This window comes from Enterobacter sp. 01-M-03-SI-ECC (assembly GCF_047530215.1).
Lineage (GTDB): Bacteria > Pseudomonadota > Gammaproteobacteria > Enterobacterales > Enterobacteriaceae > Enterobacter > Enterobacter chengduensis.
This window is the reverse complement of sequence record NZ_JBLKDA010000005.1, coordinates 167,880-225,550: the sequence shown is the minus strand read 5'-3', so window position 1 is coordinate 225,550 and position 57,671 is coordinate 167,880. Positions and strand designations below refer to the sequence as shown.

Here is a 57,671-nt window from a genome sequence, read left to right as displayed (position 1 = left end):
GCATGTTCTGGGGCGCTGGCGTTACGCTGCGCTTCCTGCTGGTGCTGTGGGTGCCGGTGGCGCTGGGTATTACCGACAACGCGACGCCAACCTATCTTAATGCGATGGTTGCCATCGGCATTGTGGTGGGGGCAGGTGCGGCGGCGAAGCTGGTGACGCTTGAGACGGTGGCGCGCTGCATGCCTGCGGGGATCCTGATTGGCGTCGTGGTGCTTCTTTTCTCGCTGCAGCATGGGTTATTGCCCGCTTACGGTCTGCTGATCCTGATTGGTATTCTGGGCGGGTTCTTCGTGGTACCGCTCAACGCGTTGCTTCAGGAGCGCGGCAAGCAGACGGTTGGCGCGGGGAACGCTATTGCGGTACAAAATCTCGGTGAAAACCTGGCGATGCTGTTAATGCTCGGGCTCTACTCGCTGGCGGTGAAAGTGGGCGTGCCGGTGGTGGGAATTGGCGTCGGGTTTGGCGGGCTGTTTGCGATTGCGATTGCGGGCTTGTGGATGTGGCAGCGTCGCCGTTGAGCGCTTTGCCCGGTGGCGGCTTCGCCTTACCGGGCCTACAAAATCAGCAAACATCACCAAAACGTAGGCCGCGTCAGGCGAAGCCGCCACCCGGCAAAAACGTCCAGCCTGTAGGCCCGGTAAGCGAAGCGCCACCGGGCAAAAGCATCAGGCTACGGTGCTGGATAAGTGTATACCTGATGCACCGCTTCAATCTCCGCTAACACCTCTTCACTCAGGTTCAGTTGGAAACTCTCAATATTGGTTTTCAACTGGTCCATCGTGGTTGCGCCCAGCAGGGTGCTGGCGACAAACGGCTGACGGCGCACGAAGGCCAGCGCCATCTGCGCGGGGTCAAGGCCATGGCGCTTTGCGATATCCACATAGGCTGCAACGGCTTTCTGCGTCTGCTCGCCGCTGTAGCGGGTAAAGCGGCTAAAGAGGGTGTTACGCGCCCCGGCCGGTTTTGCGCCGTTCAGGTATTTCCCCGTTAGCGTGCCAAAGCCGAGACAGGAGTAGGCGAGCAGTTCCACCTCTTCATACTGGGTGACTTCGGCCAGACCCACCTCATAGCTGCGGTTAAGCAGGCTGTACGGGTTCTGAATAGTCACGATACGCGGCAGATCGTGTTTATCTGCCAGGTGCAGATAGCGCATGACCCCAAACGCCGTTTCGTTAGAGACGCCAATGTAGCGGATTTTTCCCGCACGCTGGCATTCGGTCAGCGCTTCCAGGGTTTCCAGCAGCGTGACGGCGGGGGCGCTCTCATTCCAGCTGTAGCCGAGCTTACCAAAGCAGTTGGTTGGCCGCTGCGGCCAGTGCACCTGATACAGGTCGAGATAGTCGGTTTGCAGGCGCTTCAGGCTGGCGTCCAGCGCGGCGCGGATATTCTTGCGATCGAGGATCTGATTCGGGCGGATCCCGGCATCGCTGTTGCGCGCGGGGCCGCTGACCTTCGAGGCAACAACCAGCTTTTCACGGTTGCCGCGTTTCGCCAGCCAGTTACCGACGTAGGTTTCGGTCAGCCCCTGCGTTTCAGGGCGCGGTGGCACGGGGTACATCTCCGCGACATCAATCAGGTTAATGCCCTGGCTGACGGCGTAATCGAGTTGTGCATGGGCATCGGCTTCGCTGTTTTGTTCACCAAATGTCATCGTGCCCAACCCCAGTTGGCTTACTTCCAGAGCGCTGTGGGGGATACGGTGATAATGCATAGCCGGCTTCCTCAGTAGACTTATAGACCGCGTCAGGGCGTACCCGACAAAGGAATATAAACATGGCAGAGGGGAAGCAAAAGGGGAAGAAAAAAATCAAAAAGGCCAGCAAGCTACTGACCTCTCTCTGTTTATCGCTCGATAATTTGCGACACTTCGTCGCGATTGATCTGCATTTTATTGCCTTGCTGATCGCGATAGCTGACCAGACCGGTATCATCGTCGACTTCGGGTTTACCGTCGGTCAGGATCATTCGCCCATCTTTTGTCGCCATAACGTAATCGCTGCTACATCCGGATACGGCAAACGCTAAACCGACTGCTGACACTAACACTGCCCATTTTTTCATCGTTATCGTCCTCATCTGTCGCGTATCAAATCATCACCTAGTATTAACCCGATATGGCGACTTGAGGAAGCGGTAAAATCTTAAAAAGCAGTCGATTATGTTTGAGAGCTCGCAAAATAAGTAAAAAACTATGTTTTTAACAGGAAATGACGGGCCAGAAGTGCGCCGGTGAAATTCTTTTTGAGATAAAACCCGCGCGGCAACGTCAGTATGGGCTCACCCCGCGCGCCGATTGCCTCGGTTAGCGCTTTACTGTTGGCCGCTTTTGGTCGCAGCTGTAACACTTCCCCGTGACGGGCGGTGATGCGCTCTACCTGCCCAAGCACAATCATGTCCATCAGCTCCTCCCAGTCCAGGCGCAGCTGATGCTCCTCATCCTCGTTTGGGCTCCAGAGCAGCGGCGCGCCAACGCGACGGTCTGCCAGGGGGATCTGTCGCTCGCCTTCAACCGGCACCCACAGTACGCGCTTGAGCTTATGGCGAACGTGGCTGGTTTCCCACGTCACGCCGGTATTGCCGGTCAATGGCGCGACGCAGACGAAGGTGGTCTCCAGGGGCTTGCCAAGGCTGTCTATGGGAATGGTTTTTAACTCCACGCCCAGTGCGGCAAAATCCTGCTCTGGTTTGCTCCCTGCGCTGGCACCCAGCCACAGCTCCAGCAGCATGCCGATCCAGCCTTTATCCCGTTTCAGATCCTTCGGGATCTGAAGTCCGGCCATTGCCGCCAGCTCGCCAAGCGAAAAGCCTGCCAGACGCTGTGCCTGCTGTAGCAGCTGGCCCTCGCTGGACGGCGGTGAGAGCAAGGGTGTAAGCGGATGCATGAAGGTAACCTTTTGATTAAAAAATAAACGAAGAAATTGTCCCCTGTGGATAGAGTTTAACTATTTCTGTACCAATATTCCATGTCTATGATTTATATGTTTTTTTATTGGTTTGAAATCGTTTCGCCAGCGTCATAAAACCGGTTGTTCAAATCTGGTCACTGACAATGAACAGGATCTTACACCATGTTATCCACAGAAAAATGGGATAACTGGGCATAACCCTGACTACTGTTTCAATTTACAGCCTTGACGTGCGATGAAAATCGAATTTTCAGACAATTTGTGACTAACTTATTGGCACAATCTGTGGATAAAACCGACGCTGTTCGATCTTTCATCAGCACGACGATCCCTGGTGTGACGATCGTCACGCTATTCTGTTTTATGTTCATTGAAATGCATTTAACTCTATGAAAATAATCTAATTATAGAATTAAGGTAGAAGAGGGGCCACGACAGTGTATGAGGTTGTTCATCGGTAATCAGACACTTCTTCACAACTATATCCACAGAAAAGGTGAATAAAATTCTCCTCAGTGGCGCTCATCTGTTTATAACTCAGCCCTTATTTGTGAGTTATTCAAATGTTATTAGGTTGCAGCCCTGTAAGAGAGTGGTTTACCGCCTCCCTGTAGTGTGAAACAATCATTCATATATAAGGTTTAGTTTGGGGTAGTCCGGTGATTGATGACGATGGCTACCGCCCGAACGTAGGAATAGTAATTTGTAATCGTCAGGGCCAGGTAATGTGGGCCCGGCGATATGGTCAGCACTCCTGGCAGTTCCCGCAAGGCGGGATCAATCCGGGAGAGTCCCCAGAACAAGCGATGTACCGGGAGCTTTTTGAAGAGGTCGGTTTAAGCCGAAAAGATGTTCGCATCCTGGCTTCGACCCGCAACTGGTTGCGTTACAAGTTACCGAAACGTTTGGTGCGTTGGGACACAAAGCCGGTTTGTATCGGCCAGAAACAGAAGTGGTTTCTGTTGCAGTTGGTGGGCAACGATTCAGACATCAATATGCAAACCAGCAGTACGCCGGAGTTCGATGGCTGGCGTTGGGTGAGCTATTGGTATCCTGTTCGTCAGGTCGTGTCATTTAAGCGCGATGTTTACCGTAGGGTGATGAAAGAGTTTGCAAGTGTGGTCATGCAGCTTCAGGAGATCCCGCCTAAGCCGCAGAGCGCACCTGCCTGGCGACGTAAAAGAGGTTAAGCTACGCAAATCATGCTCACCCGCTTGCGAGAAATAGTCGAGAAGGTGGCCAGCGCGCCGCGTCTGAACGAGGCGCTGAATATTCTGGTCACCGACATCTGTCTTGCGATGGAGACCGAGGTCTGTTCGGTGTATCTGGCCGACCACGATCGGCGCTGCTATTACCTGATGGCAACCCGTGGTTTGAAAAAACCGCGTGGACGCACCGTAACGCTCGCATTTGATGAAGGTATCGTGGGTCTGGTCGGGCGGCTGGCTGAGCCCATCAACCTGGCCGACGCGCAAAAACACCCCAGCTTCAAATACATCCCTTCCGTAAAAGAAGAGCGCTTCCGCGCATTTCTTGGCGTACCGATTATCCAGCGTCGCCAGCTGCTCGGCGTGCTGGTCGTCCAGCAGCGTGAGCTGCGTCAGTACGATGAAAGCGAAGAGTCATTCCTCGTTACGCTGGCCACGCAGATGGCGGCTATCCTCTCCCAGTCTCAGCTTGCCGCGCTCTTTGGTCAGTATCGCCATACGCGCATCCGTGCCCTTCCGGCCTCGCCAGGCGTGGCGATAGCGGAAGGCTGGATGGACGCCACCCTGCCGTTAATGGAGCAGGTTTACGAAGCCTCTACGCTTGATGAAGCGCTTGAGCGCGAGCGTCTCACCGCCGCGCTGGAAGAGGCGGCAAATGAGTTTCGCCGCTACAGCAAGCGCTTTGCCGCAGGTGCGCAAAAAGAGACGGCGGCCATCTTCGACCTCTATTCGCACCTGCTCTCCGATGCGCGCCTGCGCCGCGAGCTTTTTGCGGAAGTGGATAAAGGCTCGGTCGCGGAGTGGGCGGTTAAGAAGGTTATCGAAAAATTTGCCGATCAATTTGCGGCATTGACCGACGGTTACCTGAAAGAGCGGGCAGGCGATCTCCGCGCCCTGGGACAGCGCCTGCTGTTCCATCTTGATGACACCATCCAGGGGCCGAATGCCTGGCCAAAACGGTTTGTTCTGGTCGCCGATGAACTCTCGGCAACGACGCTGGCCGAACTGCCTCAGGACAGGCTGGCCGGTGTGGTGGTGCGCGATGGTGCCGCCAACTCACACGCGGCCATCATGGTGCGCGCGCTGGGTATTCCAACCGTTATGGGCGCGGACATCCAGCCGTCGGTGCTGCACCGACGCACGCTGGTGGTCGACGGCTATCGCGGTGAGCTGCTGGTCGATCCTGAGCCGGTTCTGCTCCAGGAATACCAGCGCCTTATCAGCGAAGAGAATGAATTAAGCAAGCTGGCGGAAGATGACGTTAACCTGCCCGCACAGCTCAAGAGCGGCGAGCGGATCAAAGTCATGCTCAACGCCGGCTTAAGCCCCGAGCACGAAGAAAAGCTCGGCAGCCGAATCGACGGTATTGGCTTATACCGCACTGAAATCCCGTTCATGCTGCAGAGCGGTTTCCCCTCCGAAGAGGAGCAGGTGGCGCAGTATCAGGGCATGCTGCAGATGTTCAACGACAAGCCTGTGACTCTGCGAACCCTGGACGTCGGGGCGGATAAACAGCTGCCGTATATGCCGATCAGCGAAGAAAACCCGTGCCTGGGCTGGCGCGGGATCCGCATTACGCTCGATCAGCCGGAGATCTTCCTGATACAGGTGCGCGCCATGCTGCGCGCCAACGCGGCGACGGGCAATCTCAGCATCCTGCTGCCGATGGTCACCAGCATTGATGAGATCGACGAGTCGCGGCGGCTGATCGAACGAGCTGGTCGTGAAGTGGAAGAGATGATCGGCTATGCGATCCCGAAGCCGCGTATCGGGGTGATGCTTGAAGTGCCGTCGATGGTCTTCATGCTGCCGCACCTGGCGAACCGCGTTGATTTTATTTCTGTCGGCACGAACGACCTGACGCAATATATTCTGGCCGTCGATCGTAACAACACCCGCGTCGCCAGTATCTACGACAGCCTGCATCCGGCGATCATTCGCGCGTTGGCGATGATTGCTCGTGAGGCGGAGCAGTACGGGATTGATTTACGCCTGTGCGGTGAAATGGCCGGGGATTCCATGTGCGTTGCGATCCTGATTGGACTGGGATACCGCCATCTGTCGATGAACGGTCGCGCCGTTGCCCGCGTGAAATACCTGTTGCGGCATATCGACATCGAGGATGCCCGCGAGCTGGCTGAACGCAGCCTTGAGGCGCAGCTGGCCACTGAGGTTCGTCATCAGGTTGCGGCGTTTATGGAACGACGCGGTATGGGCGGTTTGATCCGCGGCGGCCGCTAAAACCTTTCTCCCCTCTCCCTGTAGAGAGGGGCACCAGCGCGCATAAAACCCTATACACATCTTTTACATCTCTGGCGCATCCTCCGCGCCCGCCTTATGCTATGATTCGCAACTTTGGAGCCTCTGCTTACAGCAGAATCGCATTTCTACCGCTGTCCACTTTCAGCGGAATAACAACATCTTGTGGTGACAGATGAACAGTGGTTATCTGCATTTTCCGGAATTTGATCCGGTCATTTTCTCAGTAGGACCTGTTTCGCTTCACTGGTACGGTCTGATGTACCTGGTGGGCTTTATTTTTGCCATGTGGCTCGCTGGCCGTCGCGCCAGCCGTCCAGGCAGCGGCTGGACCAAAAACGAAGTGGAAAACCTGCTGTATGCGGGCTTCCTCGGCGTGTTCCTCGGTGGCCGTATCGGGTATGTGCTGTTCTATAACTTCCCGGTATTCCTGAACGACCCTCTCTATCTGTTCCGCGTGTGGGACGGCGGCATGTCCTTCCACGGCGGCCTGATTGGGGTGATCCTGGTGATGGTGATTTTTGCCAAACGCACCAAACGCAACTTCTTCCAGGTGTCAGATTTTATCGCACCGCTGATCCCGTTTGGTCTCGGCGCAGGCCGTCTGGGCAACTTCATCAACGGTGAACTGTGGGGCCGCGTTGACCCAAGCGTGCCGTATACGATGCTCTTCCCGGGCTCGCGCGCGGAAGATATCGCGCTGCTGCCGTCGCATCCTGAGTGGCAATCCATTTTCGATACCTACGGCGTGCTGCCGCGCCATATGTCTCAGCTGTACGAGCTGGCGCTGGAAGGCGTAGTGCTGTTTATCATCCTCAACCTGTTTATCCGCAAACCGCGCCCGATGGGGGCTGTTTCTGGCCTGTTCCTGATTGGCTACGGCGCATTCCGTATTATCGTCGAGTTCTTCCGCCAGCCGGACGCACAGTTTACCGGCGAGTGGGTGCAGTACATCAGCATGGGGCAGATCCTCTCCATTCCGATGATCGTCGCGGGTGCCATTATGATGATTTGGGCGTATCGTCGTCGTCCACAGCAACAACTTTCCTGAGGAACCATGAAACAGTATCTTGAATTGATGAAAAAAGTGCTCGATGAGGGCACGCCGAAAAACGACCGCACCGGCACCGGTACGCTCTCCATTTTTGGCCACCAGATGCGCTTCAATCTCCAGGAAGGCTTCCCGCTGGTGACGACAAAGCGCTGCCACCTGCGCTCGATCATTCATGAACTGCTCTGGTTCCTGCAAGGCGATACCAACGTTGCGTATCTGCACGAAAATAACGTCTCAATCTGGGACGAATGGGCAGACGAGAACGGCAACCTGGGCCCGGTTTACGGCAAGCAGTGGCGCGCATGGCCAACGCCCGATGGCCGCCATATCGACCAGATCACCACCGTGATGAACCAGCTGAAAAATGACCCGGACTCGCGCCGCATCATCGTTTCCGCCTGGAACGTCGGCGAGCTGGATAAAATGGCGCTGGCACCGTGTCACGCGTTCTTCCAGTTCTATGTGGCGGATGGAAAGCTCTCCTGCCAGCTCTATCAGCGCTCCTGTGACGTGTTCCTCGGCCTGCCGTTTAACATTGCCAGCTATGCGCTGTTAGTCCACATGATGGCGCAGCAGTGCGACCTGGAAGTAGGCGATTTTGTCTGGACCGGTGGCGATACTCACCTTTACAGCAACCATATGGAACAGACGCATCTCCAGCTGACCCGCGAACCGCGCGCGCTGCCGAAGCTGATTATCAAACGTAAACCGGCATCAATCTTCGACTACCGCTTTGATGATTTCGAGATTGAGGGCTACGACCCGCACCCCGGCATCAAAGCGCCCGTCGCTATCTGATGCGATAAAGCGTGACACAACCGGTGCTGTTTAGCGCCGGTTTTTTTTCGCCTTTATTTCGTTTTCCGAAGCGCTATCCACAAAGCGTGCAACGCGCTGCAACTCTTCTAATTCTCCGGATAACGCCTCGTAAAACGAAGATTCGACGCTCGTCATGTACACGCCGCTTCGCCACACTCCAGATATGAAAAAAGAGAACGGTTTTACGCTTATCGAAACGCTGGTCGCGATTTCGCTTGTCGTTATCCTGAGCGCCTCAGGCCTGTACGGCTGGGACAGCTGGCAACGACAGCAGCGGCTGTGGCAAACCGCCAGCCAGGTGCGAGATTACCTGCTGTTTCTGCGCAACCATGCCAACCGCCACAATCGCGACCATCAAATTACCCGTCAGCGGATGGGTGACAGGGACTGTCTGGCGAGCTCTGCCGTACAAAGCTGTGAGAAGGGCAGCCCCTTTGTACTGATCCCACTCTGGCCCGAGGTCGCGATCGGCGAGGTCACGCCGTCACTCGGGTTTTATGGATTACGGGATACGGCATGGGCGGGGCGGATACGCGTTCAAAGCCGTGCGGGAGAGTGGCTGATTATTGTCTCAAATGGGGGACGCATCAGGATGTGTCAGGTCTATGAGGGAGGAGCATGTTAATGAGGCAGCGCGGTTTCTCACTGACTGAAGTTCTGATTGCCATGGCGATGAGCAGTCTTTTGCTGATGAGCGCATCGCGTTTTTTACCCGGATTGCAGCGGGCGGTCTTACTGCAGTCCGGCCAGAGAGAGCTGGAGGCAGAGGTCTGGCAACAGCTGTTTGCCGTTGGCAAACAGCTTCAGCGTGCGGGGTACTGTGCGGGAAACTGTCAGGGACAGGCGCTGTCGATCGGCAGGAAAGGAAGTTGCGTCATTGTGCGGTGGGATGCCAACAGTAACGGCAACTGGGACAACACGGCATCAGAAAATGACAGCACCGGTTTTCGTCTGGAATCGGGCGCGCTGGAAACCCAGCGAGGGGCAACGTCGTGTGAAGGGAAAGGGTGGGAAAAGCTTACCGACCCGGACAGGCTTGCGATCGCGCATTTTGTCGTGCGGAAAGTGGAACATGCCGGTTTTGCGCCAGAGCTGAATATCGAGCTGGCCGCGGTGCGCAAAGGCGCGCGGGGGAAACCCTGGCAGGCATTGTATACGGTCAAGGGGTACAACCTGTGAATCGTCAACGCGGCATGTCTTCGCTGGCGCTGGTTCTGCTTTTACTGGTGCTCGGTACGCTGATCCTCACAGGGCTCAATCAGCAGCTCACCACGTTTAGCGCGCTCGTTGGCGACGAGAGCCGCTCGCTTCAGCAGCAGGCGACGGTACAAGCCGCGCTTGAGTGGGGACGGATGCAGAGCTGGTCGTCAGAGCCACAGGTTCAGTGCAAAAAGACATCGGCGTGGCGGGCGTGTTTGCGCCACCTGAGTGAGGCGCGCGTGTTGCTGATTGCCGGAGACCGCGACCTGCTGCTCTGGCGCGCAGGAGAGATTGTCGATGGGAAAGTTCGCTTTTCGCCTCACGGCTGGAGCGATTTTTGCCCCCTTAAGGAGAGCAGGCTATGTCAGATGCCGTGAGCAGAGAAAAGGGGTTTAGCATGGTTGAGGTCCTGCTGGCGATGATGCTGCTGACGATCGTCGTGATGGCGCTGTCGGGCTATCACCGGGCGCTGGCGGCGCGGTTTACCGAGCTCAATCAGTATCGACAGCTTTGGCACCATGCCTGGAACCAGTCTCAGCTCTCAACAAATGTTCTCCCCGCAGGCTGGCAGGCCAGTCGGGGGCAGACAACGCACGCAGGATGTGTCAGCATCACGGTTACACTTATTTCTCCTCTGGGGCGGCGCGGTGAGATAACGCGCCTGCATTGCCCGGTTAGCCAGTAGTCGGGAGCGTCTATGTTAAGGGTCTACCACTCAAATCGTCTGGATGTGCTGGAAGCGCTGATGAAATTTATCGTTGAGCGCGAGCGGCTTGACGATCCTTTTGAGCCCGAAATGGTGCTGGTGCAGAGCACCGGTATGGCACAGTGGCTGCAAATGTCGCTTTCCCGCAAGTTTGGCATAGCCGCGAACATCGACTTCCCGCTGCCCGCGAGCTTTATCTGGGACATGTTCGTGCGCGTGTTGCCGGATATTCCGGAGCAGAGCGCATTCAACAAGCAGGCCATGAGCTGGAAGCTGATGGCCCTACTGCCCGAAATGCTGCAGCGCGATGAATTTGCCATGCTGCGCCACTACCTCAATGATGACACCGATAAGCGCAAGCTGTTTCAGCTGGCGTCGCGCACCGCCGATCTTTATGACCAATACCTGGTATACCGTTCTGACTGGTTAATCCGTTGGGAAGCGGGTGAGCTGGTTGACGGGCTGCCGGAGGCGCAAATATGGCAGGCACCGCTGTGGAAAGCGCTGGTGGATCATACGGAGAAACTGGGCCAGCCTAAGTGGCACCGCGCCAATCTTTACGACCGGTTTATCTCGATACTTGAAAATGCGTCGGAGCGCCCGGCACGGCTGCCGTCACGCGTCTTTATCTGCGGCATATCCGCATTACCCCCTGTCTATCTGAAGGCGTTGCATGCGCTCGGTAAGCATATTGATATCCATATTTTGTTTACCAACCCCTGCCGACAGTATTGGGGAGATATCCTCGACGAACGCTGGCTCGCCCGGCTGGTAAGCCGCCAGAGAAAGCGCCTTTTTGAAGAGCGATCTGTTCCTCTGTTTAAAGACGTTTCGACTGCCGGTCAGCTTTTCGATGAAGAGGGTATCCAGAACCTGCCCAATCCGCTGCTTGCCTCATGGGGTAAGCTCGGACGTGACTACATTCACATGCTTTCAGACATCACTTCCTCAGGTGAAGGTGACGTGGATGCCTTTGTGGAGATCGCCCCGGACAGCCTGTTGCATAATATTCAGTTAGACATTCTGGACCTGGAAAACCGCGTCGTGATGGGCGTGACGGCGAACGAGTTCGAGCGCAGCGACAATAAGCGAAAACTGGATCCCGACGATCGCAGCGTCACGTTCCACGTCTGCCACAGCCCGCAGCGCGAGGTCGAAGTGCTTCACGACCAGCTGCTGGCGATGCTGCAGGAGGACCCCGACCTGACGCCGCGCGATATCGTGGTGATGGTGGCGGATATCGACAGCTACAGCCCCTTTATTCAGGCCGTCTTTGGCAGCGCGACGGGGGAGCGATACCTGCCTTACGCTATCTCTGACCGTCGTGCCCGCCAGTCGCATCCGGTATTGCAGGCGTTTATCACTCTGCTGTCACTGTCGGATAGCCGGTTCATCTCCGAAGATGTGCTGGCTTTACTGGATGTTCCCGTGCTGGCCGCACGCTTCAACATCAATGAAGAGGGGCTGCGCTACCTTCGCCAGTGGGTGAATGAGTCCGGGGTCCGCTGGGGGATCGATGACGATAACGTGCAGGAGTTTGAACTTCCTCCAACCGGGCAGCACACGTGGCGATTTGGCCTGACGCGTATGCTGCTGGGCTACGCCATGGAGAGCAGCCAGGGCGAGTGGAACGAGGTGCTGCCTTACGATGAGTCCAGCGGGTTGATTGCTGAACTGGTGGGGCATTTAGCGTCGCTGCTGATGCAGCTTAACCGCTGGCGACACGAGCTGCTCCAGCCGCGTCCGCTTGAAGCGTGGCTTCCGGTATGCAGGGCGTTGCTCAATGATTTCTTCCTGCCGGACAGCGACACCGAAGCGGCAATGGCGCTCATTGAAACACAGTGGCAGGCTATCATCGACGAAGGCGTGAATTCCCACTATCAGGAAGCCATCCCGTTGTCGCTGTTGAGGGATGAGTTGACGCAGCGGCTTGACCAGGAGCGAATCAGCCAGCGTTTCCTGGCGGGTCCCATCAATATCTGCACTCTGATGCCCATGCGTTCTATCCCGTTTAAAGTGGTCTGCCTGCTCGGCATGAACGACGGCGTGTATCCCCGCGCGCTGGCACCGCTGGGGTTCGATTTGATGAGCGCGAATCCAAAACGGGGCGACCGTAGCCGCCGTGATGATGACCGCTACCTCTTCCTTGAGGCGCTGATTTCCGCCCAGAGCAAGCTCTATATCAGCTATATCGGTCGTTCCATTCAGGACAACAGCGAGCGTTTCCCCTCCGTTCTGGTGCAGGAGCTGGTGGACTATATCGGCCAGAGTCACTATCTGCCGGGGGATGAAGATCGCAACTGTGATGAAAGCGAGCAGAGGGTGAAAGCCCATATCACCTGTTTCCACAGCCGCATGCCGTTTGACCCTGTGAATTACGTTGCCAGCGAGCGCCAGAGCTATGCTCAGGAGTGGCTACCCGCGGCGAAAAATGAGGGGAGTGCACATACCGATTTCATTCAGGAACTTGACCCGCTTCCTGTCGGCACCCTGACCTTTGAACAGCTTCAGCGGTTTTGGGCGCATCCGGTGCGCGCCTTCTTCCAGCAGCGACTGCAGGTCAACTTCCGTTCTGAAGAGAGTGAAATTCCTGATGCAGAGCCCTTTACGCTGGAAGGGCTGGAGCGCTACCAGTTAAACCTGCAGCTGCTGAACGCGCTGGTTGAAGAGGAAGATGCCGACAAGCTTTACCGCCGCTACCGTGCCGCAGGTCAACTGCCCTATGGCGCGTTTGGGGAGATCGTCTGGGAGGCGCAGTGTCAGGAGATGACCGAGCTGGCAGAGCGCGTACGAGCGTGCCGACAGCCAGGCAAAAGTATTGAAATCGATCTCAACTGCAACGGGGTAGAGCTCACAGGCTGGTTAACCCAGGTTCAGCCGGACGGGCTGCTGCGCTGGCGGCCCGCTATGCTTAGCGTTTCCCAGGGATTGCAACTCTGGCTGGAACATCTTGTCTACAGTGCGTTGGGTCATCAAGGTGAAAGCCGGATCTTCGTACGCAAAGAGGGCGAGTGGCGCTTCCCGCCGATGGAGTCTGAACAGGCGTTACGGTATCTATCTTTGTATATTGAGGGCTACCGCCAGGGAATGAACAAACCGCTTCTGTTACTGCCGGAAAGTGGCGGTGCCTGGATAAAAGCCTGTTATGACGCGCAGAATGATGCGATGTTAACGGATGAGTCTTCACTGCAGAAAGCGCGCAGTAAATTTATGCAGGCTTATGAAGGAAACATGATGGTGCGTGGCGAAGGTGAAGATGTCTGGTATCAGCGCTTATGGCGAACGCTTGAGCCAGAGTACGTCGAGGCTATCACGGAAGAGGCGCAGCGCTACCTGCTGCCGTTGTTTAGATTTAATCAGTCCTGAGCGCTGTATAAAAATTGCGCAGTCAGAGGTGTTCATTTATGATGCACCTCTTATCACGGACTGATGTACCCAATAAAGAGATGTTGGCGTGTCCAGCACGCAGTGTGTTAATGATGTAGCCGTGATAAAGAGGTAGCACCTTGTTTAAAGCGTTTGTGTTGTTTTTCGCCCTCTGGGTACCTGTCACTCAGGCAGACTCCGGTTGGCAACCCGTCCAGGAAACGATTCGTAAAAGCGAAAAAGATACCCGCCAATATCAGGCTATTCGTCTTGATAACGGCATGACCGTGCTGCTGGTTTCCGATCCACAGGCGGTGAAATCCCTGTCGGCATTAGTGGTGCCGGTTGGATCGCTGGAAGATCCTGACGCGCATCCTGGGCTTGCACACTATCTGGAACATATGACGCTGATGGGGTCCAAAAAATACCCACAGCCAGATAGCCTGTCCGAATTTCTGAAGATGCATGGCGGCAGCCACAATGCCAGCACGGCACCGTACCGCACGGCCTTTTATCTCGAAGTCGAAAATGATGCGCTTGAAGGGGCTGTCGATCGCCTTGCCGATGCTATCGCCGCGCCGCTGCTTGATAAAAAATACGCCGATCGTGAACGCAATGCGGTGAATGCCGAGCTGACCATGGCCCGCACGCGAGACGGTATGCGTATGGCGCAGGTCAGCGCCGAAACCATCAACCCCGCGCACCCCGGTTCGCGCTTCTCCGGCGGTAACCTGGAAACCCTGAGCGACAAGCCGGACAGCCCGGTGCTCGATGCCCTGCACGCGTTTCGCGATAAATACTACTCCGCCAACCTGATGAAAGCGGTCATCTACAGCAATAAACCCTTGCCAGAGCTGGCAGATATGGCGGCCAAAACGTTTGGCCGGGTGCCGAATAAAAATATCGACCTGCCGGAAATCACCGTTCCAGTGGTCACGGATGCGCAAAAAGGCATCGTCATCCACTACGTCCCTGCCATGCCGCGCAAAGTGCTGCGCGTGGAATTCCGCATCGATAACAATACGGCACAGTTCCGCAGTAAAACCGATGAGCTGGTGACCTACCTGATAGGTAACCGTAGCCCGGGTACGCTGTCTGACTGGCTGCAAAAGCAGGGGCTGGTGGAAGGTATTCGCGCCGACTCCGATCCGGTTGTGAACGGCAATAGCGGCGTGCTGGCGATCTCCGCCACGCTGACCGATAAAGGGCTGGCAAACCGTGATGAAGTGGTGGCGGCTATCTTTAGCTACCTCTCCTTACTGCGCGAGAAAGGCGTCGACAAGCATTATTTTGACGAACTCGCCCACGTGCTGGATCTCGATTTCCGCTACCCGTCCATCACCCGCGACATGGATTACGTGGAGTGGCTGGCGGATACCATGATCCGCGTGCCGGTGGAGCACACCCTCGACGCGGTCAATATTGCCGACCAGTATGATGCCGGGGCGGTCAAGGCCCGCCTTGCGATGATGACGCCTGAGAATGCCCGCATCTGGTACATCAGCCCGGACGAACCGCACAACAAGACGGCCTATTTTGTCGATGCCCCTTATCAGGTGGATAAAATCAGCGCGCAGACCTTCGCGGACTGGCAGAAGAAGGCCGGGGAGATTGCATTAAAGCTGCCGGAGCTGAACCCCTATATTCCGGATGACTTCTCGCTGATCAAAACGACGAAAGATTACCCGCACCCCGAACTCATCATTGATGAGCCGACGCTGCGCGTGGTGTATACCCCAAGCCGCTATTTCGCCAGTGAGCCAAAGGCCGATGTCAGCGTGGTGCTGCGTAACCCGAAAGCGATGAACAGCGCCAAAAATCAGGTGATGTTCGCGCTCAATGACTATCTCGCCGGTATCGCGCTCGATCAGCTCAGCAACCAGGCGGCCGTGGGTGGGATCAGCTTCTCCACCAACGCCAACAACGGCTTGATGCTCAATGCAAACGGCTATACCCAGCGTTTGCCTCAGCTGTTCCAGGCCCTGCTGGAGGGCTATTTTAGCTACACGCCAACCCAGGAGCAGCTTGAGCAGGCCAAATCGTGGTATGCGCAGATGATGGATTCTGCGGAGAAAGGTAAAGCTTACGATCTGGCGCTGATGCCCGCGCAAATGCTGTCGCAGGTGCCTTATTTCCAGCGAGAAGATCGCCGCGCGCTTCTGCCTTCCATCTCCTTAAAAGACGTGCTGGCGTACCGCGACGCGCTGAAAACCAACACGCGTCCGGAGTTCCTGATTGTCGGCAACATGAGCGAGCAGCAGGCCAAAACTCTGGCGGAGAACGTGCGCACTCAGCTCGGGTCAAAAGGCGACGAGTGGTGCCGCAACCAGGACGTGCTGGTTGAGAAAAAACAGAATGTGATTTTTGAAAAGGCAGGTAACAGCACGGATTCCGCGCTGGCCGCGGTATTTGTGCCAACGGGCTACGATGAATTTGCCAGCTCAGCGCAGAGTGCCGTGCTGGGACAGATTATTCAGCCGTGGTTCTATAACCAGTTACGCACGGAGGAGCAGCTCGGCTACGCGGTGTTTGCCTTTTCTATGAACGTCGGTCGTCAGTGGGGGCTGGGCTTCCTGCTGCAAAGCAGCGATAAACAACCGGCGTATCTCTGGCAGCGTTACCAGGCCTTCTTCCCGCAGGTGGAAGCTAAACTGCGCGCCATGAAGCCGGAAGAGTTCGCTCAGATCCAGCAGGCCGTCATTGCGCAGGTGATGCAGCCGCCGCAGACGCTGGGTGAAGAGGCCTCGCAGCTGAGCAAAGATTTCGATCGCGGTAATCTGAAATTTGATTCGCGTGATAAAGTAGTGGCCGAGATAAAACAGCTGACGCCGCAGAAGGTTGCCGACTTCTTCCATCAGGCGGTTATTAAGCCGCAGGGTATTACCGTTCTGTCTCAGGTTTCCGGTAGCCAGAACGGGAAAACGGAGTACGTGAACCCGAAAGGCTGGAAAGTCTGGAAGAGCGTCAGCGCGCTGCAGCAATCTATGCCCTGGAGTAAGAAAGAATGACCGATACCGCTGAGTCACTTGATCCCTTACGTTTACCTCTGCAGGGTGAACGATTGATTGAAGCCTCAGCGGGAACGGGAAAAACCTTCACCATTGCCGCCCTCTATCTGCGCCTGCTGTTAGGGCTTGGCGGCAGCGCCGCTTTTCCACGTCCTTTGAGCGTGGAAGAGCTGCTGGTGGTGACCTTCACCGAGGCTGCTACCGCTGAGCTGCGGGGCCGTATTCGTAGCAATATCCACGAACTGCGCATCGCCTGCCTGCGTCAGAGCACGGATAACCCCCTTTACGCCAGCCTTCTTGAAGAAATTGCCGATAAGCAACAGGCAGCCCAGTGGCTGCTGCTCGCTGAAAGGCAGATGGACGAAGCGTCCGTTTTTACCATCCACGGTTTTTGCCAGCGCATGCTGAGCCTGAATGCGTTTGAATCCGGCATGCTGTTTGAACAGCAGCTTATAGAAGATGAATCCGTGCTTCGCTATCAGGCCTGCGCGGATTTCTGGCGTCGCCACTGCTACCCGTTACCGCGCGATATCGCCGAAGCGGTGCATGCGTTGTGGAAGGGCCCGGAGGCGCTGCTGCGCGCTATCGATCGCTATCTGCAGGGGGAAGCGCCGGTCATCAAATCCCCGCCGCCGGCAGATGAAACGCTGGCCTCACGGCATGAAAAAATCATCGCGCAGATTGCCGAGATCAAGCAAAAATGGTTGGCATCAGTCGGCGAGATTGACGCCATCATCGAAAATTCCGGGATTGACCGACGCAAGTTCAACCGTGGCAATCAGGGGAAATGGATCGACAAGATCAGCGCCTGGGCGCAGGAAGAGACGCGAGGCTATCAGCTCCCGGACGCGCTGGAGAAATTCTCCCGGCGTTTCCTGGTTGAGCGAACCAAAGCCGACGGCATTGTGCCTGAGCATCCGCTGTTTGTGGCGATTGAAGCCCTGCTGGCGGAACCCCTCACGCTCAACGATCTGGTGATTACCCGCGCCATGACGGAAATTCGCGAAGCCGTCGCGCGTGAGAAACGCCGCCGGGGTGAGCTGGGCTTTGACGATATGCTGAGCCGCCTCGACGCCGCGCTGTGCAGTGAAAACGGTGAAGCGCTTGCCGCTGCGATTCGCACCCGTTTCCCGGTGGCGATGATTGACGAATTTCAGGATACCGATCCTCAGCAGTACCGCATTTTCCGCCGCATCTGGCGCCAGCAGCCCGACACCGCGCTGCTGCTCATCGGCGACCCGAAACAGGCCATTTACGCCTTCCGCGGCGCCGATATTTTTACTTATATGAAAGCCCGCAGCGAGGTTGACGCGCACTACACGCTCGACACCAACTGGCGCTCGTCTCCCGGCATGGTTGAAAGCGTCAACGCGCTGTTTAGCCGCATGGATACGGCGTTTATGTTTCGCGAGATCCCGTTCCAGCCGGTGAAATTTGCCCCGAAAAATGCCTCGTTGCGCTTCGAGTTTAACGGCGTGACGCAGCCTGCCATGAACGTCTGGCTGCTGGACGGTGAAGGCTGCGGCGTTGCTGACTATCAAAATGCCATGGCCCAGCACTGTGCCGCGCAAATCCGTGACTGGCTCAGCGCGGGCGCGCGTGGCGATGCGCTGCTGTGGAAGGGGGATAAACCTGCCCCGGTAAAGGCATCGGATATTACGGTGCTGGTGCGCAGCCGTCAGGAGGCCGCGCTCATTCGCGACGCCCTGACGTTACTGAATATCCCTTCCGTCTACCTCTCAAACCGCGACAGCGTATTTGAAACGCTGGAAGCGCAGGAGATGCTATGGCTGCTGCAGGCCGTGCTGGCTCCCGAGCGGGAAAGCACGCTGCGCAGCGCCCTGGCGAGCGCGATGCTTGGGCTGAACGCGCGGGATATTGATGCGCTCAACCATGACGAAGCCGCGTGGGATGCCGTGGTAGACGAATTTGTTCGCTACCGCGAAAAATGGCAGAAGCGCGGCGTGATGGCGATGGTGCGCGAGCTCATGGCACAGCGGCATATAGCGGAGAATATGCTGGCAACGTCAGGCGGCGAGCGGCGGCTAACCGATATTTTGCACATCAGCGAACTCTTGCAGGAAGCGGGAACTCAACTGGAGAGCGAACACGCCCTGGTGCGCTGGCTGGCGCAGCAGATTGCCGATCCGAACAGCAATTCGTCCAGCCAGCAGATGCGCCTTGAAAGCGATAAGCATCTGGTGCAGATCGTCACCATCCACAAGTCGAAAGGCCTGGAATACCCGCTGGTCTGGCTGCCGTTTATCGCCAATTACCGCGTGCAGGATCAGGCTTTTTACCACGATCGCGAGTCGTTCGAGGCGGTGCTCGATCTCAGCAACGCGGAGTCCAGCGTTGAGCTGGCTGAGGCCGAACGTCTGGCGGAAGATTTACGCCTGCTCTACGTGGCGCTGACCCGCTCGGTCTGGCACTGTAGCCTGGGCGTTGCGCCGCTGTTCCGTCGCCGTGGCGAAAAGAGCGGTGAGAGCGATTTTCATCTGAGCGCGCTGGGACGGCTTATTCAGCAGGGTGAACCCAAAGATGCGGCGGGCCTGCGCCAGTGTATCGAATCGCTTTGCACGGAGCATATTGCCCTGCATATTCCGTCGCAGCCCGACAACAGCCGCTGGCAGATGCCGGAGCTGCGCGATTCAGCGCTCCATGCCCGCCAGGTTGTGCGTTCCATTGCCGACGACTGGCGCGTCACCAGCTATTCCGGTTTGCAGCAGCACGGGCAGAGTATTGCGCAGGATCTGATGCCAAAGCTGGACGTGGATGCCGCAGGTGCCGGTAGCGCGCCCGCTGAGCCGGTGCTGACGCCGCACCAGTTTCCGCGCGGCGCCTCGCCGGGCACGTTTTTGCACAGCCTGTTTGAAGAGCTGGATTTTACCCAGCCGGTTTCCGAAGAGTGGGTGCTGAAGATGTTACAGAGCGGTGGCTACGATGCGCAATGGCAGCCGGTCCTCACCGGCTGGATCCGCGCGGTACTGCACGCGCCGCTCACGACGCAGGGGATCTCGCTTAGCCAGTTGACCGCCAAAGATAAGCAGGTGGAGATGGAATTTTATCTTCCCATCGCCAGCCCGCTCAGGGCCGAGGCGCTTGACGCGCTGGTCCGCGAGTACGATCCGTTATCCGCCGGGTGCCCGCCGCTGAACTTCCGCCAGGTGCAGGGGATGCTCAAGGGTTTTATCGACCTGGTGTTCCGCCACGAAGGGCGCTACTACCTGCTCGATTACAAATCGAACTGGCTGGGTGAAGACAGCACAGCCTATACCCAGCAGGCGATGGCCTCGGCGATGCAAATGCATCGCTACGATTTGCAGTATCAGCTCTATACCCTGGCGCTGCACCGTTACCTGCGTCACCGCATGGCCAATTACCGCTACGAAGACCACTTTGGCGGCGTTATTTACCTGTTCCTGCGCGGCGTGGACGCCAACGACCCGCGTTCTGGCGTCTTTAGCACCCGTCCGGCTGCGGAATTGATTGAAAAAATGGATAACCTGTTTGCTGCAGGCACGGAGGAAGTGGCATGACGATGCAGGCGCTACTGCTGGAGGCGGTTGAACAACGATTACTGCGCCACCTGGACGTGCAGTTTGCCATGATGGTGGCAGGCGAGGAGCCTGCCGTTATGCTTGCCGCCGCTATTCTGAGCAAAGACGCGGGGGAGGGGCACGTGTGTCTGCCGCTGTCGCGTCTGGCGGTGGATGAGAAAACGCCTCCGGCTTTACAGGAATGTTTCGCGCTGCTGGGTGACGTGGTGGACTGGCACGCGACATTACTCAGCTCGCCTGCCGTGAGCGGAGCCGATACCGGGACGCCGATGATCCTGGTCGGCGAGCGTTTGTATCTTAACCGGCTGTGGCGTAACGAACTGACGGTAGCGCGCTTCTTCAGCGAGAACAACGCCCCGCTTCCCTGCGATGAAGCGCAGCTTCGGCAAACGCTGGATGCGCTGTTTACCTCTGACGAGGCGACGGACTGGCAGAAAGTGGCGGCTGCCGTAGCGTTAACGCGGCGGATATCGGTGATATCGGGCGGCCCGGGCACCGGAAAAACGACCACCGTGGCAAAGCTGCTTGCGGCGCTGATTCAGCTAACGGGGGAGCAAAAGTGCCGTATTCGCCTGGCGGCTCCCACCGGTAAAGCAGCGGCACGTCTGACGGAATCACTCGGCGGCGCGCTGCAAAAGCTGCCGCTCACCGGAGAGCAGCTCGCGCTCTTCCCCAATGAAGCCAGCACGCTACACCGATTACTGGGCGCGCAGCCGGGTAGCCAGCGTTTGCGCTATCATGCCGGTAATCCCTTACACCTTGACGTGCTGGTGGTGGATGAAGCGTCGATGATTGACCTGACGATGATGTCGCGGTTGATCGATGCGCTCCCGCCGCACGCGCGCGTCATTTTCCTCGGCGATCGCGACCAGCTTGCCTCCGTAGAGGCGGGGGCCGTGCTGGGTGACATCTGCACGTATGCCAGCCTGGGATATACCGCTGAACGCGCGCAGGAGCTTGCCCGACTCACCGGATGTTCGCTCTCGTCTGAAAACCATTCGCTTGCCGGGGCGCTGCGCGACAGCCTGTGTCTGCTGCAAAAAAGCTACCGTTTCGGCAGCGACTCCGGCATTGGCCAGCTTGCGGCGGCCGTGAATCGGGGTGATCGGCGCACAACCGCGGCGGTATTTGACGGCACCTACACCGATATTGAAAAAAAATCGCTGCAAAGCGGGGATGCGTATCAGGCGATGCTGGATGATGCCCTGCAGGGGTACCAGCACTTTCTGACGGGCGTACAGCAGCACGCTATGCCGGAGCAGGTCATTGCCGCATTTGGCGAATATCAGCTGCTCTGTGCGCTGAGGGAAGGGCCTTTTGGCGTCCGGGGGCTGAACGACAGGCTGGAACAGCTGCTGGCGCAAAAACGTAAGATAACCCGTAACCCACACTCGCGCTGGTATGAGGGGCGACCGGTAATGATTTCCCGCAACGACAGCGCGCTGGGGCTGTTTAACGGGGATATCGGGATTGCGCTCGACTGCGGCCAGGGGCTGCGCGTCTGGTTCCAGATGCCGGACGGGAGCGTGAAGTCTTTCCAGCCAAGCCGTTTGCCCGAGCATGAAACCGCCTGGGCGATGACGGTCCATAAATCCCAGGGCTCCGAGTTTAACCACGCGGCGCTGGTCCTGCCCACGCAGCTTTCACCCGTCATTACCCGCGAGCTGATTTATACCGCCATTACGCGCGCGCGTCAGCGCCTGTCGCTGTATGCCGATGAACGGGTGCTGGTGCAGGCGATTGCCACCCGAACGGAACGCCGAAGCGGGCTGGGCGCAATATTTGAGTCCCTCTGAATGAAAGCCCTCGTCGGACGGTGAGGGCCTCGTATCATCCCAGGTCCGCCATCAGCACTTTTGAACGACGCTGATAGTTGTACATCTCTTTCTTCGTTTCCGGCAGAGAATCGATATCCACCGGCGTGAAACCGCGCTCCTGGAACCAGTGAATGCTGCGCGTCGTGAGGACGAACAGCTTGCTCAGCCCCATCTGGCGCGCCTGTGCCGCTACGCGCTCCAGCAGCATTTCGCCGCGGGAAGAGCTGCGGTAATCAGGATGCACCGCCACGCAGGCCATTTCACCGATCTTCTCTTCCGGGAACGGATAGAGCGCGGCGCAGGCGATGGTCAGGTTATCGCGCTGAATAATGGTGAATTTGTCGATCTCCATCTCCAGCTGTTCGCGCGAGCGACGTACCAGGATGCCCTGCTGCTCCAGCGGGCGGATCAGCTCCAGAATGCCGCCGATGTCGTTGATGGTGGCGCGGCGGATCTGCTCCGCGCTCTCCATCACAATCTGCGTACCGATACCGTCGCGGGAGAACAGCTCCTGCAGCAGGGCGCCATCTTCCTGATAGCTGATCAGGTGGCTACGACGCACGCCGCTGCGGCAGGCCTTCACCGCGCCACGCAGAAAACGCACGGTACCGGAGTGGTAATCGCCTTCGGCTTCCAGCGCCTCCACGCGGGACTGGGCTTCATTCGGGAACAGTTCCGGTACGATGGTTCCCTCACCGTCCACGACGCCCTGAGAGGAGCAGAAGCCAATCATTTTTTCCGCCTTCAGCTTGATCGCCAGCTGCGTGGCAATCTCTTCGGACGTCAGGTTAAAGCTTTCGCCGGTGACGGAAACGGCAACCGGGCCCATCAGCACGATGGCGCCGCTGTCCAGCTGGCGGTGAATAGCTTCTTCATCAATACGACGAATGCGGCCGCTGTGGCAGTAATCCACGCCGTCGTCCACGCCCAGCGGCTGGGCAATGATAAAGTTGCCGCTCACAACGTTGATATGCGCGCCCTGTAGCGGCGTATTGTTCAGGCTCATGGAGAGACGAGCGGTAATATCCAGCTGCAGCAGACCCGCCGCCTGTTTTACCAGCTCCAGGGTTTTCGCATCGGTCACGCGGGTATGCTTGTGGTAAATCGGCTCGTGGTGGTGTGCGGCCAGGTTGGCGTCGATCTGCGGACGCGCGCCATAAACCACCACCAGGCGGATTCCGAGGCTGTGCAGCAGGCCAATGTCATTGACGATGCTGGAAAAATTCTCATGCTCAATGGCTTCGCCACCAAGCATGATGACAAACGTTTTTCCCCGATGGGCGTTGATATAGGGAACAGAATGGCGGAATCCCTGGACCAGTTCGGTTCTACGTTCCTTCACCATGGCACAACCCTTAATGAATGTTTATTCGTAATTTCTGTATTTTTATTCGATTGTGGCCGCGTGTGCAAGCGCAAATTTTCCGCGACCCACAGAAATTGGTAAGTAATCCGTACGTTAGCGTATGATTGTTTACCCTTTTATAGATGACAGTTTATGCGTCATTCGTTAAAGTTTTCGGTCAATCTGGACAATTCGTATATCAGTCAGTGTTCTTGCTCGGGAGAAGCATGTCGGGATCCAATTCAGCAATAAGCCGCCGCCGTTTGTTAAAAGGGGCCGGGGCAATGTGGTTGCTTAGCGTCAGTCAGGTCGGTCTTGCCGCCACCAGCCAGGTCGTGGCGGTGCGCGTCTGGCCGTCGTCGACCTATACGCGCGTGACGGTAGAATCCAATCGCGTGCTGAAATATAAGCAATTTGCCCTCAGCAACCCGGAACGCGTGGTGGTGGATCTCGAAGGCGTTAACCTCAACTCCGTGCTGAAGGGAATGGCGGCGCAGATCCGCGGTGACGATCCGTTTATTAAATCGGCGCGCGTCGGGCAGTTCGATCCGCAAACCGTGCGCATGGTGTTTGAGCTTAAGCAGAACGTGAAGCCGCAGCTGTTTGCCCTCGCACCCGTTGCGACGTTTAAAGAGCGTCTGGTGATGGATCTCTATCCGGCCAATGCAACGGATATTCAGGATCCGCTGCTCGCGCTGCTGGAGGACTACAACAAGGGCGATCTCCAGCGTCAGGTGCCGCCTGCGCAAAGCGGCCCGCAGCCGGGGAAAGCAGGGCGCGATCGCCCGATTGTGATCATGCTCGATCCCGGCCACGGCGGCGAAGACTCCGGCGCGGTGGGGAAATACCGCACGCGTGAAAAAGACGTAGTCCTGCAAATTGCCCGTCGCCTGAAGGCGTTGATTGATAAAGAGGGCAATATGCGCGCCTATATGACGCGCAATGAAGATGTCTTCATCCCGCTGAAGGTCCGGGTGGCGAAAGCGCAGAAGCAGCGTGCCGATCTCTTCGTCTCGATCCACGCGGATGCGTTTACCAGCCGCCAGCCAAGCGGCTCGTCGGTATTTGCGCTCTCAACCAAAGGCGCGACCAGTACCGCCGCGCGATACCTTGCGGACACCCAGAACGCTTCGGACCTGATTGGTGGCGTAAGCAAAAGCGGCGACCGCTACGTCGATCACACCATGTTTGATATGGTGCAGTCGCTGACCATCAACGACAGCCTGAAGTTTGGTAAAGCGGTGCTGGGCAAGCTGGGCAACATCAATAAGCTGCATAAAAACAGCGTTGAACAGGCCGGGTTTGCGGTGCTGAAGGCACCGGATATCCCGTCCATCCTGGTTGAAACCGCGTTTATCAGTAACGTGGAAGAGGAGCGCAAGCTGAAGACCGCTAAATTCCAGCAGGAAGTGGCGGAGTCGATTCTGGCGGGGATACGGGCGTATTTCTCTGACGGGGCGACGCTGGCGCGACGCGGGTAAATCTTTCAGCCGGGTAAACGCCCGGCAGTTTCACAAACTGCAGATACAAAAAAACACCCTTAAGGGTGTTTATTGTTTTTAGAAGTGTTGGTTGCGGGGGCCGGATTTGAACCGACGACCTTCGGGTTATGAGCCCGACGAGCTACCAGGCTGCTCCACCCCGCGTCCGTGGATGCGCACTATACTCGGATAGGTTTGTGATGCAACCCCTTTTTCACATAAATCATGATTTTGTATGTAAATTGAACGAGATGGCCCTGTTTGGACTATTTTTTGCGCAAAATTTGCCAAAGGGCATGTGAACGCATTTCATTAGCCCTGGCGGTTTGTTATCTTCATCACGCGGAAATGGGCAACTTAAAGACGAGATATAATGAAAGGACGTTGGGCGAAGTATCTGATGGCGGGCGCAATGGTAGCGATTCTTGCGGCCTGTTCTTCCAAACCGACCGATCGCGGTCAACAGTATAAAGACGGGAAGTTATCCCAGCCTTTCTCTTTAGTTAATCAGCCTGATGCCGTCGGCGCACCGATTAATGCCGGTGATTTCTCCGAGCAGGTCTACCAGATCCGCAACGCGTCGCCGCGTCTGTATGGCTCCCAGAGTAGCGTGTATAACGCGGTCCAGGACTGGCTGAAAGCGGGCGGCGATACGCGCAATATGCGCCAGTTTGGTATTGACGCCTGGCAGATGGAAGGGGCGGATAACTACGGCAACGTCCAGTTTACCGGCTATTACACCCCGGTTATCCAGGCGCGACACTCGCGTCAGGGCGAGTTCCAGTATCCTATCTACCGTATGCCGCCGAAACGCGGTCGTCTGCCGTCGCGCGCTGAGATCTACGCCGGCGCGCTGAGCGAAAATTACGTTCTGGCCTACAGCAACTCCCTGATGGATAACTTCATCATGGACGTTCAGGGCAGCGGCTACATTGATTTTGGCGACGGTTCACCGCTTAACTTCTTCAGCTATTCCGGTAAAAACGGCCACGCCTACCGCAGTATCGGCAAGGTGCTGATCGACCGCGGTGAAGTGAAGAAAGAAGATATGTCGATGCAGGCGATCCGCGAGTGGGGCGAGAAGCACAGCGAAGCCGAGGTGCGTGAGCTGCTGGAGCAGAACCCGTCGTTTGTCTTCTTTAAACCGCAAAACTTTGCGCCGGTGAAAGGGGCGAGTGCGGTACCGCTGATTGGCCGCGCGTCGGTGGCATCGGATCGGTCGATTATTCCTGCGGGCACTACGCTGCTGGCAGAGGTCCCGCTGCTGGACAACAACGGCAAGTTCAACGGCCAGTACGAGCTGCGTCTGATGGTAGCGCTGGACGTCGGTGGGGCGATTAAAGGCCAGCACTTCGATATCTATCAGGGTATTGGCCCTGACGCAGGCCATCGCGCGGGCTGGTATAACCACTACGGACGCGTGTGGGTACTGAAAGCGGCACCGGGTGCCGGAAACGTATTCAGCGGCTGATTGTGGTATTCTGAGCGCAATACGGATTACTGTTCAGGGTGAGGAATACCTCACCCTTTTTACATCTGAGGTTTTATGTCTGTGGTAATCAGCGACGCCTGGCGCCAGCGTTTTGGCGGAACGGCACGTTTATATGGTGAAAAAGCCCTGCAGCTGTTTGCGGATGCGCATGTCTGCGTCGTGGGCATTGGTGGTGTCGGGTCATGGGCGGCAGAGGCGCTGGCGAGAACCGGTATTGGTGCAATCACGCTGATTGACATGGATGACGTTTGCGTCACCAACACCAACCGTCAGATCCATGCCCTGCGCGATAGCGTTGGCCTGGCGAAGTCTGAGGTCATGGCGGAGCGTATCCGCCTGATCAACCCGGAATGTCAGGTTACGGTGATCGACGACTTTGTGACGGCAGATAACGTCGCGGAGTACATGAGCAAAGGCTACAGCTACGTGATTGACGCCATCGACAGCGTGCGGCCAAAAGCGGCGCTGATCGCATACTGCCGTCGCTACAAGGTGCCGCTGGTCACGACGGGCGGCGCGGGCGGGCAAATCGATCCGACGCAGATCCAGGTGGCCGATCTGGCAAAAACCATTCAGGATCCGCTGGCGGCCAAGCTGCGCGAACGCCTGAAGAGCGACTTCAACGTGGTGAAGAACAGCAAAGGCAAGCTGGGCGTCGACTGCGTGTTCTCGACCGAAGCGCTGGTCTACCCGCAGGCGGATGGCTCTGTGTGTGCAATGAAAAGCACGGCGGAAGGGCCAAAACGAATGGATTGCGCCTCCGGGTTTGGTGCGGCCACCATGGTGACCGCCTCCTTCGGCTTTGTGGCGGTGTCTCACGCCCTCAAGAAAATGATGGCGAAGGCGGAACGTCAGGCCTGAGCCTGACGTGCGGCATCCAGGACCGCGTCGCTGAGCGCGATTAAACCCTGACCGCGCGAGGCGCTGAGCTGCGCGCGCAGCCCAAGCTCGTCAAATAACGCCAGCGGCGAATGCGCCAGCAGCTCCGCCGCGCTTTTCCCTTCAGCCGCGGTCAACAATACGGCCAGCAGGCCCCGGACGATGCGGCCTTCGCTGTCGCCGAAGAAGTGCAGCTTCTCCCCGGATACGCTAAACCCGAGCCAGACGCGGTTTTCACAGCCAGCGATTTCTCTCGCCTGCGCTTTAAGATCGTCTGAAAGGGCAGGGAGCTGTTTACCCAGCAGGATCAGCTGGCGATATTTATCTTCCCACTGTGAGAGCGGGGCGAAGGTCTGTTTTAAGGTCTCTTCCGTGATGACCGTGCCAAACGGATGTCCGGCTAAAGCAGCGTGAGTCATTAATCCACCAGTATTTCAAGGGCGCGGTCAACGGCGCTCACCAGCGCGTCAACGTCGCTTTGGGTATTATACGGCGCAAACGAGGCGCGCAGCGTGCCGCTCACGCCGAGCGCCGCCAGCAGCGGCTGGGCGCAGTGCTGTCCGGCACGCAGGGCAATGCCGTACCCGGACAGCAGCGTCACCATGTCGCTATGGTGCACGCCCGCAAAATCAAAGGCGAGCAGGCTGGAGTCCTGAACGCGGAACGAGCGAAAGCCCGGGCGCTTTTTGAGTTCTTCCTCTGCCAGCGTCGCGAGCCCCCGGCTCCAGCTTTCAGCCTGCACAATGTCTGTCTCAGCCAGCCACTCAAGCGCCGCGCTCAGGCCAATCACCCCCGCTACGTTCGGCGTACCGGCTTCCAGGCGATAGGGGACATCCTGCGTTTTGAAGCCATCGAACGAGACTTCGGTAATCATCTTGCCGCCACCGAGCCATGGCGTCATTTTTGCCAGCAGTTCCGGCTTACCGTATAGCGCCCCTATGCCGGTTGGCCCGTAGAGCTTATGTCCTGAGAAGGCATAGAAGTCGATATCCAGCGCCTGCACGTCGGCGGGGAAGTGCACCACGCCCTGCGCGCCGTCAACCATCACCACCATCCCGCTGGCATGGGCTATACGAATAGCCTGAACCAGATCCGGGCAACCTCCCGTGACGTTCGACATCTGTCCGAGCGCCAGAATGCGGCTGCGGGGGGTAATCAGCTCGGGTAAACGCGCCACGTCGGGGAGCAGGTCTGCACCCAGCGGGAGCTTCACCACGCGCGCACCCGTTTGTTCGGCCACCATCAGCCACGGCACCAGGTTGGCGTGATGTTCCGCTTCGCTGACGACGATCTCATCGCCCGGCTGCAGCAGCGGGCGCGCATAGCACTGGGCCACCATATTGATGGCCTCGGTCGTGCCGCGCGTCCAGACGATATTTTTTCCGCTTTCGGCGTTGATCAGGCGCGCCACCCGATCGCGTGCGGCTTCATAGCGCGCGGTTAATCGCTGCGCTTCGGCGAACTGGCTGCGATGCACGTTCCCGGCGCTCAGGCCGTAGAACTGCTGCGTGGCCTCAATCACCGCCTGTGGCTTAAGGGCGGTGGCGGCGCTATCCAGGTAAATACCGGCATCGGCCAGCGCCGGAAACTGTGCGCGGAACTGCGCAGGACTGAAAGCGTTCATGGGATTCCTCATGTCAATATAGCGATCGTCGCGCAATTTCCGCGGCAGGGCAAGGAGGTTGATATCTATCAGAATTGTCTGCTTATCCTGGCGACCTCTAAAAAGCAGGTTATGCTAAATAGTGTTAGGCGGATGTTTTAGCCTGTTATAAATCGAGGTTTGAATAGCATTAATTGCTAAAGGAGAATAATCATGAATAAGACAGCTGCAATCATTTCTGCCTGTGCGTTTACCTTTGCCCTGAGCGCCTGTTCTGGTAACAACTACGTGATGCACACTAACGATGGTCGTTCTATCGTTTCGGAAGGGAAACCGACTACCGATAATGATACCGGGATGATTTCGTACAAAGATGCTAACGGGAACAAGCAGCAGATCAACCGCACGGACGTGAAAGAGATGAAAGAGATCGCGCGTTAACAGATCGTAAGCGAAAAAAAAGCACCGCAAATTGGCGGTGCTACATTAATCACTATGGACAGACAGGGTAAATGTACAGGAAGTGAAAAATTGGTAGCGTTGCTACCGTGGTCTGAATCGCAGACCAATTGCAAACACAACAACACAACATCACAACCGTAAGCCAAAAGCCCTTCAGAACACGCATTCCGAAAAAAAGCTCTTCGTTCCGGCTCAGGAAGTGCCGCCACTATAGGTATTTGCTGGTAGTTCCTCAACGGACAAATTATAATGGCTCAGATAAAAAAAACTAATAGGTTAAACGTTGTTTCCTGTTTGTTAAAATCCGTTAACATCTAAGCCAGATAACCATGTCAAAGCGATTGCCACCCCTCAATGCATTACGTGTTTTTGATGCAGCAGCACGTCACCTGAGCTTTACCCGCGCAGCAGATGAGCTTTTTGTGACACAGGCCGCAGTAAGTCACCAAATCAAGTCACTGGAGGATTTTCTGGGCCTTAAGCTGTTTCGTCGACGCAACCGTTCGTTGCTGTTGACCGAAGAGGGGCAGAGCTATTTTCAGGATATTAAAGAGATTTTTTCCCAGCTTACGGAAGCCACGCGTAAGCTACAGGCTCGTAGTGCAAAAGGTGCTCTGACCGTCAGTTTATTGCCCAGTTTTGCCATTCAATGGCTGGTTCCCAGACTCTCAAGCTTTAACTCAGCTTATCCGGGGATCGACGTTCGAATCCAGGCGGTTGACCGTCAGGAGGACAAGCTGGCCGATGATGTCGACGTCGCCATTTTTTATGGTCGCGGTAACTGGCCGGGCTTGCGCGTTGAAAAATTATACGCAGAATATCTCCTGCCGGTCTGTTCTCCTCTGCTGTTAACGGGCGACAAGGCGCTGAAGTCGCCCGCTGACCTGGCTCAGCATACGCTTTTGCATGATGCCTCTCGCCGCGACTGGCAAACTTATACCCGTCAATTAGGTCTTACACATATAAACGTGCAGCAGGGACCCATTTTTAGCCACAGTGCAATGGTGTTACAGGCTGCCATTCACGGGCAGGGGGTGGCGTTGGCGAACAACGTCATGGCGCAGTCCGAAATTGAGGCAGGCCGCCTGGTTTGCCCTTTTAATGATGTTCTGGTCAGCAAGAATGCATTTTATCTGGTTTGTCATGACAGTCAGGCAGAACTGGGTAAAATAGCCGCCTTCCGGCAGTGGATACTGGCGAAAGCGGCAACCGAGCAAGAAAAATTCCGCTTCAGGTATGAACAATAACGTTTGTGTGCCGGGCACGCATCAATTCAGGACGTAAACATGACCAGCCGATTCATGCTGATTTTTGCCGCGGTAAGTGGCTTTATTTTTGTCGCACTGGGCGCTTTTGGCGCACATGTATTAAGTAAGTCTTTGGGCGCTGTAGAGATGGGCTGGATCCAGACCGGCCTTGAATATCAGGCATTCCATACGCTGGCCATTTTTGGGCTGGCGGTGGCGATGCAGCGTCGTATCAGTATCTGGTTTTACTGGAGCAGCGTGTTTATGGCGCTGGGTACCGTGTTGTTTAGCGGTAGCCTGTACTGCCTTGCGCTCTCGCATCTGCGCCTGTGGGCGTTCGTTACCCCTGTCGGCGGATTCAGTTTCCTGGCGGGTTGGGTATTAATGTTTATCGGAGCTATCCGTCTGAAACGCAAGGGCGTTGTTCATGAATAAGGTTGTTTTATATTGTCGCCCGGGGTTTGAGAAAGAGTGCGCCGCGGAAATTACTGATAAAGCGGCGAAGCGCGAAGTCTTCGGCTTTGCCCGCGTAAAAGAGAACGCGGGCTATGTGGTCTTCGAGTGCTATCAGCCTGAAGACGCGGATAAGCTGGCGCGCGAGCTGCCGTTCAGCTCGCTGATCTTTGCTCGCCAGATGTTTGTCGCGGGTGAGCTGCTGAAGGATCTTCCACCGGAAGACCGCATCACGCCTATCGTCGGCATGTTGCAGGGCGTGGTGGAGAAGGGCGGCGATCTGCGCGTTGAAGTCGCGGATACCAACGAAAGTAAAGAGCTGATGAAGTTCTGCCGCAAGTTCACCGTGCCGCTGCGCGCGGCGCTGCGTGATGCGGGCGTGCTGACGAATTACGAAACGCCGAAGCGTCCGGTGGTGCATATCTTCTTTATCGCACCGGGCTGCTGCTATACGGGCTATTCGTACACCACCAACAACTCTCCGTTCTTTATGGGCATCCCGCGTTTGCGCTTCCCGGCCGATGCGCCAAGCCGTTCCACGCTGAAGCTGGAAGAGGCGTTCCACGTCTTTATCCCGGCGGACGAGTGGGACGAGCGTCTGGCAAACGGCATGTACGCCGTCGACCTTGGCGCGTGCCCGGGCGGCTGGACCTATCAGCTGGTGAAACGCAACATGTGGGTATCGTCCGTTGATAACGGTCCAATGGCGCAAAGCCTGATGGACACCGGGCAGGTTACCTGGCTGCGCGAGGACGGCTTCCGCTATCGTCCGAACCGTAACAACATCTCCTGGATGGTGTGCGACATGGTTGAGAAGCCGGCAAAAGTGGCCGCGCTGATGGCCTCCTGGCTGGTGAACGGCTGGTGCCGTGAGACCATTTTCAACCTCAAGCTGCCGATGAAAAAGCGCTATGAGGAGGTGTCGCAGAACCTGGCGTACATTCAGGAGCAGATGGATGAACACGGGATTAACGTGGAGATCCAGGCGCGTCAGCTGTATCACGACCGCGAAGAGGTGACGGTGCATATTCGTCGCTGGTGGGCGGCGGTGGGCGGGCGTCGCGACGAGCGATAGCGCGCGCTTTGTTTTGCCCGGTGGCGCTACGCTTGCCGGGCCTACAAAACCATGTTGTCGTTTTAGCGTTCTAGACGCAGCTGCTGTAAATTCCCGTCCAGCCGTAAATCCGTTTGTAGCGTTGCGATTTCCCGGCAGATAAACGCCATCTCTTTATGCGCTTCCAGCTTCTTGCGCCACTTTTCCGGCACCTCATCGAGGCGGGCGTAAATTCCTTCCAGATTCTGAAAATCGGTCAGCAGCTGCGCGGCGCTCTTTGGCCCAATACCGGCGACGCCCGGAACCTTTGAACTGCTGATGCCCGCCAGCCCCCAGTAATCCGGCAGCTGCTCAGGCGATACGCCAAACTCGCTGGCGATGAACGGCGCGTCCAGCCAGCGTTTTTGAAAATAGTCGCGGATGCGGATAGTCGGGGAGAGCAGCTGGCAGTAGCCTTTGTCCGTTGAAACGATAGTGGCCTGATGCCCGGCACCCGCCACCTTTACGGCCAGGGTGGCTGCAAGATCGTCAGCTTCATTTCTCTGCGCCCCCCAGCAGGGGACGCCCCGCTGTTCAAATGCGGCGCGCAGCATGGGTAATTCAGCGTGAAGATCGTCCGGCATCGGCGCGCGTCCGGCTTTATAGTCCGGCAGGCGCTGGTGTCGCCAGCCCGTGTTGCGGGCTTCGTCATCAAATACCGCGACCGCGTGGGTAGGCTCACTGTGGCGGATAAGCTGTTCCAGTGCATGCAGGCAGGTGTCTTTACAAGGCGTTCCCTGTACCGCATGGATACGGCGAATCAGGTTAAGTGCATCGACGATAAGTAAATGAACGGCCACAGATAATCTCCCTTCTATCTCATGCGTGAAGGGTAACACTGTCAGCAGCGTGAAACTATGAATGGTGGGGAAAACAGGAAGAAGCCTCGCAAAACGAGGCTTCCCGAGTGGCTTAATCGCAGGTCACGATCTTCATCGCCAGGCCGCCGCGAGAGGTTTCGCGGTATTTGGCGTTCATATCTTTACCGGTTTCGTACATGGTTTCGATAACCTTATCGAGACAGACGCGCGGCTCGCTGGTGCGGCGCAGCGCCATGCGTGCCGCGTTCACCGCCTTCACGGAGGCAATCGCGTTACGCTCGATGCACGGTACCTGTACCTGTCCGGCAACGGGATCGCAGGTCAGCCCCAGGTTATGCTCCATGCCGATTTCCGCCGCAATGCACACCTGCGCCGGGCTGGCACCCAACAGTTCGGCCAGACCCGCCGCCGCCATGGAGCAGGCCACGCCGACCTCACCCTGACAGCCCACTTCCGCACCGGATATGGACGCGTTCATCTTATACAGCGAACCAATCGCGCTGGCGACCAGCAGGTAGCGCGCCAGAGAGTTAGCGTTCACTTCACGGATAAACTTGTCGTAGTAGGCCAGCACCGCCGGAACGATACCGCAGGCACCGTTAGTCGGCGCGGTAACCACACGGCCCCCGGCGGCGTTCTCTTCGTTCACCGCCAGAGCGAACATGTTGATCCAGTCTACAACGGCCATCGGATCGGTGGTCGTTTTATCGGTGCTCACCAGCATACGGCGCAGCGCCGCCGCACGACGCGGTACGCGAAGCTTGCCTGGCAGAACGCCTTCGGTGGTGATCCCGCGCTCAATGCCGCCGCGCATCACTTCCCAGACGTTAGTGAAGTGCTGCTCGAGCTCCTCTTTGCTGTGGAGGGCCAGCTCGTTTTTCATCATCAGGCCGGAGAGGGAAAGGCCCGTCTCCTGGCAGTGGCGCTGAAGATCCGCCGCCGTTTTGTACGGATACGGCACCTCGACAGATGAGGTACTGGTTTGACCAAAGTGGTCTTCGTCGACGATAAAACCGCCGCCGATAGAGTAATACGTCTGGCTGTATACCGCTTTGTCGCCGGCCAGCGCGGTAATGCGCATGCCGTTTTCGTGCAGCGACAGGTTGTCCGCATGGAAATTCATGCAATGGTCAACCGGGAATTCCACTTCGTGTTCGCCGTTTGCCAGCAGCAGGCGACCGTGGGTGTTCACATCCTGGATGAAGCCAGGGATCGCATCAATATCAACGGTATCCGGCAGGTTTCCCGCCAGGCCCATGATAATGGCGATATCGGTATGGTGGCCTTTCCCGGTCAGAGAAAGGGAACCGTAAACATCGACAACCACGCGGGTAACGTCGTGCAGGATGCCGCGTGCAATCAAGTCGTCCGTGAACTGCTTACCGGCTTTCATTGGTCCGACGGTGTGAGAGCTGGAAGGACCAATACCGATTTTGAAGATATCGAATACGCTAATCATGATGCGTCCATTGCTTTCAGTCAGAGGGGAGGAGTGCGCCGTCCGGGGACGGAGCAGGAGGTATTAGCTGAACAGCGAGTAGAAAATAGCGGAGATGGCAATCAGGCCCATAATCACAACAAACGCGTTGCTGATATGGCCGCTGTATTTACGCATCGCAGGCACTTTCTGAATCGCGTACATCGGCATCAGGAACAGAATCATCGCGATGACCGGGCCGCCCAGGGTTTCAATCATGCCCAGGATGCTTGGGTTCAGCGTGGCTACAGCCCAGGTAGTGAGCAGCATGAACAGTGCAGTGATTTTGTTCAGCTTGTTGATTTCAATGCTCTTGCCTTTACCGCGCAGAGATTTAATCACCATACCGTTGAAGCCTTCACGTGCGCCGAGGTAGTGGCCCAGGAAGGATTTGGTGATGGCGATAATCGCGATGATAGGTGCCATCCACGCAATAACCGGTGCGTTAAAGTGGTTCGCCAGGTAAGACAGAATAGAGATGTTCTGCTCTTTCGCTGCCGCCAGGTCCGCCGGGGAGAGGCTCAGCACGCAGCTGAAGACGAAGAACATTACGGTCAGCACCATCATGATGTGCGCGCGCGCCAGGATGCTGGAGCACTTCTTCTCGGCGCCATTACCGTACTCTTCACGTTTCGCCACGGCGAAAGAGGAGATGATTGGGGAGTGGTTGAAAGAGAACACCATCACCGGAATTGCCAGCCAGAGGGTCATCAGCAGGCCGTTACCGGTTGCCGATGCGCTGCTCAGGGACAGGGTTTCCAGCGCTGCACCGTTCCACTGTGGGATCAGGTAGCAGGCCAGCACCATCAGAGCAATCACGAACGGGAAGACCAGCACGCTCATCGCTTTCACAATCATCTGCTCACCGAAGCGCACGATGGTCATCATGCCCACAATCAGGATCAGAGACAGAATCGCGCGCGGCGGCGGCGTCACGTGCAGCTGGTGCATCATGAAGCTTTCAACGGTGTTGGTGATCGCCACGCTGTAGACCAGCAGAATAGGGTAAATCGCGAAGAAGTAGAGCAGGGTAATCAGTTTACCTGCGCCCACGCCGAAATGCTCTTCAACCACTTCCGTGATGTCTTCGCCCGGGTTTTTACCGGACAGCACGAAGCGGGTCAGGCCGCGGTGTGCGAAGAAAGTCATCGGGAAAGCAATGATAGCCATGATGATCAGCGGGATCAGACCGCCGACGCCTGCGTTGATAGGAAGGAACAGTACACCAGCGCCGATTGCCGTGCCGTAAAGGCCAAGCATCCACATGGTATCCGTTTTGCGCCAGCCACTTCGGGATTCAATCGAAGCAACGGTGCTGGTTTGAGTGGTTTCCATCTATATCTCCTGGAGGAAGCGAATTGTCAGGTTTTTAGTCAAATCCGATGAAAAAGTGCCTGACGGTAATATGAAATTCGTTCAGTGACGGTTTTTTAATAATTTTTGCCCGTAACTATTGGCGGGCGGAAAGATACATTCTAGTTATGAATCTATCAGTGATCGCGATCTCAAATGCAATAATCCACTTATGATGTGGGCATCTTTAGACCATTTATCTGTTAAAAAAACATCAAAGAGAATTTACGGGCGCGAAGGCTACCACCAACGACACGTGCGCTGAAAGACTGACCCGTGAGATAGGTGTCTTTCGCTGTAAAGAAATGGGTTTTTAGGATTTTCTGGCGGGTAATTTAGATTAAGGCTGATAACTTGCGGTTGAATAAAAGAGGTAATCGTTTGCGTTTGTAAGGAGTTTGCAAAAGATATAAGTGATGCCTATGAATTGCTTCGATAAAAAAAACCGGGACGCCTGACGGGGCGACCCGGTTTTGAGGAGAGGCAGCTAAGCCTTAGGTGCAGATTTCATAGCAAGGAATGTAGGCGGAGCCTGGCAGCTTCATGCGGTGCTGCGCGACGAAGCCCTGCAGCATGTCGTCCATGCGGCGCATCATCTCCGGATCGCCGTGGATCTTGTACGGGCCATGCTGTTCAATGGCGCGGATGCCCATCTCTTTCACGTTGCCCGCCACAATGCCCGAGAAGGCGCGACGCAGATCGGCCGCCAGGACTTCTACCGGCTGGTCCGGGTAGAGTTTCAGGTTCGCCATATTCTCATGCGTGGGCTCGAACGGGATCTGCAGGTCCGGCGCGATACGGATTGACCAGTTAAAGCTGTAGGCATCACCGGTATCACGGCGGTTCTCTTTCACCAGCGGCATCGCTTTTTTCATCTGGCGCGCCACTTCTGCGGCATCGTCAATGATGATGCGATAGTGACGACGCGCGGCTTCACCCAGGGTGTGCACGATAAACTCGTCCAGCACGCGGAAGTAGTCGGCGCTCTCTTTTGGCCCGGTCAGGATCAGCGGCAGAACCTGATCTTTGTTGGCCGGATTCATCAGAATACCCAGCAGGTAAAGCAGCTCTTCCGCCGTGCCCACGCCGCCCGGGAAGATGATAATGCCGTGCGCGATACGGACAAACGCCTCAAGGCGTTTTTCGATATCCGGCATGATGATCAGCTCGTTAACCAGCGGGTTAGGCGGCTCAGCGGCGATGATGGACGGCTCGGTCATGCCGATAAAACGCCCCTCTTTGTAACGCTGCTGCGCGTGTCCCACCGCCGCACCCTTCATCGGCGCTTCCATCGCCCCTGGACCGCAGCCGGTACAGATGTTCAGCTCGCGCAGGCCAAGCTGCGTCCCCACCCGGCGGGCATAGAGATATTCAGTTTCGTTGATGGAGTGACCGCCCCAGCAGACGACCATGTTCGGCGCTTCGCCAACGTGCAGGGCACGGGCGTTACGCAGAATAGAGAACACCAGGTTGGTGATATGGACCGAGCTTTCCAGGTCGAGATGCTGGAAACGGCCTGCGTTGTGGATCTGTCCGTTAACAAACAGGATGTCACGCAGCACGGCAAACAGGTTAGCCTGAAGTGAACGGATGATTCGACCATCAACAAAGGCCTCTTCCGGCGGGTTGATGACTTCAAGCTTCACGCCGCGCTCGCGGCGCAGCACGTTGATATCAAAGCTTTCGAAGCGGGACAGCAGTTCTTTACTGTTATCTGTCAGGCTTCCGGAGTTCAGTACGGCAAGTGAACAGTTACGAAACAGTTGATAAAGATCGCTGCTGGCCGTGCGCTTAAGCATGTCCACTTCCAGCTGCGACAACATATCCATTGAGCCAAGCGGGCTAATATGTGTAATCAAGTGAGCTCCTTACGGGACGATTATCGTCTTTCCCTGTTGATTACAATAGCCCTGCCGCGTGACGTTTCACAACCTAAAGCGCGGAAGATACCGCGCATATTGTGAAAATATTTATATTACTGACGCACCAGCCGGCCCGTTGCGGGCACAAAATCGGTATTGGTGCGCCACGGGTTAATGTCCAGCCCGCCGCGACGGGTATAGCGCGCGTAAACGCTTAGCTTCTCTGGCTGGCAGAAACGCTGAATATCGCTAAAAATGCGCTCCACGCACTGCTCGTGGAATTCGTTGTGATGGCGGAACGACACCAGGTAGCGCAGCAATTTTTCCCGATCAATTTTCGGGCCGCGGTACTGGATCTGCACCGAGCCCCAGTCCGGCTGGTGGGTGATCAGGCAGTTGGACTTCAGCAGATGGCTGACCAGCGTCTCTTCGACCACCTTTCCGCCCGCCGCGTTTTCGAGGTAGTCCGCGCTGAATTCATAATTCTCCACCTCGATATCCTGATCGTCGATGCAGGTCCCGTTGAAGTGGGCGACTGGCTGCCCTTCCAGCTCGTTCAGGCGATACAGTGAAACGCTCACCTTTCCCTGCGCGCAGGCGCTTAAATCACGTTCCAGGGTGTGCTGAACGTCGTCCCAGCTGTTGAATTTTGTCTGGTTAAAACTGTTGAGATAGAGCTTAAAGCTTTTGGACTCGACGAGATTCACGCTGGCGTAGTCCAGCTCAACGTGGCCCACCGCCACCTGCGGCAGGCCGCGCGCGTTGAGCCACGAGAGTTCGTACAGCGTCCAGATATCGCCACCAACAAACGGCAGCGCGTCCGCGTGCAGGCCCAAAGGATCGCGATTCAGACTGCGCGGCACGCCCTGCAGCAGGCTTGCATCGTAGGTATCGCGGTAATCGGTGGATTTACCGAGCGTTAAGCCGGTTAACGCCTGATGATTTTCGTAAGACATGTTTCATCGCCACTTTACAGGTACACTTATGCCCTGAGTTTATCCTGTCTGACAAGAAGAGAGAAATCGGTGAACATCGAAACGGCAAATGCCCTTACTACCTTCACGACCCGCTACTGCGATGCATGGCATGAAAAGCAGGGTTCGTGGCCGCAAAGTGCTGATTTATATGGCGTACCTTCACCGTGCATTATCTCTTCGCTCGAGGATTACGTTATCTGGCAGCCGCAGCCCAATACCGGCGAGCAAAATGTAAATGCGGTTGAACGGGCAATGGACATTGTGGTACAACCAGCGGTTCACGCGTTTTACACCACGCAGTTCGCAGGGGATATGCCCGCGCGCTTTGCTGCTATCACGCTGACGCTGTTGCAGACCTGGAGCGAAGACGATCTGCAGCGTGTTCAGGAAAACCTGATTGGTCATCTGGTCACGCAAAAACGCCTTAAGCTTTCTCCGACGCTCTTTATTGCCACGCTGGACAGTGAACTGGACGTTATCTCCGTCTGTAACCTGTCAGGTGAAGTGGTTAAAGAGACTATCGGTACCCGCAATCGCGAGACTCTCGCCCCCTCTCTTGCGGATTTCCTTACCCGGCTTGAGCCGCTTCTGTAATCCATGATGCTATAGCGCGTGTGAGAGATCTCTTACAAGGTTTGTGAGAGATCGCTGGAACATTCAGTATTACCTCAATTATTTCAGATTAATATCACTCTATTTTTCAATGGATTACTAGCTGATCGCACTGTTTTCAGGGATGTCTTACGGCTTACAACACGTAAAGGGTGGGTTGTAAGACGAAGCGGAATAGCGGATTCTATCCCCGTCGACAGGACGCCGACACGAGAAACGAACATCAGGATGATGGCGTTTCTTACTCAGGACACGTCAGGATGGCGCTGCAGGAAGGCTTCAGGATGAAGCAAAGTGGATAACGCAGGATGCGTAAGGGACACCTCCAGGAAGGAGAACGAGAGCCGGTCGGGATGGTCGGTGGGTCAGGAAGGCCAGGACGTTTCAGGATGAAACAAACACGTCAGGACGATGTGTGCAGGATGAATCGGTTTACGGATGACCAGGCCTTCGGGCTTCAGGAAAAGTTGTCACGGATGAGCAGGGAGCACGAATTGTAGCTGGAATGCTGCGAAACGAACCGGGAGCACTGTTTTTACAGTGCTCCCTTTTTTTATTTCTGCCTTCCGCAATGCTATGCTGCGCGCCGTTCACTTTTTCAGTTGAGGTTACTATGACGCAACACGATAGCGTTCGTGCGCAGTTGCACGCCATCGAAGCCCTTTTGCGCCAACATCAGCTGTGGCAGGAGACCGCGCCGCAGCCAGAGGCGTTCGCGAGCACCCAGCCCTTCTGCCTGGATACGCTGGCCCCGTTTGAGTGGCTGCAGTGGGTGTTAATTCCGCGCATGCACGCCCTGCTTGAGGGCGGTCACCCGCTGCCGCAGGCCTTTGCTGTCTCTCCCTACTATGAAATGGCGCTAGAGGCGACGCACCCCGCGCGCGCCGTGATGCTGGTCGAACTGGAAAAACTGGATGCCCTGTTTGCCGGTGAAGATGCATGACGCTTGAGATCCTCTATCAGGACGAGTGGCTGGTGGCGGTAAACAAGCCGTCCGGCTGGCTGGTACACCGCAGCTGGCTGGATCGCGACGAGAAAGTGGTGGTGATGCAGACCGTGCGCGATCAGATTGGTCAGCACGTTTTTACCGCCCATCGCCTCGACAGGCCGACCTCCGGCGTGCTGCTGATGGGGCTTTCCAGCGAGGCGGGCCGTCTGCTGTCGCAGCAGTTTGAACAGCATCAGATGCAAAAGCGCTACCATGCGATCGTGCGCGGCTGGCTGACGGAAGCCGCCACGCTCGACTATCCGCTGGTAGAGGAGTTGGATAAAATCGCCGATAAATTTGCCCGCGATGATAAAGGCCCGCAGCCTGCGGTGACGGATTATCGCGGCATGGCCACCACGGAAATGCCGGTGGCAACCAGCAAATTTCCCACCACGCGCTACAGTCTGGTTGAGCTATTGCCTAAAACCGGGCGTAAGCACCAGCTGCGACGCCATCTCGCGCACCTGCGCCATCCGATTATTGGCGACAGCAAGCACGGCGATCTGCGCCAGAACCGCAGCGCGGCCGAACACTTTGGCTGCCATCGTCTGATGCTGCACGCCAGCGAGCTGAGCCTGACGCACCCGTTTACCGGCGAGCCGCTGACTATCCGTGCGGGGCTGGACGACGTCTGGATGCAGGCGCTGTCACAGTTTGGCTGGCTGGGACAACTCCCCGAAAATGAAAGGGTTGAGTTTGTCTCGGGCAACGTTCAGGATGAACGGTAAACGCATTCATTATGGGAAAATAGCATGGCTGAAGTAGGCATTTTTGTCGGCACTATGTACGGCAACGCGCTGCTGGTAGCGGAAGAGGCGGAGGCAATACTCGCCCGCCAGGGCCATAAGGCCACGGTCTACGAAGACCCGGAGCTGGCAGACTGGGAAAAGTTTAAAGATAAATACATTCTGGTGGTGACCTCCACCACGGGGCAGGGCGATCTGCCGGACAGCATCGTGCCGCTGTTCCAGGGTATTAAAGACCAGCTTGGCTACCAGCCTGACGTGCACTACGGCATCATTGCCCTGGGCGACAGTTCTTACGCCAACTTCTGCGGCGGCGGCAAGCAGTTCGATGCGCTCCTGCAGGAGCAGAGCGCCCAGCGCGTCGGCGAGATGCTGCTGATTGATGCCGGCGAGCATCCGGAGCCGGAAAGCGAATCAAACCCGTGGGTCGAACACTGGGCAACGCTGCTTAAATAGTTATCCAGGCCGGGTCAGGCGTAGCCGCCACCCGGCATTACACCCCGCACCAAACGCCATTTCCGTGAACCACCTTCCACTCCTCTGGGCTTATGCCCTAAACAACCTCCCTCACACCCTTTAATACTGTGTTTTTGCACGGTGAGAGACGGTGTCACTCCTTCATATACTTTTCCGGTCACGATAAAACGGCCTCACGCCGTACCAAAACGACAAAAACGAATCTCATTCTGATTACCCTACCGGTGCTGTACAGAATGAACAGGCGAAAGCTATGTTTCAGGAGTGCAACAATGAGTACATTAAGCCACGCAGCGAGCAGCGCCGAAAAGCGCACCAACGCCCGCTACTGGATAGTGGTGATGCTGTTTATCGTCACGTCCTTTAACTATGGTGACCGCGCCACGCTGTCGATTGCTGGTTCGGAAATGGCAAAAGATATCGGCCTTGATCCCGTGGGCATGGGTTACGTTTTCTCCGCATTCTCATGGGCCTACGTCATCGGTCAAATTCCTGGCGGCTGGCTGCTGGACCGTTTTGGATCTAAACGCGTCTATTTCTGGTCCATCTTTATCTGGTCGATGTTTACCCTGCTACAGGGTTTCGTCGATATCTTCAGCGGCTTCGGCATTATCGTGGCGCTCTTCACGCTGCGCTTCCTGGTGGGGCTAGCGGAAGCGCCGTCCTTCCCGGGCAACAGCCGCATTGTGGCGGCATGGTTCCCGGCGCAGGAGAGGGGAACGGCGGTGGCGATTTTCAACTCCGCACAGTACTTCGCAACGGTGATCTTCGCGCCCATCATGGGCTGGCTGACGCATGAGGTGGGCTGGTCGCACGTCTTCTTCTTCATGGGGGGCTTGGGATCGTCATCAGCTTCGTCTGGCTGAAAGTGATCCACGAACCCCATCAGCACCCCGGCGTGAACAAAAAAGAGCTGGAGTACATCGCGGAAGGCGGCGCGCTGATCAACATGGATCAGAAGTCCGCAAAAGCAAAAGTTCCGTTCAGCCAGAAATGGGCGCAGATCGGGCAGCTCGTCGGCTCGCGCATGATGATCGGGATCTATCTGGGCCAGTACTGCATCAACGCCTTGACCTACTTTTTCATCACCTGGTTCCCGGTCTATCTGGTGCAGGCTCGCGGCATGTCGATTCTGAAAGCAGGATTTGTCGCCTCGGTCCCGGCAATCTGCGGCTTCGTGGGCGGCGTGCTCGGCGGGGTGATTTCCGACTGGCTGATGCGCCGCACGGGCTCGCTGAACATCGCGCGAAAAACGCCGATTGTGCTCGGCATGCTGCTCTCCATGACCATGGTGTTCTGTAACTACGTCAATGCCGAATGGATGATCGTCGGCTTTATGGCGATGGCCTTCTTCGGCAAAGGCATTGGCGCGCTGGGCTGGGCGGTGATGGCGGATACGGCGCCGAAAGAGATCAGCGGCCTGAGCGGCGGTCTGTTCAACATGTTCGGCAACATCTCCGGGATTGTGACGCCCATCGCTATTGGCTACATCGTCGGCACGACCGGATCTTTCAACGGTGCGCTGATCTACGTGGGAATACATGCGCTGGTGGCGGTATTGAGTTACCTGGTGCTGGTGGGAGATATCAAGCGCGTCGAGCTTAAACCCTTTGCGGAGCGTGGATGATGACAACGCAATCAAGCCCAACCGTCACCGAGATGCAGGTCATCCCGGTGGCCGGGCAGGACAGCATGCTGCTCAATATTGGCGGCGCGCATAGCGCCTGGTTTACTCGTAATATCGTCGTGCTGAAAGACAGCGCAGGGCATACCGGCGTGGGCGAGGCCCCCGGCGGAGAGGTGATTTACCAGACGCTGGTTGACGCCATTCCGCAGCTGGTGGGCCAGGAGGTTGCCCGTCTGAACAAGGTGGTTCAGCGGGTGCACAAGGGCAATCAGTCGGCCGACTTTGATACGTTCGGTAAAGGCGCCTGGACGTTCGAACTGCGCGTCAACGCGGTGGCCGCGCTGGAGGCCGCCCTGCTTGATTTACTGGGTAAGGCGCTCAATGTTCCGGTCTGCGAGCTGCTGGGGCCCGGCAAACAGCGCGATGCGGTTACCGTGCTGGGCTATCTGTTCTACGTGGGCGATCGCACGAAAACCGATCTGCCCTATCTGGAATCTACCCCGGGGAGCCACGAGTGGTATCACCTGCGCCACCAGGAAGCGCTCTCCCGCGACGCGGTGGTGCGTCTGGCCGAGGCGGCGCAGGATCGCTACGGCTTTAAGGATTTCAAGCTGAAAGGCGGCGTGCTGCCCGGCGAGCAGGAGATTGACACCGCCCGGGCGCTGAAAAAGCGCTTTCCGGATGCGCGCATCACCGTTGACCCTAACGGCGCCTGGCTGCTGGATGAAGCCATAAGCCTGTGCAAAGGTCTGGGAGACGTGCTGACCTACGCGGAAGACCCCTGTGGCGCGGAGCAGGGCTTCTCGGGCCGTGAAGTCATGGCCGAGTTCCGGCGCGCCACCGGGCTGCCGGTCGCGACCAATATGATCGCCACCAACTGGCGTGAAATGGGTCACGCGGTCATGCTAAACGCCGTCGATATTCCGCTGGCGGACCCGCACTTCTGGACGCTCTCGGGCGCGGTGCGCGTGGCGCAGCTTTGCGATGACTGGGGGCTGACCTGGGGCTGCCACTCGAACAATCACTTCGACATTTCGCTGGCGATGTTTACCCACGTTGGCGCGGCGGCGCCGGGTAACCCGACCGCTATCGACACCCACTGGATTTGGCAGGAGGGGGAAGCCCGCCTGACGAAAAATCCGCTGGAAATCATCAACGGCAAGATTGCCGTACCGGATGCGCCGGGCCTGGGCGTGGAGATTGACTGGGATCAGATCCATAAAGCCCATGAGGCGTATAAAAAACTACCGGGCGGCGCGCGTAACGACGCGGGCCCGATGCAGTACCTGATTCCCGGCTGGACATTTGACCGTAAGCGCCCTGTTTTTGGACGTCACTGATAAAAGGATTACACGATGAGTACTTTTACTGCCCCTGTCGTCACTTCCATGCAAATCATTCCGGTCGCGGGCCATGACAGCATGCTGATGAACCTGAGCGGCGCGCATGCGCCGTTCTTTACCCGCAACATCGTCATTATCAAAGACAACTCTGGCCATACGGGCGTGGGCGAAATTCCAGGCGGGGAGAAGATCCGCCAGACGCTGGAAGAGGCCATTCCGCTGGTGGTGGGCAACACGCTGGGTGAGTACAAAAATGTCCTCAACACCGTGCGCAATACCTTTGCCGATCGCGATGCCGGCGGCCGCGGCCTGCAGACCTTCGATCTGCGCACCACCATCCACGTGGTGACCGGGATTGAATCCGCCATGCTGGATCTGCTGGGCCAGCATCTGGGCGTTAACGTTGCCTCGCTGCTGGGAGAAGGTCAGCAGCGCAGCGAAGTGGAAATGCTGGGCTATCTGTTCTTTGTCGGCGACCGCAAGCTGACGCCACTGCCGTATCAGAGCCAGCCGGATGAACAATGCGACTGGTATCGGCTGCGCCACGACGCGGCGATGACCCCGGATGCGTTGGTGCGCCTGGCCGAAGCCGCGTATGAAAAATATGGCTTCAACGATTTCAAACTGAAGGGCGGCGTGCTGGCCGGTGAGAAAGAGGCACAGGCCGTCACCGCGCTGGCAAAACGTTTCCCGCAGGCGCGCGTGACGCTGGATCCGAACGGCGCATGGTCGCTTGATGAAGCGATCAAAATAGGTAAACAGCTGAAAGGCGTGCTGGCATATGCGGAAGATCCCTGCGGGGCTGAACAAGGCTTCTCGGGACGCGAAGTGATGGCGGAATTCCGTCGCGCGACGGGGCTGCCGACCGCGACCAATATGATAGCCACCGACTGGCGTCAGATGGGACACACCCTGTCATTACAGTCTGTCGACATTCCGCTGGCGGACCCGCACTTCTGGACGATGCAGGGGTCGGTGCGCGTGGCGCAGATGTGCCATGAGTTTGGCCTGACCTGGGGCTCGCACTCTAACAACCATTTCGATATCTCGCTGGCAATGTTCACGCACGTTGCCGCCGCCGCGCCGGGCACCATTACCGCTATCGATACGCACTGGATCTGGCAGGAAGGTAATCAGCGTTTGACTAAGCAGCCGTTTGAGATCAAAGGAGGCATGGTGCAGGTGCCTTCCACGCCGGGGCTGGGCGTTGAGCTGGACATGGACCAGGTGATGAAGGCCCATGAGCTGTATCAGAAACACGGTCTGGGCGCGCGGGACGACGCAATGGCAATGCAGTATCTGATCCCCGACTGGACATTCGACAATAAACGCCCGTGCATGGTACGATAAACGCATTGGGACCGCTCCCATGAGCGGTCTTTTACGTGGTGTATGCTTAACGTAACGACTATGCGTAAGGATGGCTTATGAAAATTGTTATCGCACCGGACTCGTATAAGGAAAGTTTGAGTGCGCTTGAGGTTGCGACAGCGATAGAACGGGGTTTTCGCGAGATCTTTCCCGAGGCGGTTTACGTCAAGCTGCCTGTCGCGGACGGTGGCGAAGGGACGGTTGAGGCGATGATCGCGGCCACGCAGGGACGCATTGTGCAGGTTCCGGTGACCGGCCCGCTGGGCGAGCGCGTGGAAGGCTTTTATGGCATATCCGGCGACGAGCAGAGCGCCTTTATTGAAATGGCGGCGGCAAGCGGCCTGGAGCTGGTCGTCCCGTCGCAGCGTAATCCCCTGAAAACCACCTCCTGGGGAACCGGCGAACTGATCCGTCACGCGCTGGACGCAGGCGTTAAGCATATCATCATTGGCATTGGCGGCAGCGCAACCAATGACGGCGGCGCAGGCATGGTGCAGGCGCTGGGGGCGAAGCTGCTGGACGACAATGAACAGCCTCTTGGGCTGGGCGGGGGCGAGCTGGGAAAACTCGCGCGTATCGAACTGAGCGGGCTGGACAAGCGCCTGGCGGAATGTCGGATTGAGGTGGCCTGCGATGTAACCAATCCGCTTACCGGGAAGGACGGCGCGTCAGCCGTATTTGGCCCGCAGAAGGGGGCCACACTCGAGATGATCGTCACCCTGGACAACGCGCTTGCGCAGTATGCGAACATCATTGCCCGGGATCTGGATATCGACGTGCTAAACCTTGAGGGAGGCGGCGCGGCGGGCGGCATGGGGGCGGCCCTGTACGCGTTCTGCGGCGCACAGTTGCGCCAGGGCATTGAGATCGTGACCGATGCGCTACACCTGGCCGACCAGGTGGCAGATGCGGATCTGGTGATCACGGGAGAAGGTCGCATCGACAGCCAGACGATCCACGGCAAAGTGCCTGTGGGCGTGGCGAAAATAGCGAAGCGCTTTAACAAACCCGTTATCGGCATTGCAGGGAGCCTGACGGCGGACGTCGGCGTGGTACACGATCACGGCATTGATGCGGTGTTTAGCGTGATCTATACCATCTGCTCGCTGGAAGATGCGCTGGAAAATGCCAGCGAGAACGTCAGGATGGCCGCCAGAAATATCGCGGCGGTGCTGAAAGTGGGGCAGGCATTTTAGCGATAATTGCCGGGTGGCGGCTTCGCCTTACCCGGCCTACGTTCGTGCACCTGTAGGCCCGGTAAGGCGAAGCCGCCACCGGGCTTTTTATCTCAGTTCCCCAACACCTTCATCGCTTCCCGCGTCACGTTATCCATCTCATCCAGCAGCTCCAGGAACTCCGGCTCAAGCTCCGATTCCGGCGTACCTGCGCGCAGCTGCTGCTCCAGCAGCTGGCAGAGGTTTTTCAGCCGCGGTACGCCGCTGTATCCGCAGCTGCCGTGCAGCTTATGAATGGCTTCCAGCAGCGCTTCCGGGTTTTCACCCACCAGCTGCTCTTCCACCTTATTGCGAATCTCAGGCAGGAACGCGACCAGCATTTGCAGCATGTCGCGGGCGAGATCGGGTTTACCGGCCGCCTGGCGCAGGGCGAGCTGCCAGTCCAGGGTCGCGTTCTGGTTAACGCTGATTTCAACCGGCTCGCTGGATACCGTGTACGTTCCGCCAATATGGCCCGGCTTATAGCGCAACAGCAGGTTATGCAGTTTCTCTTCATCGATGGGCTTCGCCAGATAGTCATTCATTCCGGCGCTCAGCAGCTTCTCTTTCTGACCGGCCATCGCATGGGCGGTCACCGCAATGACCGGGGTTTGCTGCTGATGCGGCAGCTGGTGGATCAGCTCGCAGGCCCGAATGCCATCCATGCCCGGCATCTGAATATCCATCAGGATTAAATCGAACTGCATCTGCTTAGCCTGTTCAACCGCCTGCGCGCCGCTGGTGCACAGCTCCACATGCTGAACCTGGTCTTCCAGCAATACGCCAATCAGCTTCAGGTTGGCCGGGTTATCATCCACCGCCATCACGCTCATCGGCAGCTTTTGCTCATCGTTAATCAGCGGGAGGGCATGCTGGCTAAGACGGCAATATTCCGTGAGGGCGGGCAGCAGGCGGGTCGCGGTGAGCGGTTTCAGCAGACACGCGGCGGCCCCGTCGTTTTTCAACTCTTCAGCATTGAGCTGGGCATGGCAGGGCAGCGCCAGCAGCAGATAGTCCGTCATCGACGCGGCTTTCGCCAGCCGCTCCTGCTGCATGGTCAGTTCGCCGGTAAAGGTGACCGGAATGCCCATCAGCAGAATGTCGTAATGCTCAACGGCAAGGGCTGAGAAGGTCGGGCTGTAGACCACCTCCAGCGGCGTGGTGCTCAGAATATCGAGCGTACACTGCGCCGCCGCCGCGTTCGGTTCGACGTAGGCCAGACGCTTGCCCTTCAGGCAGTCCGTCACCGGGCCATCGGTCAGAACGTTCGGATTGAGGTCCAGGTTAATGTGGAACCAGAAGGTGGAACCGCGGTTCGGCTGGCTGTGGAAAGAGATATCCCCGCCCATCTCGTTCACCAGGCGCTGGGTGATCACCAGTCCCAGGCCGGTACCGCCGTGACGGCGGGAAATGCTGGCGTCCGCCTGGCGGAACGCCTGGAACAGACGCGACTGATCCCGCTCCGGAATGCCGATGCCGGTATCGCGGATCTGGACTTCAATCTGGACCTTATTGCTGCTGATCGAGCGTTTCTCTACCAGAACGTCGATATTACCGCTTTCGGTGAATTTAATGGCGTTCCCGACAAGGTTGGTGATGACCTGCTGCAGGCGCAACGGATCGCCAATCACGTTATCCGGCACGTCGTTCTTAATGTTGAGCGTCAGCTCAAGGCCCTTGTCGTGCGACGAGTGCGCGAGCAGGGTTACGACCTCATCCAGCGTGCTGCGCAGCGGGAAGGGAATGCTTTCCAGGATCAGCTTGCCCGCCTCCAGCTTGGAGAAGTCCAGCACGTCGTTGATGATCGCCAGCAGGTTGTTAGCCGAACGTTCAATGGTGTGCAGATGATCGCGCTGAGTCGGGTTAAGCTCGCTTTTCAGGGTCAGGCGGGTAAAGCCGATCACGCCATTGAGCGGCGTGCGCAGCTCGTGCGACATATTGGCCAGGAATTCTGACTTAATACGCGCCGCTTCCTGGGCGCGCTTTTTCGCCAGATCCAGCTCAACGTTCTGGATTTCCATCTGCTCCAGCGTTTCGCGCAGGTCGGACGTCGCCTGGTCAACGTTGTGCTGCATCTCTTCGTGATACGCCGCCAGCGACATCGCCATCGAGTTGATGCCGTTCTTCAGCATATCCAGCTCGCCCAGCATAAACCCTTCGACCCGGCTGTCGAGCTGTCCCCGGCGGATGCGGTCTACCGTGTTGACCATGTTGCGGATGGGGCCCGTCACGTCACGCATCAGGCGCCAGCCGAAGATCAGCGCAATGCCAATGCAGAACAGCATCATCACGCCGGAGATAAAAATTTCTTTGTACTGCTGAAGCCTGACCGACTTGAGATCCAGCTCCAGCGCCACGTATCCCAGCATATTATTGCTGGATTTGGCGTCAGATTGGGCAGACTCGTCGGGAGAATAGCTTTCCGACACGATCGGCGTGCGCAGGATCATGATATCGCCGCGCCGCAGTACGGTGAGGTGGCGCGGGAAGGGCGTACCGTCGGGGATCTTCAGGGCCGCCGGGTCGAGATGAAAATTCGAGGTAACAAACAGGCGGTTATGTTCGTCGTAAACGGAGATGGCGCGCACGATGTCCGAATGCCGCCGGTGGAGCACGCTGATTAACTGACCAATGGATTCACGGTTTTGCAGGTTCATGCCGTACTCGCTGGAGACGGCGAGCGGTTCGATTATGCTGGCGCCTGCATCTTCCAGCTGTCGCTGCAAATCGTTATAGCGGTGCACCACAAAGAAGATACTCAGCAGCAAACCGATGAGAACGGTGGGGGCGAGGATCAAAATCATCATGCGCGCGCGCAGGCTGTAGTTGGTCATGGCGTTCCGTTATGGGACAATTAAGCTAATTATGTTTATATGAGAAAAATCTCGGCGATGGCGCAATTCTACTCTGCAAAGCGACGCGTGACGACGCGTCAAATCATAACCGTTGAAGCCACGGACCTGGATCCGTTTGGTCAGGGGGTGGCGCGTCACAACGGTAAGGCTCTGTTTATAACAGGTTTGCTGCCAGCAGAACGAGCAGAAATTACGCTGACGGAAGATAAACGCCAGTTCGCGCGCGGGCAGGTTAAGCGTCGCCTCAACGATAGCCCGGAGCGCGTGGCGCCTCGCTGCCCGCATTTTGGCGTGTGCGGGGGCTGCCAGCAACAGCATGCGAGCACAGAATTACAGCAAAAAAGTAAAAGCAGTGCCCTGGCGCGGTTGCTTAAGCATGACGTTAACGAAATCGTTGCCGATGAGCCCTGGGGCTATCGCCGCCGCGCGCGCCTGAGCCTCAGCTATCAGCCAAAAACGGCGCGGCTGGAGATGGGTTTTCGCAAGGCCGGTTCAAGCGATATCGTCGATGTGAGGCAGTGCCCCATTTTGGTGCCCCATCTTGAGGCGTTGCTTCCGCACGTGCGCACCTGCCTCTCCGGGCTGGAGGGCGTTCGCCACCTTGGACACGTCGAACTGGTCATGGCCAACAATGGTCCGCTGATGGTCCTGCGCCATACCGCGCCGCTGTCGAAAAAAGATCGCGAAAAACTGGAACGCTTTTCGCATTCCCACGACTTGGCGCTTTTCCTCGCGCCGCAAAGCGAGATACTTGAACAGGTTACCGGTGAGACGCCCTGGTATGCGTCAAACGGGCTACGCTTAACGTTCAGCCCGCGGGATTTCATTCAGGTGAATGATGGCGTTAACCAGCAGATGGTCGCGAAAGCGATGGCATGGCTGGACGTTCAGCAAAGCGATCGCGTACTCGATCTGTTCTGCGGCATGGGTAACTTCACGCTGCCGCTGGCGCGAGAAGCGGCCAGCGTCGTTGGCGTGGAAGGCGTTGAGGCGCTGGTGGCGAAAGGGCAGGAGAACGCGCGGCAGAACGGCTTGCAAAATGTGACATTCTTTCATCAAAATCTTGAGGAAGATGTCACGCAACAGCCGTGGGCGCAGCAGGGTTTTGACAAAATCCTGCTCGACCCGGCGCGTGCCGGCGCCCCTGGCGTGATGGCACATATTATTAAACTCGCGCCGAAGCGCGTGGTCTATGTTTCCTGTAACCCGGCGACGCTTGCCCGTGACAGCGAGGCATTACTCAGCGCGGGTTACCAGATTCAGCGTCTGGCAATGCTGGACATGTTCCCGCACACTGGGCATCTGGAATCGATGGTGTTGTTCGAGCACATCTAATTTGTTTGGCTTGTCGACTTCGACAGGCCCTGGTCCCTAAAGGAGAGGACAATGGTTGCGGTAAGAAGTGCACATCTCAATAAAGCTGGGGAGTTTGACCCACAAAAATGGATCGCAAGTCTGGGAATTTCCAGCCAGCAGTCGTGTGAACGCTTAACCGAAACCTGGGCCTATTGTCTGCGCACCACGCAGGGGCATCCCGATGCCGATCTTCTCCTGTGGCGCGGCGTGGAGATGGTGGAAATCCTCTCCATGCTGAACATGGATATCGAAACGCTGCAGGCCGCGCTTCTTTTCCCTCTGGCGGATGCAGATGTGGTCAGCGAAGACGTGCTGCGCGACAGCGTCGGTAAATCCGTTGTCGCCCTGATCCACGGCGTGCGCGATATGGCGGCCATTCGTCAGCTTAAAGCCGCGCACACCGATTCCGTCTCCTCTGAGCAGGTCGATAACGTTCGCCGGATGCTGCTGGCTATGGTGGACGACTTCCGCTGCGTGGTCATCAAGCTGGCCGAGCGTATTGCCCACCTGCGTGAGGTGAAGGATGCGCCGGAAGACGAGCGCGTGCTGGCGGCAAAAGAGTGTACAAACATCTATGCGCCGCTGGCGAACCGCTTGGGGATTGGCCAGCTGAAATGGGAGCTGGAAGACTACTGCTTCCGTTATCTGCACCCGGCGGAATATAAGCGCATTGCCAAACTCCTGCACGAGCGCCGTATCGACCGCGAGCACTATATCGAGGAGTTCGTCGGCGGCCTGCGCCAGGCGATGAAAGAAGAGAACGTGCGGGCCGAAGTCTACGGTCGACCCAAGCACATCTACAGCATCTGGCGCAAAATGCAGAAGAAACATCTCGCCTTCGACGAGCTGTTTGACGTGCGCGCCGTGCGCATTGTGGCGGAGCGTCTGCAGGACTGCTACGCCGCGCTGGGTATAGTGCACACGCACTTCCGCCATCTGCCGGATGAATTCGATGACTATGTCGCCAACCCCAAACCGAACGGCTACCAGTCTATCCATACCGTGGTGCTGGGCCCCGGCGGCAAAACGGTTGAGATTCAGATCCGCACCAAACAGATGCACGAAGACGCCGAGCTGGGCGTTGCCGCGCACTGGAAATACAAAGAAGGCACCTCCGGCGGGGCGCGTTCTGGTCACGAAGACCGCATTGCCTGGCTGCGCAAGCTGATTGCGTGGCAGGAAGAGATGGCCGACTCCGGCGAGATGCTCGACGAAGTGCGCAGCCAGGTCTTTGACGATCGGGTGTACGTCTTTACCCCGAAAGGCGACGTTGTCGACCTGCCTGCGGGCTCCACGCCGCTCGATTTTGCCTACCACATCCACAGCGATGTGGGGCACCGCTGCATTGGGGCAAAAATTGGCGGGCGTATCGTACCGTTCACCTATCAGCTGCAGATGGGTGACCAGATTGAAATCATTACCCAGAAACAGCCCAACCCGAGCCGCGACTGGCTTAACCCGAACCTGGGCTACGTCACTACCAGCCGCGGGCGCTCGAAAATTCACGCCTGGTTCCGCAAGCAGGATCGGGACAAGAATATCCTTGCCGGTCGTCAAATCCTCGACGACGAGCTGGAGCATATCGGAATCAGCCTGAAAGAGGCGGAGAAATTCCTGCTGCCGCGCTACAACTTCAACGAGCTTGACGAGCTGCTGGCGGCCATCGGCGGCGGCGATATCCGCCTGAATCAGATGGTGAACTTCCTGCAGGCGCAGTTCAATAAGCCAAGCGCGGAAGAGCAGGATGCGGCGGCGCTGAAGCAGCTGCAGCAGAAAACCTACGCGCCGCAGCAGCGCAGCAAAGACAACGGTCGCGTGGTGGTCGAGGGCGTGGGCAATCTGATGCACCACATTGCCCGCTGCTGCCAGCCTATTCCAGGCGACGATATCGTCGGCTTTATTACCCAGGGGCGCGGGATTTCGATTCACCGTTCCGACTGCGACCAGCTTGCCGAGCTTCAGTCCCATGCGCCGGAGCGCATCGTGGAAGCGGTCTGGGGGGAGAGCTATTCCGCTGGCTACTCGCTGGTGGTTCGCGTCACCGCCAACGACCGCAGCGGCCTGCTGCGCGACATCACGACCATTCTCGCCAACGAGAAGGTCAACGTGCTGGGCGTCGCCAGCCGCAGCGATACCCGCGAGCAGCTTGCCACCATCGATATGACTATCGAAATCTATAACCTGCAGGTGCTGGGCCGCGTGCTCGGTAAGCTGAACCAGGTGCCGGATGTGATTGACGCGCGTCGTCTGCACGGCGGCTAAACATCCTCTTCCGTAGGCCGGGTAAGGCAACGCCGCCACCCGGCATTTTTTATCAGGACAGAACTATGACTCAAATTGACCGCCTGCTCGGCATCATGAAGCGCCTTCGCGACCCGGAAAACGGCTGCCCGTGGGATAAAGAGCAGACTTTCGCCACCATCGCCCCGTACACCCTTGAAGAGACCTACGAGGTGCTGGACGCTATTTCCCGCGAGGATTTTGACGACCTGCGCGGCGAGCTGGGCGACCTGCTGTTCCAGGTGGTTTTCTATGCGCAGATGGCGCAGGAAGAAGGGCGCTTTAACTTTGACGATATCTGCGCTGCCATCAGCGACAAGCTTGAGCGCCGTCATCCCCATATCTTCGGTGATGCCGCTGCCGGAAACAGCGCGGAGGTGCTGACCCGCTGGGAGCAGATCAAAAGCGCCGAGCGGGCAGAGAAATCTCAGCACTCCGCGCTGGACGACATTCCGATGAGCCTGCCCGCGCTGATGCGCGCGCACAAAATCCAGAAACGCTGCTCCGCCGTGGGCTTTGACTGGACCTCCCTCGGCCCGGTGCTGGATAAAGTGCACGAAGAGATTGACGAGGTCATGCACGAAGCGCAGCAGGCGGTGGTGGATGAAGCGAAGCTTGAGGAAGAGATGGGTGACCTGCTGTTTGCGACCGTCAACCTTTCTCGCCACCTGGGTGTAAAAGCGGAAACAGCCCTGCAAAAAGCCAACCTGAAATTCGAACGCCGCTTTCGCGAAGTGGAGCGGATTGTCGCCTCGCGAGGCCTGGATATGACCGGAATTGACCTCGAGGCAATGGAAGAAGTCTGGCAGGAAGTAAAGCGCCAGGAATCTGATCTCTAACGAGATTTTGCGATCAAGCGCAATTTGTGTGATTTTTTAAATGACAAGCGCTTGATTTGCGTCAAAAACATTTACCCAAAAGGGGCTATTTTCTCACTCCTTATGTTTGTCATGGCCTGGAATGGAGACGGAGAATGAAAGTTTGTGGCGCTCGCCGTGTTCGGGTATACTACTTTCCCGTCCTGGTTATTCCATCGTTTCACCCTAACTTCTCAGGTTCAGCATGACAACGAACTATATTTTTGTGACCGGCGGGGTCGTATCCTCTCTGGGTAAAGGCATTGCCGCAGCCTCCCTCGCAGCCATTCTTGAAGCCCGTGGCCTCAATGTGACCATGATGAAACTGGATCCGTACATCAACGTCGATCCGGGCACCATGAGCCCAATCCAACACGGGGAAGTGTTCGTTACTGAAGACGGCGCTGAAACCGATCTGGATCTTGGCCACTACGAGCGTTTCATCCGCACCAAAATGACCCGTCGTAACAACTTCACGACTGGCCGCATCTACTCCGACGTTCTGCGTAAAGAGCGCCGTGGTGACTACCTGGGTGCAACCGTTCAGGTTATTCCGCACATCACTAACGCTATCAAAGAACGCATTGTGGCGGGTGGCGAAGGCCACGACGTGGTGCTGGTTGAAATCGGCGGTACCGTAGGTGATATCGAATCTCTGCCGTTCCTGGAAGCGATTCGTCAGCTGGCGGTAGATATTGGCCGTGAACACGCGCTGTTCATGCACCTGACGCTGGTGCCGTACATGGCTGCCGCAGGTGAAGTGAAAACCAAGCCGACCCAGCACTCTGTAAAAGAGCTGCTCTCTATTGGTATTCAGCCAGATATCCTGGTTTGTCGCTCCGATCGCGCGGTTCCGGCGAACGAACGTGCGAAAATTGCATTGTTCTGTAACGTGCCTGAAAAAGCCGTTATTTCAATGAAAGATGTCGATTCCATTTATAAAATCCCGGGCCTGTTGAAATCTCAGGGCCTGGACGATTATATTTGTAAACGATTCAGCTTGAACTGTCCGGAAGCTAACCTGTCTGAATGGGAACAGGTTATTTATGAAGAAGCCAATCCGGCAGGCGAAGTGACTATCGGTATGGTCGGCAAGTACATTGAACTGCCGGATGCCTATAAGTCAGTGATCGAAGCGCTGAAACACGGTGGTCTGAAGAACCGTGTCTCCGTGAACATCAAGCTGATTGATTCGCAGGATGTCGAAACGCGCGGCGTGGAAATCCTGAAAGATCTGGATGCTATCCTCATCCCTGGCGGCTTCGGCTACCGTGGTGTAGAAGGCAAGATCGCCACCGCGCGCTATGCGCGTGAAAACAATATTCCATACCTCGGCATCTGTCTGGGTATGCAGGTTGCGCTGATCGAATTTGCGCGCAACGTAGCGGGAATGGAAAACGCGAACTCTACGGAATTTGTGCCAGACTGTAAGTACCCTGTTGTGGCGCTTATCACTGAATGGCGTGACGAAGAAGGCAACGTCGAAGTCCGTACCGAGAAGAGCGATCTGGGTGGCACCATGCGTCTTGGCGCACAGGCCTGCCAGCTGTCCGACGATAGCGTGGTTCGCAAGCTGTATGGCGAGCCGGTCATCACCGAGCGTCATCGTCACCGCTATGAAGTCAACAACATGTTGTTGAAACCTATTGAAGCCGCGGGCCTGCGTGTTGCGGGACGCTCCGGGGACGATCAGTTAGTCGAGATCATTGAAGTGCCAAACCATCCTTGGTTTGTCGCCTGCCAGTTCCACCCGGAATTTACTTCAACGCCACGTGACGGGCATCCGCTGTTTGCAGGCTTCGTGAAGGCCGCCAGCGACTACCAGAAGCGTCAGGCGAAGTAAAAAAAGTTAGAACGGCAACGCGTACCCTGGGTACGCGTTGTTTGTCTGGAGTTTTAGTTTAACTTGTACTGAGGAAAATCTAATGTCCAAAATCGTTAAAGTCATCGGTCGTGAAATCATCGACTCCCGTGGTAACCCGACCGTTGAAGCCGAAGTTCATCTGGAAGGTGGTTTCGTCGGTATGGCAGCTGCTCCATCAGGTGCTTCTACCGGTTCCCGCGAAGCGCTGGAACTGCGTGATGGCGACAAATCCCGCTTCCTGGGCAAAGGCGTACTGAAAGCGGTTGGCGCTGTAAACGGTCCTATTGCTCAGGCAATCATTGGCAAAGACGCCAAAGACCAGGCTGGCATCGACAAGATCATGATCGATCTGGACGGTACTGAAAACAAATCTAACTTCGGTGCGAACGCAATCCTGGCCGTTTCCCTGGCGAACGCCAAAGCGGCGGCTGCTGCGAAAGGTATGCCACTGTTCGAGCACATCGCTGAACTGAACGGCACCCCAGGCAAATACTCCATGCCTGTACCAATGATGAATATCATCAACGGTGGTGAGCACGCGGACAACAACGTTGATATTCAGGAATTCATGATTCAGCCAGTTGGCGCGAAATCCCTGAAAGAAGCGGTACGTATGGGTTCTGAAGTGTTCCACAACCTGGCTAAAGTTCTGAAAGCTAAAGGTATGAACACAGCTGTGGGTGACGAAGGTGGCTACGCGCCAAACCTGGGTTCTAACGCAGAAGCGCTGGCTGTTATCGCTGAAGCGGTAAAAGCAGCGGGCTACGAGCTGGGCAAAGACATCACCCTGGCGATGGACTGTGCAGCATCTGAATTCTACAAAGACGGTAAATACGTTCTGGCTGGCGAAGGCAACAAAGCGTTCACCTCCGAAGAGTTCACTCACTTCCTGGAAGACCTGACCAAACAGTACCCAATCGTCTCTATCGAAGACGGTCTGGACGAGTCTGACTGGGATGGCTTCGCATACCAGACTAAAGTACTGGGCGACAAAATCCAGCTGGTGGGTGACGACCTGTTCGTAACCAACACCAAGATCCTGAAAGAAGGTATCGAGAAAGGCATCGTTAACTCCATCCTGATCAAATTCAACCAGATCGGTTCTCTGACCGAAACTCTGGCTGCGATCAAAATGGCGAAAGACGCTGGCTACACTGCGGTTATCTCTCACCGTTCTGGCGAAACTGAAGACGCTACCATTGCCGACCTGGCTGTGGGTACCGCTGCAGGCCAGATCAAAACCGGTTCTATGAGCCGTTCTGACCGTGTTGCTAAATACAACCAGCTGATTCGTATCGAAGAAGCGCTGGGCGAAAAAGCACCATACAACGGTCGTAAAGAGATCAAAGGCCAGGCATAATCGCCTAAGCCTTAAAATGAAAATGCCAGTCGAAAGACTGGCATTTTTTTTGGCTATTTAAAATCGACCGCCATTTGCTCCGGAATGGTCAGCCCCTGGGTGGTTTGCACGCAGCGGGCGATATAATCCGTAAACCGGGGTGGCTTCGGCATTCCCATGCTCAGCAGCTTATCGTTGCTGAAGCGCACGTTCAGCGTGGCAAACGCACCGTATAACCGCATGGCTTTCAGCATCAGACGTTCGTTGCACGGGCCAAAAATATCTTTCAGCTCG

46 protein-coding genes, 1 tRNA gene and 1 pseudogene (2 of these 48 cut by a window edge) are annotated in these 57,671 nt (G+C 56.9%); 33 read left to right on the top strand and 15 right to left on the bottom strand.

All coding sequences use genetic code 11. The features are described 5' to 3' along the window. Window positions 1–518 carry the 3' portion of a lysophospholipid transporter LplT gene (lplT, locus tag ACMWKK_RS07550; protein WP_112780992.1) on the top strand. It extends 676 nt beyond the left edge of the window, so the window shows 518 of its 1,194 coding nt (coding positions 677–1,194); its start codon lies off the left edge, out of view; its stop codon occupies window positions 516–518. A 152-nt stretch (window positions 519–670) separates the two neighbouring features. Here the strand turns inward: lplT and ACMWKK_RS07545 are convergent, their stop codons facing one another. The 3 genes from ACMWKK_RS07545 to mutH all read right to left on the bottom strand — a co-directional run bounded on the left by ACMWKK_RS07545 (window position 671) and on the right by mutH (window position 2,882). Beyond that, complete coding sequence (locus tag ACMWKK_RS07545) at window positions 671–1,711, bottom strand: NADP(H)-dependent aldo-keto reductase (protein ID WP_112780991.1); 1,041 nt, start codon at window positions 1,709–1,711, stop codon at window positions 671–673. A gap of 131 nt (window positions 1,712–1,842) precedes the next feature. Next, window positions 1,843–2,061: a YgdI/YgdR family lipoprotein gene (locus tag ACMWKK_RS07540; RefSeq protein WP_032643191.1), complete on the bottom strand. Its 219-nt coding sequence runs from the start codon at window positions 2,059–2,061 to the stop codon at window positions 1,843–1,845. Between the two features lie 128 nt (window positions 2,062–2,189). After that, the gene (gene mutH, locus ACMWKK_RS07535; RefSeq protein WP_045329158.1) at window positions 2,190–2,882 is read right to left on the bottom strand and encodes a DNA mismatch repair endonuclease MutH; all 693 of its coding nucleotides are present in this window, start codon (window positions 2,880–2,882) and stop codon (window positions 2,190–2,192) included. 683 nt (window positions 2,883–3,565) lie between these two features. Between mutH and rppH the strand changes: the two genes are divergently transcribed. The 4 genes from rppH to thyA all read left to right on the top strand — a co-directional run bounded on the left by rppH (window position 3,566) and on the right by thyA (window position 8,225). Then, on the top strand, window positions 3,566–4,096 hold the full coding sequence (rppH, locus tag ACMWKK_RS07530) for an RNA pyrophosphohydrolase (RefSeq protein ID WP_013098553.1): 531 nt from the start codon (window positions 3,566–3,568) through the stop codon (window positions 4,094–4,096). A 12-nt stretch (window positions 4,097–4,108) separates the two neighbouring features. Further along, window positions 4,109–6,355: a phosphoenolpyruvate--protein phosphotransferase gene (ptsP, locus tag ACMWKK_RS07525; protein WP_112780990.1), complete on the top strand. Its 2,247-nt coding sequence runs from the start codon at window positions 4,109–4,111 to the stop codon at window positions 6,353–6,355. Window positions 6,356–6,548: 193 nt separating this feature from the next. After that, window positions 6,549–7,424: a prolipoprotein diacylglyceryl transferase gene (gene lgt, locus ACMWKK_RS07520; protein ID WP_028014284.1), complete on the top strand. Its 876-nt coding sequence runs from the start codon at window positions 6,549–6,551 to the stop codon at window positions 7,422–7,424. 6 nt (window positions 7,425–7,430) lie between these two features. Continuing rightward, a complete protein-coding gene (gene thyA, locus ACMWKK_RS07515; RefSeq protein WP_014885081.1) occupies window positions 7,431–8,225 on the top strand; it encodes a thymidylate synthase in 795 nt (264 codons plus the stop codon). 30 nt (window positions 8,226–8,255) lie between these two features. Here the strand turns inward: thyA and ACMWKK_RS07510 are convergent, their stop codons facing one another. Next, window positions 8,256–8,381, bottom strand: a complete 126-nt coding sequence (locus tag ACMWKK_RS07510; RefSeq protein ID WP_258526880.1) for a hypothetical protein — start codon at window positions 8,379–8,381, stop codon at window positions 8,256–8,258. Window positions 8,382–8,409: 28 nt separating this feature from the next. Here ACMWKK_RS07510 and ACMWKK_RS07505 point away from each other — a divergent pair, with 28 nt between their 5' ends. From ACMWKK_RS07505 to recD, 8 genes are all read left to right on the top strand, one after another. Further along, the gene (locus ACMWKK_RS07505; protein WP_112781003.1) at window positions 8,410–8,871 is read left to right on the top strand and encodes a prepilin peptidase-dependent protein; all 462 of its coding nucleotides are present in this window, start codon (window positions 8,410–8,412) and stop codon (window positions 8,869–8,871) included. Next, window positions 8,865–9,425 carry a prepilin peptidase-dependent protein gene (locus ACMWKK_RS07500; protein WP_112780989.1) on the top strand — a complete coding sequence of 187 codons (561 nt, stop codon included), beginning with the start codon at window positions 8,865–8,867 and terminating at the stop codon, window positions 9,423–9,425. The genes ACMWKK_RS07505 and ACMWKK_RS07500 overlap by 7 nt, the downstream gene beginning before the upstream one ends. Then, window positions 9,422–9,823 carry a DUF2509 family protein gene (locus ACMWKK_RS07495; protein ID WP_045329150.1) on the top strand — a complete coding sequence of 134 codons (402 nt, stop codon included), beginning with the start codon at window positions 9,422–9,424 and terminating at the stop codon, window positions 9,821–9,823. Before ACMWKK_RS07500 ends, ACMWKK_RS07495 begins: the two co-directional genes overlap by 4 nt. Continuing rightward, a complete protein-coding gene (locus ACMWKK_RS07490; RefSeq protein WP_112780988.1) occupies window positions 9,808–10,131 on the top strand; it encodes a prepilin-type N-terminal cleavage/methylation domain-containing protein in 324 nt (107 codons plus the stop codon). The genes ACMWKK_RS07495 and ACMWKK_RS07490 overlap by 16 nt, the downstream gene beginning before the upstream one ends. Before the next feature lie 12 nt (window positions 10,132–10,143). Further along, window positions 10,144–13,518 carry an exodeoxyribonuclease V subunit gamma gene (recC, locus tag ACMWKK_RS07485; protein ID WP_112780987.1) on the top strand — a complete coding sequence of 1,125 codons (3,375 nt, stop codon included), beginning with the start codon at window positions 10,144–10,146 and terminating at the stop codon, window positions 13,516–13,518. A 140-nt stretch (window positions 13,519–13,658) separates the two neighbouring features. Further along, window positions 13,659–16,526 (top strand): pitrilysin, encoded by a 2,868-nt coding sequence (ptrA, locus tag ACMWKK_RS07480; protein ID WP_112780986.1) that lies wholly within the window; start codon window positions 13,659–13,661, stop codon window positions 16,524–16,526. After that, window positions 16,523–20,065, top strand: a complete 3,543-nt coding sequence (recB, locus tag ACMWKK_RS07475) for an exodeoxyribonuclease V subunit beta (RefSeq protein WP_112780985.1) — start codon at window positions 16,523–16,525, stop codon at window positions 20,063–20,065. The genes ptrA and recB overlap by 4 nt, the downstream gene beginning before the upstream one ends. Beyond that, entirely contained in the window at window positions 20,062–21,882 is a 1,821-nt protein-coding gene (recD, locus tag ACMWKK_RS07470; RefSeq protein ID WP_112780984.1) for an exodeoxyribonuclease V subunit alpha, read from the top strand. Before recB ends, recD begins: the two co-directional genes overlap by 4 nt. 34 nt (window positions 21,883–21,916) lie before the next feature. Here recD and argA read toward each other — a convergent pair whose 3' ends face one another. Beyond that, window positions 21,917–23,248 carry an amino-acid N-acetyltransferase gene (argA, locus tag ACMWKK_RS07465; RefSeq protein WP_045329136.1) on the bottom strand — a complete coding sequence of 444 codons (1,332 nt, stop codon included), beginning with the start codon at window positions 23,246–23,248 and terminating at the stop codon, window positions 21,917–21,919. A gap of 227 nt (window positions 23,249–23,475) precedes the next feature. Between argA and amiC the strand changes: the two genes are divergently transcribed. Beyond that, entirely contained in the window at window positions 23,476–24,729 is a 1,254-nt protein-coding gene (gene amiC, locus ACMWKK_RS07460) for an N-acetylmuramoyl-L-alanine amidase AmiC (RefSeq protein WP_021242006.1), read from the top strand. 88 nt (window positions 24,730–24,817) lie between these two features. Here the strand turns inward: amiC and ACMWKK_RS07455 are convergent. Beyond that, window positions 24,818–24,894, bottom strand: a tRNA-Met gene (locus ACMWKK_RS07455). A gap of 208 nt (window positions 24,895–25,102) precedes the next feature. On the opposite strand from ACMWKK_RS07455, the gene mltA reads away from it, so the two are divergent. Further along, window positions 25,103–26,200, top strand: coding sequence for a murein transglycosylase A (mltA, locus tag ACMWKK_RS07450; RefSeq protein ID WP_045332000.1), 1,098 nt, complete (start codon window positions 25,103–25,105; stop codon window positions 26,198–26,200). A gap of 75 nt (window positions 26,201–26,275) precedes the next feature. Continuing rightward, window positions 26,276–27,082 carry a tRNA cyclic N6-threonylcarbamoyladenosine(37) synthase TcdA gene (tcdA, locus tag ACMWKK_RS07445; protein ID WP_112780983.1) on the top strand — a complete coding sequence of 269 codons (807 nt, stop codon included), beginning with the start codon at window positions 26,276–26,278 and terminating at the stop codon, window positions 27,080–27,082. On the opposite strand, the gene csdE is transcribed toward tcdA, so the two are convergent. Together csdE and csdA are read right to left on the bottom strand one after the other, a co-directional pair. Next, complete coding sequence (gene csdE, locus ACMWKK_RS07440; protein WP_112780982.1) at window positions 27,073–27,519, bottom strand: cysteine desulfurase sulfur acceptor subunit CsdE; 447 nt, start codon at window positions 27,517–27,519, stop codon at window positions 27,073–27,075. The genes tcdA and csdE overlap by 10 nt on opposite strands. Beyond that, entirely contained in the window at window positions 27,519–28,724 is a 1,206-nt protein-coding gene (csdA, locus tag ACMWKK_RS07435) for a cysteine desulfurase CsdA (protein WP_045331991.1), read from the bottom strand. Before csdA ends, csdE begins: the two co-directional genes overlap by 1 nt. A gap of 192 nt (window positions 28,725–28,916) precedes the next feature. Here csdA and ACMWKK_RS07430 point away from each other — a divergent pair, with 192 nt between their 5' ends. The 4 genes from ACMWKK_RS07430 (at window position 28,917) to rlmM (ending at window position 31,940) form a co-directional block, all read left to right on the top strand. Then, entirely contained in the window at window positions 28,917–29,144 is a 228-nt protein-coding gene (locus tag ACMWKK_RS07430; protein ID WP_045331989.1) for a YgdI/YgdR family lipoprotein, read from the top strand. A gap of 350 nt (window positions 29,145–29,494) precedes the next feature. Beyond that, window positions 29,495–30,412, top strand: coding sequence for a glycine cleavage system transcriptional regulator GcvA (gene gcvA / locus ACMWKK_RS07425; RefSeq protein ID WP_032643156.1), 918 nt, complete (start codon window positions 29,495–29,497; stop codon window positions 30,410–30,412). Window positions 30,413–30,451: 39 nt separating this feature from the next. After that, window positions 30,452–30,847 (top strand): DUF423 domain-containing protein, encoded by a 396-nt coding sequence (locus tag ACMWKK_RS07420; RefSeq protein ID WP_023309031.1) that lies wholly within the window; start codon window positions 30,452–30,454, stop codon window positions 30,845–30,847. Then, window positions 30,840–31,940, top strand: coding sequence for a 23S rRNA (cytidine(2498)-2'-O)-methyltransferase RlmM (gene rlmM, locus ACMWKK_RS07415; protein WP_112780981.1), 1,101 nt, complete (start codon window positions 30,840–30,842; stop codon window positions 31,938–31,940). The genes ACMWKK_RS07420 and rlmM overlap by 8 nt, the downstream gene beginning before the upstream one ends. Before the next feature lie 62 nt (window positions 31,941–32,002). Here rlmM and xni read toward each other — a convergent pair whose 3' ends face one another. From xni to queF, 5 genes are all read right to left on the bottom strand, one after another. After that, the gene (gene xni / locus ACMWKK_RS07410; protein WP_112780980.1) at window positions 32,003–32,758 is read right to left on the bottom strand and encodes a flap endonuclease Xni; all 756 of its coding nucleotides are present in this window, start codon (window positions 32,756–32,758) and stop codon (window positions 32,003–32,005) included. Window positions 32,759–32,870: 112 nt separating this feature from the next. Next, the gene (sdaB, locus tag ACMWKK_RS07405; RefSeq protein WP_045331980.1) at window positions 32,871–34,238 is read right to left on the bottom strand and encodes an L-serine ammonia-lyase II; all 1,368 of its coding nucleotides are present in this window, start codon (window positions 34,236–34,238) and stop codon (window positions 32,871–32,873) included. Window positions 34,239–34,301: 63 nt separating this feature from the next. Next, complete coding sequence (locus tag ACMWKK_RS07400; protein WP_045331977.1) at window positions 34,302–35,591, bottom strand: HAAAP family serine/threonine permease; 1,290 nt, start codon at window positions 35,589–35,591, stop codon at window positions 34,302–34,304. A gap of 512 nt (window positions 35,592–36,103) precedes the next feature. After that, window positions 36,104–37,468, bottom strand: a complete 1,365-nt coding sequence (gene ppnN, locus ACMWKK_RS07395; RefSeq protein ID WP_032643146.1) for a nucleotide 5'-monophosphate nucleosidase PpnN — start codon at window positions 37,466–37,468, stop codon at window positions 36,104–36,106. Window positions 37,469–37,584: 116 nt separating this feature from the next. Then, entirely contained in the window at window positions 37,585–38,427 is an 843-nt protein-coding gene (queF, locus tag ACMWKK_RS07390; RefSeq protein ID WP_112780979.1) for an NADPH-dependent 7-cyano-7-deazaguanine reductase QueF, read from the bottom strand. Window positions 38,428–38,496: 69 nt separating this feature from the next. On the opposite strand from queF, the gene syd reads away from it, so the two are divergent. The 8 genes and pseudogenes from syd (at window position 38,497) to ACMWKK_RS07350 (ending at window position 46,808) form a co-directional block, all read left to right on the top strand. Next, complete coding sequence (gene syd, locus ACMWKK_RS07385) at window positions 38,497–39,042, top strand: SecY-interacting protein (protein WP_112780978.1); 546 nt, start codon at window positions 38,497–38,499, stop codon at window positions 39,040–39,042. A gap of 631 nt (window positions 39,043–39,673) precedes the next feature. Then, the gene (locus ACMWKK_RS07380) at window positions 39,674–40,003 is read left to right on the top strand and encodes a YqcC family protein (protein WP_045331971.1); all 330 of its coding nucleotides are present in this window, start codon (window positions 39,674–39,676) and stop codon (window positions 40,001–40,003) included. After that, window positions 40,000–40,776: a tRNA pseudouridine(65) synthase TruC gene (gene truC / locus ACMWKK_RS07375; RefSeq protein ID WP_023309023.1), complete on the top strand. Its 777-nt coding sequence runs from the start codon at window positions 40,000–40,002 to the stop codon at window positions 40,774–40,776. Before ACMWKK_RS07380 ends, truC begins: the two co-directional genes overlap by 4 nt. 24 nt (window positions 40,777–40,800) lie before the next feature. Beyond that, complete coding sequence (locus ACMWKK_RS07370) at window positions 40,801–41,250, top strand: flavodoxin (protein ID WP_047717614.1); 450 nt, start codon at window positions 40,801–40,803, stop codon at window positions 41,248–41,250. Between the two features lie 293 nt (window positions 41,251–41,543). Next, window positions 41,544–42,898 (top strand): annotated as a pseudogene (locus ACMWKK_RS07365) (MFS transporter). Beyond that, window positions 42,898–44,238, top strand: coding sequence for an enolase C-terminal domain-like protein (locus ACMWKK_RS07360; RefSeq protein ID WP_112781002.1), 1,341 nt, complete (start codon window positions 42,898–42,900; stop codon window positions 44,236–44,238). Before ACMWKK_RS07365 ends, ACMWKK_RS07360 begins: the two are co-directional and overlap by 1 nt. A gap of 15 nt (window positions 44,239–44,253) precedes the next feature. Beyond that, on the top strand, window positions 44,254–45,591 hold the full coding sequence (gene gudD, locus ACMWKK_RS07355; protein WP_112780977.1) for a glucarate dehydratase: 1,338 nt from the start codon (window positions 44,254–44,256) through the stop codon (window positions 45,589–45,591). A gap of 77 nt (window positions 45,592–45,668) precedes the next feature. Continuing rightward, window positions 45,669–46,808: a glycerate kinase gene (locus ACMWKK_RS07350; RefSeq protein WP_112780976.1), complete on the top strand. Its 1,140-nt coding sequence runs from the start codon at window positions 45,669–45,671 to the stop codon at window positions 46,806–46,808. A 92-nt stretch (window positions 46,809–46,900) separates the two neighbouring features. Here the strand turns inward: ACMWKK_RS07350 and barA are convergent, their stop codons facing one another. Next, complete coding sequence (gene barA, locus ACMWKK_RS07345) at window positions 46,901–49,660, bottom strand: two-component sensor histidine kinase BarA (protein WP_045330577.1); 2,760 nt, start codon at window positions 49,658–49,660, stop codon at window positions 46,901–46,903. Window positions 49,661–49,717: 57 nt separating this feature from the next. Here barA and rlmD point away from each other — a divergent pair, with 57 nt between their 5' ends. The 5 genes from rlmD to eno all read left to right on the top strand — a co-directional run bounded on the left by rlmD (window position 49,718) and on the right by eno (window position 57,398). Further along, the gene (rlmD, locus tag ACMWKK_RS07340; protein WP_045330580.1) at window positions 49,718–51,016 is read left to right on the top strand and encodes a 23S rRNA (uracil(1939)-C(5))-methyltransferase RlmD; all 1,299 of its coding nucleotides are present in this window, start codon (window positions 49,718–49,720) and stop codon (window positions 51,014–51,016) included. 51 nt (window positions 51,017–51,067) lie between these two features. Next, complete coding sequence (gene relA, locus ACMWKK_RS07335) at window positions 51,068–53,299, top strand: GTP diphosphokinase (RefSeq protein ID WP_008499628.1); 2,232 nt, start codon at window positions 51,068–51,070, stop codon at window positions 53,297–53,299. Window positions 53,300–53,364: 65 nt separating this feature from the next. Then, window positions 53,365–54,156, top strand: a complete 792-nt coding sequence (gene mazG, locus ACMWKK_RS07330; protein WP_045330583.1) for a nucleoside triphosphate pyrophosphohydrolase — start codon at window positions 53,365–53,367, stop codon at window positions 54,154–54,156. Between the two features lie 223 nt (window positions 54,157–54,379). After that, complete coding sequence (gene pyrG, locus ACMWKK_RS07325; protein WP_023309013.1) at window positions 54,380–56,017, top strand: glutamine hydrolyzing CTP synthase; 1,638 nt, start codon at window positions 54,380–54,382, stop codon at window positions 56,015–56,017. Between the two features lie 82 nt (window positions 56,018–56,099). After that, complete coding sequence (gene eno, locus ACMWKK_RS07320; protein WP_045330584.1) at window positions 56,100–57,398, top strand: phosphopyruvate hydratase; 1,299 nt, start codon at window positions 56,100–56,102, stop codon at window positions 57,396–57,398. 53 nt (window positions 57,399–57,451) lie between these two features. On the opposite strand, the gene ACMWKK_RS07315 is transcribed toward eno, so the two are convergent. Further along, on the bottom strand, window positions 57,452–57,671 hold the 3' end of the coding sequence (locus ACMWKK_RS07315; RefSeq protein WP_112780975.1) for an SDR family oxidoreductase. Its footprint extends 890 nt past the window's final position; the window shows 220 of its 1,110 coding nt (coding positions 891–1,110); the start codon falls outside the window, past its right edge; its stop codon occupies window positions 57,452–57,454.

Excerpts from the sequence above, each read along its gene's own strand:
- ACMWKK_RS07545 (WP_112780991.1), bottom strand. The coding sequence starts at position 1,711 with ATGCATTATCACCGTATCCCCCACAGCGCTCTGGAAGTAAGCCAACTG.
- ACMWKK_RS07540 (WP_032643191.1), bottom strand. The coding sequence starts at position 2,061 with ATGAAAAAATGGGCAGTGTTAGTGTCAGCAGTCGGTTTAGCGTTTGCC.
- mutH (WP_045329158.1), bottom strand. The coding sequence starts at position 2,882 with ATGCATCCGCTTACACCCTTGCTCTCACCGCCGTCCAGCGAGGGCCAG.
- ptsP (WP_112780990.1), top strand. The coding sequence starts at position 4,109 with ATGCTCACCCGCTTGCGAGAAATAGTCGAGAAGGTGGCCAGCGCGCCG.
- lgt (WP_028014284.1), top strand. The coding sequence starts at position 6,549 with ATGAACAGTGGTTATCTGCATTTTCCGGAATTTGATCCGGTCATTTTC.
- thyA (WP_014885081.1), top strand. The coding sequence starts at position 7,431 with ATGAAACAGTATCTTGAATTGATGAAAAAAGTGCTCGATGAGGGCACG.
- ACMWKK_RS07510 (WP_258526880.1), bottom strand. The coding sequence starts at position 8,381 with ATGACGAGCGTCGAATCTTCGTTTTACGAGGCGTTATCCGGAGAATTA.
- ACMWKK_RS07505 (WP_112781003.1), top strand. The coding sequence starts at position 8,410 with ATGAAAAAAGAGAACGGTTTTACGCTTATCGAAACGCTGGTCGCGATT.
- ACMWKK_RS07500 (WP_112780989.1), top strand. The coding sequence starts at position 8,865 with ATGTTAATGAGGCAGCGCGGTTTCTCACTGACTGAAGTTCTGATTGCC.
- ACMWKK_RS07490 (WP_112780988.1), top strand. The coding sequence starts at position 9,808 with ATGTCAGATGCCGTGAGCAGAGAAAAGGGGTTTAGCATGGTTGAGGTC.
- recC (WP_112780987.1), top strand. The coding sequence starts at position 10,144 with ATGTTAAGGGTCTACCACTCAAATCGTCTGGATGTGCTGGAAGCGCTG.
- recB (WP_112780985.1), top strand. The coding sequence starts at position 16,523 with ATGACCGATACCGCTGAGTCACTTGATCCCTTACGTTTACCTCTGCAG.
- recD (WP_112780984.1), top strand. The coding sequence starts at position 20,062 with ATGACGATGCAGGCGCTACTGCTGGAGGCGGTTGAACAACGATTACTG.
- argA (WP_045329136.1), bottom strand. The coding sequence starts at position 23,248 with ATGGTGAAGGAACGTAGAACCGAACTGGTCCAGGGATTCCGCCATTCT.
- amiC (WP_021242006.1), top strand. The coding sequence starts at position 23,476 with ATGTCGGGATCCAATTCAGCAATAAGCCGCCGCCGTTTGTTAAAAGGG.
- mltA (WP_045332000.1), top strand. The coding sequence starts at position 25,103 with ATGAAAGGACGTTGGGCGAAGTATCTGATGGCGGGCGCAATGGTAGCG.
- tcdA (WP_112780983.1), top strand. The coding sequence starts at position 26,276 with ATGTCTGTGGTAATCAGCGACGCCTGGCGCCAGCGTTTTGGCGGAACG.
- csdE (WP_112780982.1), bottom strand. The coding sequence starts at position 27,519 with ATGACTCACGCTGCTTTAGCCGGACATCCGTTTGGCACGGTCATCACG.
- csdA (WP_045331991.1), bottom strand. The coding sequence starts at position 28,724 with ATGAACGCTTTCAGTCCTGCGCAGTTCCGCGCACAGTTTCCGGCGCTG.
- ACMWKK_RS07430 (WP_045331989.1), top strand. The coding sequence starts at position 28,917 with ATGAATAAGACAGCTGCAATCATTTCTGCCTGTGCGTTTACCTTTGCC.
- gcvA (WP_032643156.1), top strand. The coding sequence starts at position 29,495 with ATGTCAAAGCGATTGCCACCCCTCAATGCATTACGTGTTTTTGATGCA.
- ACMWKK_RS07420 (WP_023309031.1), top strand. The coding sequence starts at position 30,452 with ATGACCAGCCGATTCATGCTGATTTTTGCCGCGGTAAGTGGCTTTATT.
- rlmM (WP_112780981.1), top strand. The coding sequence starts at position 30,840 with ATGAATAAGGTTGTTTTATATTGTCGCCCGGGGTTTGAGAAAGAGTGC.
- sdaB (WP_045331980.1), bottom strand. The coding sequence starts at position 34,238 with ATGATTAGCGTATTCGATATCTTCAAAATCGGTATTGGTCCTTCCAGC.
- ACMWKK_RS07400 (WP_045331977.1), bottom strand. The coding sequence starts at position 35,591 with ATGGAAACCACTCAAACCAGCACCGTTGCTTCGATTGAATCCCGAAGT.
- queF (WP_112780979.1), bottom strand. The coding sequence starts at position 38,427 with ATGTCTTACGAAAATCATCAGGCGTTAACCGGCTTAACGCTCGGTAAA.
- ACMWKK_RS07380 (WP_045331971.1), top strand. The coding sequence starts at position 39,674 with ATGACGCAACACGATAGCGTTCGTGCGCAGTTGCACGCCATCGAAGCC.
- truC (WP_023309023.1), top strand. The coding sequence starts at position 40,000 with ATGACGCTTGAGATCCTCTATCAGGACGAGTGGCTGGTGGCGGTAAAC.
- ACMWKK_RS07370 (WP_047717614.1), top strand. The coding sequence starts at position 40,801 with ATGGCTGAAGTAGGCATTTTTGTCGGCACTATGTACGGCAACGCGCTG.
- ACMWKK_RS07360 (WP_112781002.1), top strand. The coding sequence starts at position 42,898 with ATGACAACGCAATCAAGCCCAACCGTCACCGAGATGCAGGTCATCCCG.
- gudD (WP_112780977.1), top strand. The coding sequence starts at position 44,254 with ATGAGTACTTTTACTGCCCCTGTCGTCACTTCCATGCAAATCATTCCG.
- ACMWKK_RS07350 (WP_112780976.1), top strand. The coding sequence starts at position 45,669 with ATGAAAATTGTTATCGCACCGGACTCGTATAAGGAAAGTTTGAGTGCG.
- barA (WP_045330577.1), bottom strand. The coding sequence starts at position 49,660 with ATGACCAACTACAGCCTGCGCGCGCGCATGATGATTTTGATCCTCGCC.
- rlmD (WP_045330580.1), top strand. The coding sequence starts at position 49,718 with ATGGCGCAATTCTACTCTGCAAAGCGACGCGTGACGACGCGTCAAATC.
- relA (WP_008499628.1), top strand. The coding sequence starts at position 51,068 with ATGGTTGCGGTAAGAAGTGCACATCTCAATAAAGCTGGGGAGTTTGAC.
- mazG (WP_045330583.1), top strand. The coding sequence starts at position 53,365 with ATGACTCAAATTGACCGCCTGCTCGGCATCATGAAGCGCCTTCGCGAC.
- pyrG (WP_023309013.1), top strand. The coding sequence starts at position 54,380 with ATGACAACGAACTATATTTTTGTGACCGGCGGGGTCGTATCCTCTCTG.
- eno (WP_045330584.1), top strand. The coding sequence starts at position 56,100 with ATGTCCAAAATCGTTAAAGTCATCGGTCGTGAAATCATCGACTCCCGT.